Annotated in this window: 59 protein-coding genes, 1 rRNA gene and 1 other RNA gene (1 of these 61 running past the window's edge); 27 read left to right on the top strand and 34 right to left on the bottom strand. The window is 38.6% G+C overall.

Annotation, left to right across the window (positions count from 1 at the left end; genetic code table 11):
- The 7 genes from QRD02_RS03620 to QRD02_RS03590 all read right to left on the bottom strand — a co-directional run.
- Nucleotides 1–269: the 5' portion of a nuclear transport factor 2 family protein gene (locus QRD02_RS03620; protein ID WP_290253552.1), read on the bottom strand. It extends 145 nt beyond the left edge of the window; 269 of the gene's 414 nt are visible here — the first part of the coding sequence; it begins with the start codon at nt 267–269; its stop codon lies beyond the left edge, outside the window.
- Nucleotides 266–1,204, bottom strand: a complete 939-nt coding sequence (locus tag QRD02_RS03615) for a UDP-3-O-(3-hydroxymyristoyl)glucosamine N-acyltransferase (protein WP_290253551.1) — start codon at nt 1,202–1,204, stop codon at nt 266–268. The genes QRD02_RS03620 and QRD02_RS03615 overlap by 4 nt, the downstream gene beginning before the upstream one ends.
- A gap of 36 nt (nt 1,205–1,240) precedes the next feature.
- On the bottom strand, nt 1,241–1,807 hold the full coding sequence (efp, locus tag QRD02_RS03610; protein WP_290253550.1) for an elongation factor P: 567 nt from the start codon (nt 1,805–1,807) through the stop codon (nt 1,241–1,243).
- 34 nt (nt 1,808–1,841) lie between these two features.
- Complete coding sequence (lpxA, locus tag QRD02_RS03605) at nt 1,842–2,627, bottom strand: acyl-ACP--UDP-N-acetylglucosamine O-acyltransferase (protein ID WP_290253549.1); 786 nt, start codon at nt 2,625–2,627, stop codon at nt 1,842–1,844.
- Between the two features lie 89 nt (nt 2,628–2,716).
- Nucleotides 2,717–4,123, bottom strand: coding sequence for a bifunctional UDP-3-O-[3-hydroxymyristoyl] N-acetylglucosamine deacetylase/3-hydroxyacyl-ACP dehydratase (locus tag QRD02_RS03600; protein ID WP_290253548.1), 1,407 nt, complete (start codon nt 4,121–4,123; stop codon nt 2,717–2,719).
- Complete coding sequence (gene lpxD / locus QRD02_RS03595) at nt 4,116–5,141, bottom strand: UDP-3-O-(3-hydroxymyristoyl)glucosamine N-acyltransferase (protein WP_290253547.1); 1,026 nt, start codon at nt 5,139–5,141, stop codon at nt 4,116–4,118. The genes QRD02_RS03600 and lpxD overlap by 8 nt, the downstream gene beginning before the upstream one ends.
- A 207-nt stretch (nt 5,142–5,348) precedes the next feature.
- Nucleotides 5,349–6,593, bottom strand: coding sequence for an HD domain-containing protein (locus QRD02_RS03590; protein WP_290253546.1), 1,245 nt, complete (start codon nt 6,591–6,593; stop codon nt 5,349–5,351).
- 189 nt (nt 6,594–6,782) lie between these two features.
- On the opposite strand from QRD02_RS03590, the gene porX reads away from it, so the two are divergent.
- The 7 genes from porX (at nt 6,783) to QRD02_RS03555 (ending at nt 12,291) form a co-directional block, all read left to right on the top strand.
- Nucleotides 6,783–8,333: a T9SS response regulator signal transducer PorX gene (gene porX, locus QRD02_RS03585; RefSeq protein WP_290253545.1), complete on the top strand. Its 1,551-nt coding sequence runs from the start codon at nt 6,783–6,785 to the stop codon at nt 8,331–8,333.
- A gap of 89 nt (nt 8,334–8,422) precedes the next feature.
- Nucleotides 8,423–8,836, top strand: a complete 414-nt coding sequence (gene tsaE / locus QRD02_RS03580; protein ID WP_290253544.1) for a tRNA (adenosine(37)-N6)-threonylcarbamoyltransferase complex ATPase subunit type 1 TsaE — start codon at nt 8,423–8,425, stop codon at nt 8,834–8,836.
- Nucleotides 8,837–9,100: 264 nt separating this feature from the next.
- The gene (locus tag QRD02_RS03575) at nt 9,101–9,613 is read left to right on the top strand and encodes a hypothetical protein (RefSeq protein WP_290253543.1); all 513 of its coding nucleotides are present in this window, start codon (nt 9,101–9,103) and stop codon (nt 9,611–9,613) included.
- 373 nt (nt 9,614–9,986) lie between these two features.
- Nucleotides 9,987–10,127, top strand: coding sequence for a hypothetical protein (locus QRD02_RS03570; RefSeq protein WP_290253542.1), 141 nt, complete (start codon nt 9,987–9,989; stop codon nt 10,125–10,127).
- 181 nt (nt 10,128–10,308) lie between these two features.
- A complete protein-coding gene (locus QRD02_RS03565; RefSeq protein ID WP_290253541.1) occupies nt 10,309–10,602 on the top strand; it encodes a hypothetical protein in 294 nt (97 codons plus the stop codon).
- A 60-nt stretch (nt 10,603–10,662) separates the two neighbouring features.
- Nucleotides 10,663–11,868, top strand: a complete 1,206-nt coding sequence (locus tag QRD02_RS03560; RefSeq protein ID WP_290253540.1) for an alanine dehydrogenase — start codon at nt 10,663–10,665, stop codon at nt 11,866–11,868.
- Between the two features lie 42 nt (nt 11,869–11,910).
- Nucleotides 11,911–12,291, top strand: coding sequence for a hypothetical protein (locus QRD02_RS03555; protein WP_290253539.1), 381 nt, complete (start codon nt 11,911–11,913; stop codon nt 12,289–12,291).
- A gap of 18 nt (nt 12,292–12,309) precedes the next feature.
- Here the strand turns inward: QRD02_RS03555 and QRD02_RS03550 are convergent, their stop codons facing one another.
- A complete protein-coding gene (locus tag QRD02_RS03550; RefSeq protein WP_290253538.1) occupies nt 12,310–13,482 on the bottom strand; it encodes a proline dehydrogenase family protein in 1,173 nt (390 codons plus the stop codon).
- Between the two features lie 35 nt (nt 13,483–13,517).
- On the opposite strand from QRD02_RS03550, the gene aroB reads away from it, so the two are divergent.
- Nucleotides 13,518–14,618, top strand: a complete 1,101-nt coding sequence (gene aroB, locus QRD02_RS03545) for a 3-dehydroquinate synthase (protein WP_290253537.1) — start codon at nt 13,518–13,520, stop codon at nt 14,616–14,618.
- Between the two features lie 77 nt (nt 14,619–14,695).
- On the top strand, nt 14,696–14,989 hold the full coding sequence (locus QRD02_RS03540; RefSeq protein WP_290253536.1) for a hypothetical protein: 294 nt from the start codon (nt 14,696–14,698) through the stop codon (nt 14,987–14,989).
- A 61-nt stretch (nt 14,990–15,050) separates the two neighbouring features.
- Here the strand turns inward: QRD02_RS03540 and QRD02_RS03535 are convergent, their stop codons facing one another.
- From QRD02_RS03535 to QRD02_RS03515, 5 genes are all read right to left on the bottom strand, one after another.
- Nucleotides 15,051–15,599 (bottom strand): type 1 glutamine amidotransferase domain-containing protein, encoded by a 549-nt coding sequence (locus tag QRD02_RS03535; RefSeq protein ID WP_290253535.1) that lies wholly within the window; start codon nt 15,597–15,599, stop codon nt 15,051–15,053.
- Nucleotides 15,600–15,714: 115 nt separating this feature from the next.
- A complete protein-coding gene (locus QRD02_RS03530) occupies nt 15,715–16,662 on the bottom strand; it encodes a YihY/virulence factor BrkB family protein (protein ID WP_290253534.1) in 948 nt (315 codons plus the stop codon).
- Nucleotides 16,662–17,177 (bottom strand): DinB family protein, encoded by a 516-nt coding sequence (locus QRD02_RS03525; protein ID WP_290253533.1) that lies wholly within the window; start codon nt 17,175–17,177, stop codon nt 16,662–16,664. The genes QRD02_RS03530 and QRD02_RS03525 overlap by 1 nt, the downstream gene beginning before the upstream one ends.
- A gap of 71 nt (nt 17,178–17,248) precedes the next feature.
- Nucleotides 17,249–17,728: an Lrp/AsnC family transcriptional regulator gene (locus QRD02_RS03520; protein ID WP_290253532.1), complete on the bottom strand. Its 480-nt coding sequence runs from the start codon at nt 17,726–17,728 to the stop codon at nt 17,249–17,251.
- A gap of 78 nt (nt 17,729–17,806) precedes the next feature.
- Nucleotides 17,807–18,931 (bottom strand): M14 family zinc carboxypeptidase, encoded by a 1,125-nt coding sequence (locus QRD02_RS03515; protein WP_290253531.1) that lies wholly within the window; start codon nt 18,929–18,931, stop codon nt 17,807–17,809.
- A gap of 329 nt (nt 18,932–19,260) precedes the next feature.
- Between QRD02_RS03515 and QRD02_RS03510 the strand changes: the two genes are divergently transcribed.
- A complete protein-coding gene (locus QRD02_RS03510; RefSeq protein WP_353959567.1) occupies nt 19,261–19,641 on the top strand; it encodes a helix-turn-helix domain-containing protein in 381 nt (126 codons plus the stop codon).
- Nucleotides 19,642–19,687: 46 nt separating this feature from the next.
- Entirely contained in the window at nt 19,688–20,059 is a 372-nt protein-coding gene (locus tag QRD02_RS03505) for a DNA topoisomerase IV (protein WP_290253529.1), read from the top strand.
- Here the strand turns inward: QRD02_RS03505 and mscL are convergent.
- The 7 genes from mscL to QRD02_RS03470 all read right to left on the bottom strand — a co-directional run bounded on the left by mscL (nt 20,049) and on the right by QRD02_RS03470 (nt 28,747).
- The gene (mscL, locus tag QRD02_RS03500; RefSeq protein WP_290253528.1) at nt 20,049–20,483 is read right to left on the bottom strand and encodes a large-conductance mechanosensitive channel protein MscL; all 435 of its coding nucleotides are present in this window, start codon (nt 20,481–20,483) and stop codon (nt 20,049–20,051) included. The two genes, QRD02_RS03505 and mscL, sit on opposite strands and share 11 nt — an antisense overlap.
- A 74-nt stretch (nt 20,484–20,557) precedes the next feature.
- Nucleotides 20,558–21,253, bottom strand: coding sequence for a (d)CMP kinase (gene cmk / locus QRD02_RS03495; protein ID WP_290253527.1), 696 nt, complete (start codon nt 21,251–21,253; stop codon nt 20,558–20,560).
- Entirely contained in the window at nt 21,254–22,273 is a 1,020-nt protein-coding gene (gene porQ / locus QRD02_RS03490; RefSeq protein WP_290253526.1) for a type IX secretion system protein PorQ, read from the bottom strand. It lies immediately after the preceding gene.
- 125 nt (nt 22,274–22,398) lie between these two features.
- Nucleotides 22,399–24,849 carry an endopeptidase La gene (lon, locus tag QRD02_RS03485; RefSeq protein ID WP_290253525.1) on the bottom strand — a complete coding sequence of 817 codons (2,451 nt, stop codon included), beginning with the start codon at nt 24,847–24,849 and terminating at the stop codon, nt 22,399–22,401.
- Between the two features lie 233 nt (nt 24,850–25,082).
- Entirely contained in the window at nt 25,083–26,477 is a 1,395-nt protein-coding gene (locus tag QRD02_RS03480; RefSeq protein WP_290253524.1) for a DUF6252 domain-containing protein, read from the bottom strand.
- A gap of 46 nt (nt 26,478–26,523) precedes the next feature.
- A complete protein-coding gene (locus QRD02_RS03475) occupies nt 26,524–27,843 on the bottom strand; it encodes an MFS transporter (RefSeq protein WP_290253523.1) in 1,320 nt (439 codons plus the stop codon).
- A gap of 82 nt (nt 27,844–27,925) precedes the next feature.
- Nucleotides 27,926–28,747, bottom strand: a complete 822-nt coding sequence (locus QRD02_RS03470; protein WP_290253522.1) for a M48 family metallopeptidase — start codon at nt 28,745–28,747, stop codon at nt 27,926–27,928.
- Nucleotides 28,748–28,962: 215 nt separating this feature from the next.
- Here QRD02_RS03470 and QRD02_RS03465 point away from each other — a divergent pair, with 215 nt between their 5' ends.
- The 5 genes from QRD02_RS03465 (at nt 28,963) to QRD02_RS03445 (ending at nt 33,264) form a co-directional block, all read left to right on the top strand.
- Nucleotides 28,963–29,475, top strand: coding sequence for a collagen-like protein (locus QRD02_RS03465; protein ID WP_290253521.1), 513 nt, complete (start codon nt 28,963–28,965; stop codon nt 29,473–29,475).
- Nucleotides 29,476–29,478: 3 nt separating this feature from the next.
- Nucleotides 29,479–29,967, top strand: coding sequence for a peptide-methionine (R)-S-oxide reductase MsrB (msrB, locus tag QRD02_RS03460; protein WP_290253520.1), 489 nt, complete (start codon nt 29,479–29,481; stop codon nt 29,965–29,967).
- The gene (gene msrB / locus QRD02_RS03455) at nt 29,960–30,361 is read left to right on the top strand and encodes a peptide-methionine (R)-S-oxide reductase MsrB (RefSeq protein ID WP_290253519.1); all 402 of its coding nucleotides are present in this window, start codon (nt 29,960–29,962) and stop codon (nt 30,359–30,361) included. Before msrB (QRD02_RS03460) ends, msrB (QRD02_RS03455) begins: the two co-directional genes overlap by 8 nt.
- A 180-nt stretch (nt 30,362–30,541) precedes the next feature.
- The gene (gene lpdA, locus QRD02_RS03450; RefSeq protein WP_290253518.1) at nt 30,542–31,918 is read left to right on the top strand and encodes a dihydrolipoyl dehydrogenase; all 1,377 of its coding nucleotides are present in this window, start codon (nt 30,542–30,544) and stop codon (nt 31,916–31,918) included.
- A gap of 269 nt (nt 31,919–32,187) precedes the next feature.
- Nucleotides 32,188–33,264 carry an alpha/beta hydrolase-fold protein gene (locus QRD02_RS03445; RefSeq protein ID WP_290253517.1) on the top strand — a complete coding sequence of 359 codons (1,077 nt, stop codon included), beginning with the start codon at nt 32,188–32,190 and terminating at the stop codon, nt 33,262–33,264.
- Nucleotides 33,265–33,325: 61 nt separating this feature from the next.
- Here QRD02_RS03445 and aroQ read toward each other — a convergent pair whose 3' ends face one another.
- The 5 genes from aroQ to QRD02_RS03420 all read right to left on the bottom strand — a co-directional run bounded on the left by aroQ (nt 33,326) and on the right by QRD02_RS03420 (nt 36,596).
- Nucleotides 33,326–33,742, bottom strand: coding sequence for a type II 3-dehydroquinate dehydratase (aroQ, locus tag QRD02_RS03440; RefSeq protein ID WP_290253516.1), 417 nt, complete (start codon nt 33,740–33,742; stop codon nt 33,326–33,328).
- A 41-nt stretch (nt 33,743–33,783) separates the two neighbouring features.
- Nucleotides 33,784–34,365, bottom strand: a complete 582-nt coding sequence (locus QRD02_RS03435) for an outer membrane beta-barrel protein (RefSeq protein WP_290253515.1) — start codon at nt 34,363–34,365, stop codon at nt 33,784–33,786.
- A gap of 82 nt (nt 34,366–34,447) precedes the next feature.
- Nucleotides 34,448–35,095, bottom strand: a complete 648-nt coding sequence (locus QRD02_RS03430) for a porin family protein (RefSeq protein WP_290253514.1) — start codon at nt 35,093–35,095, stop codon at nt 34,448–34,450.
- Nucleotides 35,096–35,232: 137 nt separating this feature from the next.
- Entirely contained in the window at nt 35,233–35,859 is a 627-nt protein-coding gene (locus QRD02_RS03425; protein ID WP_290253513.1) for a porin family protein, read from the bottom strand.
- Nucleotides 35,860–36,041: 182 nt separating this feature from the next.
- Nucleotides 36,042–36,596 carry a porin family protein gene (locus QRD02_RS03420; protein ID WP_290253512.1) on the bottom strand — a complete coding sequence of 185 codons (555 nt, stop codon included), beginning with the start codon at nt 36,594–36,596 and terminating at the stop codon, nt 36,042–36,044.
- Nucleotides 36,597–36,705: 109 nt separating this feature from the next.
- Here QRD02_RS03420 and xerD point away from each other — a divergent pair, with 109 nt between their 5' ends.
- Nucleotides 36,706–37,602, top strand: a complete 897-nt coding sequence (xerD, locus tag QRD02_RS03415; protein WP_290253511.1) for a site-specific tyrosine recombinase XerD — start codon at nt 36,706–36,708, stop codon at nt 37,600–37,602.
- A gap of 130 nt (nt 37,603–37,732) precedes the next feature.
- Nucleotides 37,733–38,680, top strand: coding sequence for an aldo/keto reductase (locus tag QRD02_RS03410; RefSeq protein ID WP_290253510.1), 948 nt, complete (start codon nt 37,733–37,735; stop codon nt 38,678–38,680).
- A 91-nt stretch (nt 38,681–38,771) separates the two neighbouring features.
- Here QRD02_RS03410 and rny read toward each other — a convergent pair whose 3' ends face one another.
- The 4 genes from rny to QRD02_RS03390 form a co-directional block, all read right to left on the bottom strand.
- On the bottom strand, nt 38,772–40,331 hold the full coding sequence (gene rny, locus QRD02_RS03405; RefSeq protein WP_290253509.1) for a ribonuclease Y: 1,560 nt from the start codon (nt 40,329–40,331) through the stop codon (nt 38,772–38,774).
- 59 nt (nt 40,332–40,390) lie between these two features.
- Nucleotides 40,391–40,498, bottom strand: a non-coding RNA gene (ssrS, locus tag QRD02_RS03400) — 6S RNA.
- A gap of 54 nt (nt 40,499–40,552) precedes the next feature.
- Entirely contained in the window at nt 40,553–40,843 is a 291-nt protein-coding gene (locus QRD02_RS03395; RefSeq protein WP_290253508.1) for a cell division protein ZapA, read from the bottom strand.
- Nucleotides 40,844–40,853: 10 nt separating this feature from the next.
- On the bottom strand, nt 40,854–41,144 hold the full coding sequence (locus QRD02_RS03390; RefSeq protein WP_290253507.1) for a coiled-coil domain-containing protein: 291 nt from the start codon (nt 41,142–41,144) through the stop codon (nt 40,854–40,856).
- A 150-nt stretch (nt 41,145–41,294) separates the two neighbouring features.
- On the opposite strand from QRD02_RS03390, the gene QRD02_RS03385 reads away from it, so the two are divergent.
- Nucleotides 41,295–42,986 (top strand): M23 family metallopeptidase, encoded by a 1,692-nt coding sequence (locus tag QRD02_RS03385; protein WP_290253506.1) that lies wholly within the window; start codon nt 41,295–41,297, stop codon nt 42,984–42,986.
- A 9-nt stretch (nt 42,987–42,995) separates the two neighbouring features.
- A complete protein-coding gene (locus tag QRD02_RS03380; protein ID WP_290253505.1) occupies nt 42,996–45,455 on the top strand; it encodes a TonB-dependent receptor in 2,460 nt (819 codons plus the stop codon).
- 37 nt (nt 45,456–45,492) lie between these two features.
- On the opposite strand, the gene QRD02_RS03375 is transcribed toward QRD02_RS03380, so the two are convergent.
- Nucleotides 45,493–46,656, bottom strand: a complete 1,164-nt coding sequence (locus QRD02_RS03375; RefSeq protein WP_290253504.1) for a cysteine desulfurase family protein — start codon at nt 46,654–46,656, stop codon at nt 45,493–45,495.
- Between the two features lie 241 nt (nt 46,657–46,897).
- On the opposite strand from QRD02_RS03375, the gene QRD02_RS03370 reads away from it, so the two are divergent.
- Nucleotides 46,898–47,785: a hypothetical protein gene (locus QRD02_RS03370; protein ID WP_290253503.1), complete on the top strand. Its 888-nt coding sequence runs from the start codon at nt 46,898–46,900 to the stop codon at nt 47,783–47,785.
- Nucleotides 47,786–47,815: 30 nt separating this feature from the next.
- Here the strand turns inward: QRD02_RS03370 and QRD02_RS03365 are convergent, their stop codons facing one another.
- Entirely contained in the window at nt 47,816–48,361 is a 546-nt protein-coding gene (locus QRD02_RS03365) for a Smr/MutS family protein (RefSeq protein WP_290253502.1), read from the bottom strand.
- A gap of 194 nt (nt 48,362–48,555) precedes the next feature.
- On the opposite strand from QRD02_RS03365, the gene QRD02_RS03360 reads away from it, so the two are divergent.
- Nucleotides 48,556–50,484, top strand: a complete 1,929-nt coding sequence (locus QRD02_RS03360) for a DUF8693 domain-containing protein (protein WP_290253501.1) — start codon at nt 48,556–48,558, stop codon at nt 50,482–50,484.
- Nucleotides 50,485–50,577: 93 nt separating this feature from the next.
- Here QRD02_RS03360 and rocD read toward each other — a convergent pair whose 3' ends face one another.
- A complete protein-coding gene (gene rocD, locus QRD02_RS03355) occupies nt 50,578–51,819 on the bottom strand; it encodes an ornithine--oxo-acid transaminase (protein WP_290253500.1) in 1,242 nt (413 codons plus the stop codon).
- Between the two features lie 150 nt (nt 51,820–51,969).
- Between rocD and rlmD the strand changes: the two genes are divergently transcribed.
- From rlmD to QRD02_RS03340, 3 genes are read left to right on the top strand one after another with little or no spacing between them, the layout of a single operon-like run.
- On the top strand, nt 51,970–53,379 hold the full coding sequence (gene rlmD / locus QRD02_RS03350) for a 23S rRNA (uracil(1939)-C(5))-methyltransferase RlmD (RefSeq protein ID WP_290253499.1): 1,410 nt from the start codon (nt 51,970–51,972) through the stop codon (nt 53,377–53,379).
- Between the two features lie 8 nt (nt 53,380–53,387).
- Nucleotides 53,388–53,885, top strand: a complete 498-nt coding sequence (locus tag QRD02_RS03345) for a DUF6452 family protein (protein ID WP_290253498.1) — start codon at nt 53,388–53,390, stop codon at nt 53,883–53,885.
- The gene (locus tag QRD02_RS03340; protein ID WP_290253497.1) at nt 53,848–54,585 is read left to right on the top strand and encodes a DUF6048 family protein; all 738 of its coding nucleotides are present in this window, start codon (nt 53,848–53,850) and stop codon (nt 54,583–54,585) included. Before QRD02_RS03345 ends, QRD02_RS03340 begins: the two co-directional genes overlap by 38 nt.
- 70 nt (nt 54,586–54,655) lie before the next feature.
- On the opposite strand, the gene QRD02_RS03335 is transcribed toward QRD02_RS03340, so the two are convergent.
- Nucleotides 54,656–55,813, bottom strand: coding sequence for a THUMP domain-containing class I SAM-dependent RNA methyltransferase (locus tag QRD02_RS03335; RefSeq protein WP_290253496.1), 1,158 nt, complete (start codon nt 55,811–55,813; stop codon nt 54,656–54,658).
- Between the two features lie 58 nt (nt 55,814–55,871).
- Between QRD02_RS03335 and QRD02_RS03330 the strand changes: the two genes are divergently transcribed.
- The gene (locus QRD02_RS03330; protein ID WP_290253495.1) at nt 55,872–56,603 is read left to right on the top strand and encodes a class I SAM-dependent methyltransferase; all 732 of its coding nucleotides are present in this window, start codon (nt 55,872–55,874) and stop codon (nt 56,601–56,603) included.
- A gap of 80 nt (nt 56,604–56,683) precedes the next feature.
- Entirely contained in the window at nt 56,684–57,271 is a 588-nt protein-coding gene (locus QRD02_RS03325; RefSeq protein WP_353959564.1) for a ZIP family metal transporter, read from the top strand.
- 321 nt (nt 57,272–57,592) lie between these two features.
- Here the strand turns inward: QRD02_RS03325 and rrf are convergent.
- A 5S ribosomal RNA gene (gene rrf / locus QRD02_RS14475) occupies nt 57,593–57,671 on the bottom strand; the annotation flags it as partial.

The following is a 57,671-nucleotide window of genomic DNA, read 5'->3' as shown; positions in this document are numbered from 1 at the left end:
TCCATGGTTCGGATATAATATTTATAACGGATAGTAACGTGGTTATCGTCTGCAAGTAAATGACTTACTTCTATTCTCAAATCATTGTAAGATCTTCTTACTTCACCAAAAAAATTAATAATATCATCGTAATGCATTATGGAAAGCCCATTGGCGCTATTCCAAATAAGCACTAATTCTGGATGGAAAAAACGTTCAATTACGGTTTCATCCTTTAAAATATCTGACTTATAAAAATTCCTTACTATTTCCTTTGCTTTATTGCTCATGATAATTCATCCAATTTTTTAATTATGTCGGGAATAAGCCTTACTGAGGCCAATTCCTTATATTTTGTTCTAAAATCATCTGCCGGGGTCCCGAAATATGCCCTGTTTCCAACCAATGATTTACTCACCCCACTTTGTGCGGAAATTACGGCTTTTTCCCCAATGGTGATTCCACTGGTAATTCCCACTTGCCCCCATATGGTTACAGAATCCTCAATCAGCACACAGCCGGCAATACCTACCTGTGAAGCTATCAAACACCGTTTACCGATGATGGTGTCGTGGCCCACGTGCACTTGGTTGTCAAGTTTGGAACCTTCACCAATGGTGGTCGAGGCGGTTACGCCTTTATCGATCGTGCAAAGTGCTCCAAGGTCAACATTGTCTTCAATCACCACATTTCCGCCGCTTAAAAGTTTATCGAATTTTTCCGGACGGTTTTTATAATAGAAAGCATCGCTGCCCAAAACTGTTCCCGCGTGAATGGTCACATTGTGGCCTATTATAGTATTGTCGTAAATACAAACATTGGAATGGATGACACAGTTGCGGCCGATTTTTACGTTATTTCCAACGAAAACATTTGGTTGAATAACGGTTCCCTCTCCTATTTCAGCGGTTTCGGAGACAGAAGTATTAGAATTTTGGAAAGGCCTAAAATGATGCGTCAGCTTATTAAAATCACGAAATGGGTCTTCGGAAATAAGCAGTGCTTTCCCGATGGGGCATTCCACTTTTTTATTTATAAGAATTACAGTAGCCTGCGATTGAAGGGCCTTATCGTAATACTTGGGATGATCCACAAAAACGATATCCCCAGGTTGTACCACATGAATTTCATTCATCCCAAATACCGGAAAATTGGCTTCCCCAACATAATCCGAATCGATTATGGAGGCAATATTCTCAAGAGTTTGGGGATTGGGAAATTTCATTTTAGGTTTAATTATTTACTGAAATCTGCAACTTATTTAGTCTTTCATTCGTTCTTGGTACTGGCCCTTTTCGGTATCAATTCTAATTTTATCACCTTCATTAATAAAAAGCGGAACATTTATTTCGGCCCCAGTTTCTACTACTGCTGGTTTGGTAGCGTTTGTTGCGGTATTTCCTTTTATTCCAGGCTCGGTTGACATTACTTTCAAAATTACATGCGCAGGCATTTCCACTGAAAGTGGGGCACTGTCTTCAGAATTAATTAGGACCGTCACAATTTCGCCCTCTTTCATCAATTCCGGAGTATCAAGAATATCCTTGTTCAATTGTATTTGCGAATAATCCTCGGTATTCATAAAGTGGTACACATTCCCTTCGTTGTAAAGAAATTGGAATTTATGGGTTTCCACGCGCACATCGTCAATTTTGTGACCAGCGGAAAAAGTATTGTCAATAACTTTTCCGGTGGTTACGCTTTTTAATTTAGTACGCACGAAAGCTGGACCTTTTCCGGGTTTTACGTGAAGAAATTCAATTATTTTATAGATGTCGTGGTTATAGCGGATGCAAAGTCCTTTTCTAATATCTGATGAAGTAGCCATTCTTTGATTTAATGTTAATTGTTAAATGTTTGTTTTAATTGGAATTGAAATAGCCTTTCATAATTCCACGTTTGGAATTTTTAATGAATTGAAGTATCTCATCACGCTCCGGGGTTGCTTCCATCTCAGCTTCAATAATTTCGGAGGCCTGGGAGGTATTGTAGTTTTTCTGATAAAGAAGACGGTAAATATTTTGAATTTCCGTTATTTTCTGGGAATTGAAACCCCTTCTTCGAAGGCCGATGGAATTTATCCCCACATAACTAAGTGGTTCGCGGGCAGCTTTTACATAGGGCGGAACATCCTTTCTAACCAGGGAACCTCCAGTTACGAAAGCATGATTCCCAATCATACAGAATTGATGCACCGCAGTCATTCCGGCCAAAACTACATGGTCGCCCACTGTCACGTGCCCGGCCAAGGTGCTGTTATTTGAAAAAATACAGTTGTCCCCAACAATGCAATCATGAGCTATGTGGCAATAAGCCATTATCCAACAATTCTTGCCAACCACTGTTTTTCCCCGGTCAACGGTTCCTCTGTTTATGGTCACATATTCACGGATTGTGGTTCCGTCGCCAATTTCAACAGTGGTTTCTTCATCTTTAAATTTTAAGTCCTGTGGAATTCCGGATATTACGGCGCCCGGAAAAATATTGCAATTCTTTCCAATTCTAGCTCCCTCCATAATTGTTACATTACTTCCAATCCAAGTTCCCTCACCAATCACTACATTATTATGGATTGTAGTGAAAGGTTCTATCACAACATTTTTGGCGATTTTTGCGCCCGGATGGACGTATGCAAGAGGTTGATTCATTTCTCTTTATTATTTTTAAGATGAAGTTGAAATGTATTCACGGTATAAAATTATTCTTTTTAAATTAATTGACCCAAGTGTTGGTACACCTATAAATTTTTTGTTTTTACCATCTGTGCCATTAATTCGGCCTCAGTTACTAATTTTCCGTTGGCATATGCATTTCCTTGCATATGGACAATTCCACGGCGAATGGGTGAGATTAATTCTAATTTAAAAATAAGTGTGTCACCCGGATTTACCTGTTGTTTGAATTTTACATTGTTTATTTTCATAAAAAAAGTAAGGTAATTTTCAGGATCCGGAACAGTGCTCAATGCTAGAATTCCTCCTGTCTGCGCCATTGCCTCAACAATTAATACTCCCGGCATTACCGGAGCTCCTGGAAAATGACCAACAAAAAACGGTTCATTCATTGTAACATTCTTAAGGCCCACCACACTGGTTTCCGTCATTTCCATAATTTTATCGACTAACAAAAATGGCGGTCTGTGAGGAAGCATCGCCATAATTTGGTTTACATCTTTTACAGGAGGAAGATTTATATCAAATTTTGGAATATTGTTTCTTGCTTCTAATTTGATGATTTTTAAAAGCTTCTTAGCGAATTGGGTGTTAACGTGGTGTCCGGGTTTATTGGCAATAACTTTTCCACGGATGCGGGTTCCCACCAACGCTAAATCGCCAATCACATCCAAAAGTTTATGTCTTGCTGCTTCGTTTGGATAATGCAGGGTAAGATTGTCCAAAATGCCATTAGGTTTTACCGATATATTATCTTTTCCAAATGCGGTGCGCAGCTTGTCCATTGTGCTTGCTGACAGCTCCTTGTCCACATACACTATTGCATTATTTAAATCACCACCTTTTATTAAACCATGTTCAAGAAGCATTTCAATTTCATGGAGAAAGCTAAAGGTTCGGGCATTGGCAATTTCATTTTTGAAATCTGAGATGCGCTTTAGGGATGCATTTTGGGTGCCCAATACCTTTGTGCCGAAATCCACCATGGTAGTTACCTGATATTCATCTGCTGGCATTACTAAAATCTCACTTCCGGTTTCTTCGTCAGTATAGGAAATAACTTCCTTTACAACATATTCCTCGCATGGAGCGTCCTGTTCCACTACTCCAGCTTTTTCAACCGCTTCAACAAAAAACTTTGACGATCCGTCCATTATTGGCGGTTCGGAAGCGTTTAATTCCATAATGCAATTGTCTACTTCCAGGCCTACCAAAGCGGCAAGCACATGTTCCGAAGTTTGTATTTTGACACCGCGTTTTTCAAGGTTTGTGCCCCGTTGGGTATTCACCACATAGTTGGCATCTGCTTCAATTACTGGTTGGCCTTCTAAATCAATCCGCACGAATGTATATCCGTGGTTTTCGGGTGCAGGTTTAAAGGTTATCGTTACCTCCTTGCCTGTATGTAAACCCACTCCGGTGAGGGAAATAGCTTTGCCAATGGTGCGCTGTTTTACGACACTTTCATTCATTATCGAGTTTTTTTTCAACAATATTGAACCGTTCCATTATTTTAGGAAGGTTTTTAAAATAAACATAACTTTTATTATAGTCCCCGTAACCAAAAGCTGGTGAGCCCTGTAGAGTTTCATTGTCCTTTACATTTCTTCCAATGCCGCTCTGTGCTTGAATTTTTACATTATTGCCGATAACGATGTGCCCGGCGATACCCACTTGCCCTCCAATAATACAATTTTTACCAATTTTGGTGGAGCCTGCAACTCCCGTTTGGGCTGCAATTACTGTATTTTCTCCAATAGTGACGTTATGGGCAATTTGAATTTGATTGTCTAGTTTAACGCCGGCCTTTATAAGGGTGGAGCCGAGCGTTGCCCTATCTATGGTTGTTCCGGGGCCTACATCTACATTGTCTTCCAATATTACATTTCCCGTTTGTGGAACCTTGTGGTATTCACCTTTCTCATTTGGCGTAAAACCAAATCCGTCCGCTCCAATCACCACTCCGCTATTAATTACGCACGACTGGCCAATTACGGTTTCGGAATATATTTTGGCGCCAGTAAATAAGGTGGTGTTATTCCCGACCACAACATTATCACCTAAATAAACATTGGGATAGATTTTGACGTTATCGCCAATCCGCACGTTTTCGCCAATATATGAAAAGGCACCCAGATATAAATTATCGCCGTATTTCGCTGTATCAGAAATAAAAACCGGGCTTTCTATTCCGGTTTTGTTCATTTTTACTTGATTGTAATATTCCAATAATTGGGAGAAGGCTTTGTATGCATTCTCAACCCGAATAAGGGTTGTGGATAATTTTCCTGACGCCACAAAGTCATTATTTACAATGGTTATGGAGGCTTGGGTTGAATAGATATAATGGGTGTACTTTGGATTGGCCAAAAAGGTGAGACTGCCTTTGCTTCCTTCTTCAATTTTGGCCAACTTAGAAACTGCTACATTTTCATCACCATCTACGGTACCATTAAGAATTCCTGCTATTTGGGCTGCTGTAAACTTCATCTGTCTAAATTAACTATAAAGGACAGATCGAACATTGCTTGTAAATGCTTTATCCAAAATCTGAAAATAAAAGATGGAATTTTCATTAGAAGTTTTCGCTTTCCTCGTCCAAATTGTTTAAAAAGAGTAACCGCAAATTAGGGATTTTTAAATGAATTGGATTTTGGTGGTTAAATATCATTCTTGCAAAAATAGAAAAAAAAGACATTAGCCCCGATAGCCACGACTATTGTTTTTTGGATAGCACATATAGTATTTAACCACAGATTTTGAAAGCGCCTCCAGATTTAATTGATCGCTCGCCTTTGCAACATCTATAATTTTACCATCTTTCCTCAATAGATTTATGGTTTCTTTTTCCATACTATATGCCTGGTTCTCTAATTTTCCGCTAAAAACAAAATAGGAAGCTTCCTCTTCCGAAATATTGAATTTTTCCATAAGAAGTTTTCGCTTCTCGTTTATTTTTTGATCGGAAAATGGTCGCGATTTCAACTTAACCTTCAATAAATCCCTGTTTAGAAGCATTTTTGATAAATTTTTCAGAACAAAATCATCATTCGCCACCCACATTTTCATTGCTGAAATTACATCATAATCATCAAGTTTTGAGAAGGTGTTGAGCACATCCTCTGAAAAATCCGATTCATTTATATTATGGATCAAAAAATAATTTAAAGCCTTACTTGCGGGCAGCGGAATACCCTGTGCAGTAAGTTGTTTGGCACGTTTTAAAACACGCACCAACAGTTGTTCGGCCACGATTCCTGTTTTGTGCAAGTAAACCTGCCAATACATTAACCGTCGGGCAACAAGAAAGTTTTCAACGGAATATATTCCTTTCTCCTCCACCACCAATCCGTCATTTTTTACATTGAGCATTGCAATTAATCGTTGGGCATTTACAGTACCTTCCGGCACCCCGGTGTAAAAACTATCGCGCTTTAAATAGTCCAAACGGTCCATGTCCAATTGGCCCGAGACTAATTGATGGAGAAATTTACGCGGATTTTCATCCTTGAAAATCTCAATCGCAAGCGTTAATTGATTGTTAAACTTTCGGTTAAGCACTTCCATAAACAGGAGTGATATATGTTCATGGCTAATATTTTCAACTATACTATTTTCCATTGCATGGGAAAAAGGTCCGTGACCAATATCGTGCAAAAGTATGGCAATATACAATGCTTCTTCTTCCTTCCCAGAAATGGCAACGCCCTTTGATTTCAGAACCTGCACAGCTTTTTGCATTAAAAACATTGCTCCCAGGGCATGGTGAAAACGAGTGTGGTGTGCTCCCGGATAAACTATATATGAAAATCCCATTTGCGAGATTCTGCGGAGCCTTTGAAAATATTTATGCTCCATCAATTCAAAAATCAAAACGGTGGGAATGGTAATAAAACCATAGATGGGGTCGTTAATGATTTTATGCTTTGAAAGTGTCTTCAAACTTTAACTATAAATTAATAGCTGCAATGATTTATTAAAATAATTCGGGACTATTTTTGGAGCAAATTCTTAAGAACAATTCGAATAATTCACTAATTAACTGTACCGTTAGCGCCACTCTTGCCACATTACTTTTAAGAAACTTATAAAGAGCGCGGCATTCGGCTAATATTACACAAATATACATATATGAACGACATAAAAGTACTATGGGTAGATGATGAAATAGATTTGCTAAAGCCACATATCCTTTTCCTTGAAGGAAGGAATTATAAAGTAACAACGGCTCAAAGCGGAACGGATGCCTTAGAAGAAATAAGTAAGGAAATTTTTGACATAGTGTTTTTGGACGAAAACATGCCCGGCCTTTCCGGGCTAGAAACCTTGGCGGAAATTAAAGAGCTTCAGGCATCCGTGCCAGTGGTTATGATTACAAAAAGTGAGGAAGAATATATAATGGAAGAAGCCATCGGTTCAAAAATTGCCGATTACCTTATAAAGCCAGTTAATCCGCACCAAATTTTATTGAGCTTAAAAAAGAATCTGGACCACAGCAGACTGGTCTCGGAAAAAACAACCTCCAGCTATCAACAGGAATTTCGCAAAATTGCCATGGATCTTTCTATGGTAAACAGTTTTGAGGAGTGGAAAGAACTATATCAAAAATTGGTTTATTGGGAACTGGAGCTCGAAAACATTGAAGACTCAGGAATGTTTGAAATTCTGGAATCTCAAAAAACCGAAGCCAACAGTCAGTTTTGTAAGTTCATTGATAAAAATTACCCAAAATGGTTCGAGAATCCTAGTGAAGCCCCGACCATGTCGCACACCTTGTTTAAAGAAAAGATTCAGCCGCAATTACAGCAAGGTACACCTACCCTATTAGTGGTTGTGGACAATCTAAGATTTGATCAATGGAAATCCTTTGAGCCTTCCATTGCCAATATTTATAAAAAAAATAAAGAAGAACTATTCTTCAGTATTTTGCCCACCGCCACCCAATACGCCCGTAATGCAATTTTTTCCGGATTAATGCCCAGTGACATGGAAAAATTGCATCCAAATTTTTGGCTCAATGATACGGAAGAAGGCGGAAAAAATATGAAAGAAGAAGAGTTTTTTGCGGCTCAGCTTAAGCGTCTTGGACTTTCATTGAACTGGAGCTACCATAAAATATCCAGTTTAAAACAAGGAAAAAAACTAGTGGAAAATTTCAAAAGCCACAAGGATGAAGACTTAACAGTAGTAGTCTATAATTTCGTGGATATGCTTTCGCATTCCAAAACTGAAATGGAAGTTATCAAGGAATTGGCCTCTACAGATAAATCATATAGATCATTAACGCAGAGTTGGTTCAAAAATTCACCGCTGCTGGAAATTATCCAACAGGCAGCCCGTTTAGGTTTCAAACTGATCATAACTACGGACCACGGGACCATTAATGTAAAAAACCCTTCAAAGGTTATTGGCGATAAAAACACGAGTCTTAATTTGCGATATAAGACCGGCAAAAGTTTAACCTATGAGGACAAAGAGGTATTGGCGGCAAAGGATCCAAAATCAATAGGATTGCCGACTATAAATATGAGCAGTTCGTTCATTTTTGCAAAGGGCGATTATTTCTTTGCATATCCGAATAATTATAACCATTACGTCAGCTATTACAGAAACACTTATCAGCATGGCGGTGTATCATTGGAAGAAATGATCATTCCTTTTTCCGTTTTGACGCCAAGATAAATATTGCAGATACATACCGTAGTTTATAGTCATTTTTGGTATCATGCGGATTTAATTGATATATTCTTTATATTCGTTCCGTTTTTGAAATGGAAATCACATATACTCAAAACCAAATTCCCCATGTTGCGGAGCAGCTTCTCACCGAAGCAACATCCAATATATTTCTATTTTTTGGAGAAATGGGAGTGGGCAAAACCACTCTTATCAAAGAAATTGTTAAGCAGCTTGGAGTCGGGGAAATTTCCAGCAGCCCTTCGTTTTCCATAATAAATGAATATGAAACTTCTGAGGGCATTATTTACCACTTCGATTTTTATAGAATTACAGCTATAGAAGAAGCGTACGATATAGGAACAGAGGATTATTTATACAGTGATAGTTTTATTTTTATAGAATGGCCTGAAAAAATAAATCCCCTCTTGCCCCCAACTTCGAATAAAATTTATATGAACAAAAACAAAAACGGAAGTAGAACCTTAAAATTTAAGCCTGTGAAATAAGAAATTCCGCGATATATATATTTATAATTTTCTTCTTAAGCATTTGCCCCAAATCGCAAAAAGTTACAGAGCAGGGATGGTTTTGTCAAAAAAATTCATAAATATAGAATAAAATTAATTAAAATACTTTTCATTTTTCCCTGTAGGTTTGACCCAACATTAACCTCACAAACTTATAAATTATGAAAACTGTAAAGTACTTATTTATCGCAGCAATTTTTTCATTAGGAACCTTAGCTTCTTGTACTCCGGAAAGCATACAGGATGAACAATCACCACAACAAATTCACAAAAGCAAAATCATCGTACCTAGTAACGGGTAGTATAATAGCGCTTATAATAGCGGCAACCCCTTACTTATTTTATTCTTATGAAAGTTTCCCACAGACGAAAGTGTGGGAAACTTTTTTATTTACATATAGAGCAAATTGGTATCAAGAAGTTTATGTATCCGTATGGACCATGATGGGGAAGTTTGTGCCCTTGTTGCTTTTGATTATCTGGTTCATTACCTGCAAGCACTGGTGGTATCACGTCATTCTGATACCAATTGGTATGTTCGCCTTTCAATTGTTTAGTGTAATTAATGATGATGTTGGTATTACGGATGAGGTGGAAATATGGTGGCTATTCCCAATAATGCTAATAATTATCCCCTTGGTCTATTTAATAAAAGCAAAACTTTCGAACAGATTATTGGGCAATGATTTAAAAAGTTTTGAGGAAGAGTTGGTTACCAAGAAAAATTTTTGGCAGCAGATCAAGGACCTTTTTTAAACCTCACCTTCAATACGATATCAAATTTAATCCGTAACTTGGACCGTTATTTCTAAACAATCTGTCTCGAATATAAACATTCATTAATTAGAGACATTTTTTCTGCGATAACATTATTAAACTTCAAAAAAACCAAACCTATAAACAATCGAAAAAACGAAAAGTAAACCAACCAGCATTAACGGTGAAATAAAGAAGAATAATTACCGGGATATCAAAAATGTTAATCATTTAACATCAAATTTGGGAATAGAATGCATTTCAAAGCATTTTATTGTAGAATAACCTGTAAAGATACCATAAACTTAATTAGATTTTTTAAGTTTTTTGACTGTAAGTTTGACCCATATTAACCTCACAAAAACTTACTATCATGAAAAATTTAAAACTTATTATTGTAGCCGCAATTTTTGCCGCAGGACTTTTTGTTTCTTGCACCCCAGAAGGAATCCAAGATGAACAAACCCCACAACAAATCGACGCGAGAACGGTTAAAGTTCCGCCAGCCGGATAGAAAAAGCCTACTTCAAGGGGGCATTATAGTCTTTATAATGGCTTGTACCCCTTTTATATATTATGGCTATGAAAGTTTCCCAGACAACACTCAAGTTTGGGAAACTTTTTTATTTACTTATACTACAAAATTTCCCTCCCTATATCAATATGCCTGGTTTCTTACCGGAAAAGTAATTCCTGTGATATTACTTCTTATTTGGTTCTTTACTTGTAAACATTGGTGGCACTGGATTATTCTAGTTCCACTATCGATGTATGTCTTTCAACTTTTTAATATTCTTAAACAAAACTTCGATGTTGATGAGGTGGAAATAGTATACGTAATTCCAATAATGATGGTTCTAGTGCCATTTGTGTATTTAATACGAGCGAAGCTTTTTAGCCAAATGAGAGCGAACGACTTAAAATCCTTTGAGGAAGAACTATTGCAAAAACGTTCCTTTTGGGATCAGATAAAGGATCTGTTCCGCTAATTTTTAACCTGGATAAAGATGAAAATTATTACGTAAATTCATACGTTCAAGTTTAAAACCATGCCAAATCCAAAACCAAAATCACCCTTTACCATCGCTCAGCTGCTTCCACAAGAAGAAACACTAGAAATTTCTAGGCAAAAAGGAGAATTACATATTGGTATTCCTAAGGAAACCTATTTTCAGGAAAAACGAATCTGTCTAACACCAGATGCGGTGAACGCTATAGTTAGCAACGGCCATCGCGTGCTGATTGAAAAAAGCGCAGGCAATGAAGCGGGATTTTCTGATAGAGATTACGCAGAGGCTGGCGCAGAATTAACGGATGACACAAAAAAAGTTTTCGAATGCCCCATCATTTTAAAAGTTGAGCCCCCAACATTGGAAGAGTTGAAGTTAATAAAACCCAAAACTGTTCTCATTTCTGCCCTCCAATTAAAAACCCGGCAAAAATCTTATTTCGATGCGCTCGCAAAAAAGAAAATCACAGCCCTTGCCTTTGAATTTATTAAAGACGAAGATCACAGTTATCCTGCCGTTAAGGCCTTAAGCGAAATTGCGGGAACCGCCTCCGTGCTGATCGCGGCGGAACTAATGGTGAATGCAAAAAAAGGCAATGGTTTACTTTTTGGAAATATTAGCGGGGTCCCGCCAATAGAAGTAGTTGTAATCGGCGCCGGAACTGTTGGCGAATTTGCAGTGCGTTCGGCCTTGGGATTAGGTGCCAACGTTAAAGTTTTTGATAGCTCCATCACCAAATTAAGAACTATTCAAACCAATGTAAACAGAATTTTATACACCTCCACCGTACAACCAAAAAATTTAATGAAAGCACTGTTGCGCTGCGATGTGGCGATTGGAGCGGTTCGGGGCCAAAACAGGGCCCCGATTATTGTAACGGAAGATATGGTCAGGAATATGAAAAAGGGAGCCGTTGTTATTGATGTTTGTGTAGATATGGGCGGCTGTTTTGAAACCACTGAAATGACCAGCCACGACAATCCTACATTTATTAAGCACGATGTTATTCATTACGGTGTGCCGAACATTCCTGCCCGGTACCCTAAAACTGCTTCAATATCAATAAGTAATATTTTTACCCCTTATATTCTGGAAATTGCAGAAAGCGGCGGCCTGGAAAATGCCATCCGTTATGACAATGGTTTAAAAAATGGGTTGTACTTTTACCGTGGAATTTTGACAAATAAGGCAGTAGCAGATTGGTTTGACATGCCTTATAGCGATCTCAATTTATTGATTTTTTAATTTTCTGCTCATCAATTTCTTCATCAGTTAATCCAAAAAAAAATGAAGTTAGCTTACCGACTGGCCTATTTTTCTGGGGGTTTTATTATTGGAATAGCCCTTCTTATTTTTATTCTAAGTGGGAAAAAAACATCTTGCTCCTATGGTCTGGACGCTCGAACCCTAAAAAATATACGATTAAAAGATCGCGTCTTTTCAGAAAAATCGATTACTTCTCTACGTGAAAATAACTTGGACACCGCAGCAGTTTCATATTTATTGGAGCATGGAGATGTAGTTTTCAGTGAAAGCAATACGAAATTAGACTCTTGTAAACAGTATGTTATCGTGGGAACTTTTGCGGAAAAAAACCTTAAAATAAAAGTTGAAAACTGCGACACTTTAGCAACGGTACTTGAAGCAAATTTATATTTAAAACATTAGAGTAAAGACTTCAATTTATTAAAGTTTCCTTCGCTGCTTCTCCTTTTTCAGAAGCGTGAGCTCCCTGCTGGTCTGTCCCGCTACCGATGTATTTTCCTCGGCACGTCTTATTAGGTAAGGCATAACATCTTTTACTGGCCCAAATGGAATATATTTTGCCACATTATAACCAATTGCGCCAAGGTTAAATGAAATATGATCGCTCATCCCGAAAAGTTGACCGAACCAAACCCGATCATCACTCTTGGAAATTCCTTTTTGTTCCATCAATTCCATAGCCAAATAGCTGCTGTACTCATTATGGGTGCCAATAAACAATTCAATGTCATCAAGATTGTTCAATATATATGCCAGTACTTCGTTAAAGTTGTCGTCGGTTGCTTTTTTGCTCTCACAAATCGGCGATTTATAACCTTTCTCTATTGCGCGATCGTTTTCCTTTTCCATATAAGCGCCCCGAACAATTTTAAAACCCAGCTTATAACCTTTTGCTTTCGCCCTTTGGTGTAACTTTTTTAAATATTCTAAACGATCCCATCGGTAGCATTGTAAGGTATTGAAAACAATAGGCCGGTCAACGTTATATTTTTCCATCATCTTTTCACAAAGCTCGTCCGCTGCATCCTGCATCCATGATTCCTCTGCATCTATAAGCAGCCGTATACCGCTCGCGTGGGCGGTTTTTGATACTTTATCATACCTGCTTTCAATGCTTTTCCATTCCTCTTTATCATTTTCCGTTAAGGCCTGGTTCTCCGTAATTTTTTGGTAAATTTTGAATCTTCCAAAACCTGTAGGCTTAAAAACACAAAACGGCATAGCTTCCATATTCTTGGACAAAAGAGTAAGTTCTATTACCTTATTGGCCGTAGCATCAAATTGGGCATCTTCCTCCTTTCCTTCCACCGAAAAATCCAGGACCGAAGAGACTCCAACATCGTGAAGCCTATCTACCGTGCCCATACAATCTCTTTCATTCACCCCGCCACAAAAATGGTCGAATACCGTCGAACGAATTAAGCCTTCCACCGGTAAATTTACATTTAGCGCAAATTTGGTAACCGCAGAACCAATTTTTACCAAAGGCTCCATGGAAATCATTTTGAAAAGAAAATATGCACGCTCCAGTTCGGAATCGCTTTTTAGTTGAAATGCGGTCTCGGTATTGTCGAAGATGTTCATTGGTGCCATATAAAGTCGAATTATGTGTGCAAATATAATTAGATTTGAACTTTAAAATCTATGAGAATTTCAACATAACAATGGTAAATAACGAAAAGGGTAAAGTTTATAGAAATAATTTGGGTTGGGACAATATTTCATTATTAATTAAAAACAGTCCGCCGTCCCAAATTTTTATTATTGCCGATGAAAACACGTATAAATACTGCCTTCCTTACTTGCTGAAGCGTCTCCAATTCGAAAAACCGTACGAGACTATTTCAATTCCCGAAGGCGAAATCCATAAAAACATAGCATCTACCATAAAAGTTTGGGAAACGCTTTCAGAAATGAATGCCGACAAGAGCAGTCTGATTTTAAATTTGGGTGGTGGTGTGGTTACGGATTTGGGTGGGTTTGTGGCTTCCACATTTAAGCGCGGCATCCCGTTTATAAATATACCCACTTCCCTATTGGCCATGGTTGATGCTTCCGTTGGCGGAAAAAATGGTATTGACCTCGGCCACATTAAAAATCAAATCGGGGTTATCAATTTTCCGGAAATGGTTTTGATTGATACAGAATTTTTAAAAACCCTGCCTCAGGAACACCTAATATCTGGATTGGCAGAAATGTTAAAGCATGGATTAATTTACGGAACAAAATATTGGGAGCGTATAAAAAACGTGAATCTATCCCACAATGCAAATTTTGAGGAATTACTTTGGGAATCAATTGAAATTAAAAAAGAAATAGTCGAGAAGGATCCAACGGAAAAAAACCTGCGTAAATCCTTAAACTATGGGCACACCCTTGGCCATGCCATTGAGTCTTATTTCCTTCAAAATAATACGAAAAAAACATTGTTGCATGGAGAGGCAATTGCCGCCGGCATGGTACTCGAAAGTTTTATTTCGATGGAAATATGCGGTTTTTCTGAACAATCATTGTTGGAAGTTTCCGCTACCATGTTCAAGTATTTTCCGAAGCAAACCTTTATTGAACGTGATATTGAAGCAATCATAAATCTGCTAATCTTTGATAAAAAAAATAGGAACGGCCGAGTTCTTTTTGTGTTATTAAAGGAAATTGGCCATCCCATAACTGATTGCACAGTAAACAATAGCTTGATTTACAAGGCTTTTGAGTATTATAAAAATTTCTGAAAAATTCCTGTAAAATATTTTTAAGTCATCAATTTTTGAATAGTTTTATAACCACAAACAAAAAGAAGAAATTTTAAATGAAGCGAGTTATTGTAGATTATAGAAAGTTAACCCCCGAAATACTTTCTTTGCTGGTTGAAAAATATCCAGATGGATATGATGATGACCATGTTATCACTTTTAAAAATGCCCGAAATGAAACTGTAGAGGCAGTTGAAGTAAGGACTGAGGATACCGTATATTTAGTGAAAGTGAGCTCCCGTCTTGAAACAAGCATGGCGAATTTTGATGAGGATGATTACGATGATGCAGATTTCAATGAACCAATTAGTGAAATTCCCGATAAAAAGAAATTGGATGAGGAGGAATAGTTTTCCCATACAAAAAAAGAGGCTCTAAGCCTCTTTTTTGTTTTTAAGATGATCCAGAATTCTAAGCGTGCTGATGTTCATGCTTTCCTTCTTTAATTTCCTCAATTAGTTTGGAATTGAAAGCTGGTAAATCCTTAGGATTTCTACTAGTAACGAAACCTTCGTCAACCACCACTTCTTCATCCACCCAATTTGCGCCTGCATTTATTAAATCATCTTTTATTGAGCTAAAGGAAGTCATTTTCCTGCCTTTTACAACGTTTGCAGATATTAAGGTTTGTGGGGCATGGCAAATTGCGGCTACGGGTTTTTTCTGCTCGAAAAATTCTTGCACAAATTTTAATGCTTTTTCATTTCTTCTCAACTTATCCGGATTTATAACTCCTCCGGGAAGGACCAAGGCGTTGTAATTTTTTGAATCAGCATTTTCAAGAGTTTGGTCAACGGTATATTCATTGCTCCAATTGCCATCCGACCACGCTTTGATTTTTCCTTCTTCTTCACTAACTATCTCTACCGTGAAACCTTCCTTTTCCATCGCGTCCTTGGGCGATTTTAACTCAGATTCTTCAAATCCATTTGTTGCCAAAATTGCTATTCGCTTATCCATTTTATCAATTTTTTTAGTTAAACTTAATTACATCCCAAAATAAGATGGAACGAGCAGAATCTCAAGTATTTGCTACTAATGTTTTCCCAATCTTTGTTAAGAAACTGTAAGAAAATCAATTACTTTTTAAGGTTTCGGCTTTTTTTTTATCGGCTTCAACCTTTCGTTTATATTCCCGTAATTCTTCCATTTCCCGCTCGTAGGACAGTGTGGCGTTGCTGGTAGGCTCAATTTTAATATTTCGATGTATTGCCCAATTAACCGTAAATTCGGCGCCAAAAAATAAAATCAAACAAGTGTAATACACCCACAATAAAATAAGCACTAAACTACCGGCCGCGCCATATATTGAAGCCGGATCCGATTTTGCGAAGTAAAACCCAATTGCATATTTTCCTATTAAAAATAACAATGCGGTTAGAGAAGCACCAATAAAATTTGTTTTCCACTTAATTTTCACGTCGGGAAGCAATGTGAAAATAGCGGCGAATAGTGCTGTGATAATTATCTGGGAAAAAAGGAAGTTTAAAATTTCAACTAAAATCGTTGAAAGGTCTGTATAATAATTTCCTATCAAATCGCTTAGGGCGTTAATGGCGGTGGTAATGACTAATGAAATTAAAAGGAGCAATCCAATTATCAAAACCATTCCGAAGGAAATCGCGCGTCTTTTTAAAGTATCTAGAATGGTATTTTTTTTGGAACGGACACTCCAAATATCATTCAATGCTTTTTGCAGTTGAAAAAATACACCGGTTGCACCAAAAATCAGCATTCCAATCCCGAAAATGATAAACAGCAACGAACTTTCCGAAAGTGCCGCATTAATTATCATTGTCTGAATTAAGTCTGCACTTTGATTGCCAATCAGACCTCCAATTTCATTGGTGATTCTTCCTTCAACAGCATCTTTTCCGAAAAAGATTCCCGCAAAATGAACGGTAATTATTAAGAGTGACGGTAATGAAAAAAGGGCGTAATATGCAATAACTGCGCTTTTTGCCCAAGGATCATTTTTATCCCAACTGAGGTAGGTTTCTTTTAATAGTTTAAAAAATTTCATTATAAATAGCGTTGCGTTATAATGTTACGGTGATGTATTTCATGGCCGCAGATAATGAATCCCGCCGCCCTAACTGACATATTGCTGCCATTGGCATTGCCTGTTTGTATCAGCTGTAATTCGTCAAAATTCTTAAATAGGCTTAAAGTTGACAGCCTAACATTACGATAGTTTTCCAAAAGGTCGTCAACGGTTCGTTGATTTGCCCTTGCGGTTTGCGCAAATACATTTTCATCAAATCCTTTAAGAACCGCATCGGTACTGCGGGCAAAGTATAAGGCGCGATAGGAAAAAACCCTTTCGGTATCGGCAATGTGTTGCAATATATCTTTTGGAGTCCATTTATCGGCGGCATATTGAAAACACCATTTTTCCTCAGGTAAATTCCTAAAATAAGTGGATGTCGACTCCAATCCGCTGTGGAGTGCTTCCATCAACGAATCATTTTCTACCAATTCCAAATAGTGTTTATAATATGGATTGAATTCTACTTCCGTAATATTTTTGGAATACATCGGTTTTTTTACGAAAGATAAAAAAAACCTTTGCTGGAAGGCAAAGGCTTTAATATAAAATTGGGTAAAAACTATATTTCCTTGAAAATGGAATGAAGCAAACGTTTTTTATCATTTATACTTTCCTCCATGGAAATCATAGTTTCTGTACGGCTAACGCCCTCGATATCATCTATTTCATAAATTATATCTTTTGCGTGGGCAGTATCCCGAGCTCTAATCTTACAAAAGATATTGAATTTGCCAGTGGTTACATGAGCCACAGTAACAAATGGAATATGACTGATTCGTTCCAAAACGAACTGTGTCTGGGAAGTTTTAAATATAAAAACCCCTACATAAGCAATAAAGGAATATCCCAGTTTTTTATAATCAACTTGTAAAGATGATCCGGTAATGATCCCGGCATCTTCCATTTTTTTTACTCTAACGTGTACAGTACCAGCCGAAATGTCAAGTTTTTTTGAGATATCCGTGAATGGAATTCGCGTATTATCAATTAACAAACTTAGGATTTTGTGGTCTGTATCATCCAATTTAAATTTTGCCATAACTACGTTTTTCTTTTTTGGCAAAATTATAAGTTTTTAGGATATAATCGAATTTAATTTTTGAAAATAAATTACTTATTATGAAGATTTATCAATTAATTCTGAAAGAATGGAGCCAACTGTTAAATTATCTTGCGAATCTGTTAAAATTTCTAAGCCACTGGCATCTTTCGTCTTATAGCCAAAATTCGCTTTTAATTGTCCAACATTTTCAATTACGGGTACAAATTTAATGCGCCCCTTCTCTAATTGCTCTTCAAATTGAACTGCAATTGAAACAGGTTTTCTCTCAAATTTCAATTGAATGTTGCGAATCAAGATATCATTGTAGTTTTTAATATTTTCAGGAATGTCAAAGTAGCTTTCATAATGCGTTGTGGAATTTTCTGGTACAATAATATCAAAGAGCGATAACAAACTATAGAAAATGAATTCACGGGTTTTCTCGCGCTGGTAATCCTGCCCATAATGGCCCGCCTCAAATAAAATAGTGGGAACACCAGCTTTTTGGAAAGTGTCGCCCACACAGGCTTCATTAAAATTATCATCAAATCTGCCCACCTGCCCAGGTATAAACTTCTGAAGCAGATTATTTATTTTGACAATTTCGCGCATCGCCACCTTTCGGGATTCCGTTAAGGTCCGATTAGCATTAGCCGCGGGAGACAAAAATGACACAGTTGCCGGCGCCCCGGTTGAAAATCCATAAATTGAACGCTGATCGTGCATATTAAGACACAGTGAAGGTTGCAAGCTGTCAAAAATTTTTCGCAGGCATTTACTCTCCTTTTGGGATAGATGCTGTGCATCTCGATTTAAATCCACATTATTGGCGTTTTCCCGCGTATAAATTTCTGCCCCATCGGGATTTAAAATTGGAATTATAAAAAATGAATACTGATTTAGAAATTCATTTATTTCCTTTTGAAAAACTGCCTTTTGAGAAATGAATTTCATAAAATCGAATATGGCCTTGGTGGTTGTGGCCTCATTGCCGTGCATTTGCGACCATCCCAAAACGGTTTTCGGTCCCTCCCCCATTTTTATCATTGGAATTTCCCGACCCAATTCCGAATGTCCCACAACTGTAATTTCATAGTCCAAGCGATAAGATTCCAATAAAGATGACACGTGGTTTAATGTGATATACCTACCGCGAAGTTGCGATTCAAAATTGTCGCGATACCAATTACTTATTTCCATATGAAAATGTCTGTTCACAAAGTTAAACAATGAAAAGTTCACATTTGTAAACAAGCAGTTAGACTTCTAAAGTTTACATTAGTAATCATATTTCATTGTGATGTGCAGTAAATTTCAATAAAAATTTAATTCTCGATATAACTAAAGTTTAAATATTGTATATTAGTATTTTATAACAATATATATAAAGTAAAAATATAACTAGAATTCTATATTTTTCAATCTATCCTCTGATGTTAATGAGAATTATTTTACATTTGTAGCAGTGTTAAAATAATTATTTTGTTACAATGTTAAACAGTTCGGAGTTCGTAAAAAGATTGGAAAAAGTGCTCGAATATTATGGGTTAAGCGCTACTGCTTTTGCAGAAAAAATAAACTTTAATCGGTCCACGATCTCTCATTTACTTTCCGGTAGGAATAAACCAAGTTTGGATTTTGTAATGAAAATGTTACAAAATTTTGATGAGGTTGAAATGAATTGGCTATTATTTGGAAAGGGTACTTTCCCTTCTATCAATGAAAATAAAGGTAAGTCGATAACTCCAAAATCTAAAGACGAAGTATCTGGAAAAATACCGATGGATTTATTTTCCGAACAAAATATTAAGGAACAAAGTAAAGCAGTTTACACGGACAGAAATTTAAAATCCATCGAAAGAATAGTTATATTTTATAAGGACGGTAGTTTTAATGTCTACCAGAATTGAGTGGATTTCACTATTTTTTCGGAAATTCGCTTTTAAAAATTTTAAAATGCGCATAACCTTTCTTTTCTCCCTTCTTTTATTGACCAGCTGTTATAATAAGGAACGCGATTGTTCCGATTTCAAAACTGGCACATTCGAATTCGAAGCTCTCTCGGGTACGGAAGTTTTTAAAACCACAATAATCCGGAAGGATTCAATTGAGATAGATTACTTCGATGGAAAAAGCGATACCTCATCTGTGCGATGGATTAACGACTGTGAATATGTTTTGGAAAAACTGAATCCAAAAAATCAGGCGGAAAAGAAGGCCATTCACATAAAAATTTTAGCCACAGACAAGAATACTTACACCTTTGAATTCAGAGAGGTCGGAAAAACCAAAACAAGCAAGGCCTCGGCACGCAAGGTTATTCCTTAATATTCTTGCTTTTGAGAAGTGAATTTTGTTCTTCCATCAGCTTTTCAATATTTGAAAGAAGTTGAATGTTTTTGGGTGTTTCAACTGTTTTGTCATGCGGATCCTCAGATTTTTTCTTAAACCGGTTGATTAATTTTATGACCAAAAATATGGTGAAGGCAATTATGAAAAAATCAATCAATACTTCAATCAATTCGCCATAACCCACGGCAACTTCCTCTGCCGATTCTGAGGCAGACCGTAGCACATATTTTTTATTCGAAAGTCTCACCCCATCGGTAAGCATCGAAAGCGGGGGCATTACAATTTTCTTTACAATGGTGCTGATTACGTTATTAAAGGCTGTGCCGATAACAATTCCGACGGCCATATCAATCATGTTGCCTTTTATAGCGAAATTTTTAAACTCTTGAAAAAAGCTCATTTTATAAGTTTTTATTATAAGTTTCGATTCTAAAAATGATTTGGGAGCATGAAGAAATATGGGGAAAAAGAAATTTAAATTCGTCCCGCAATTCTATCTTTTGCCAACTGTAGCGCTACGTGGAACTGATCCTCAAGATTCATTTCTGAATTGTCAATTTCAATGGCATCATCTGCCTTGCGCAAGGGAGAATCTTCCCGGGTGGTATCAATAAAGTCGCGCTCTTCAATATTTTTTAAAATCTCGTTGAATGTAACGCTATCCCCTCTATCCAAGAGTTCCTTAAGCCTGCGTTGGGCACGTTCCACCGAAGAGGCGTTCATAAAAATTTTAAGTTCAGCCTCAGGAAAAACCACCGTGCCAATGTCTCGACCATCCATCACAACACCTTTTTCCAAACCAAATTGCTGTTGTTGGGCCACTAACTTTACACGTACTTCGTGTATGGTTGCAATTGGGCTTACGAATTTAGAAACCTCCAAATTCCGAATTTCGTCTTCAACATCATTTCCGTTTAAATAAATTCGTGCCTTTTCCCAATGTGGTTCTTTTTTGAATTTTAATTGAATGGACGGAAGTGCTTCCTTCAATTCCGGAATATCGAATTTATCCTTTGAAATTATTCCATGCTGCATTGCATATAAAGTTACCGCCCGATACATTGCGCCACTGTCCACATAAACATAGCCCAGATGATCCGCAAGTTGTTTTGCAACCGTACTTTTTCCTGTGGAGGAATAACCGTCAATGGCAATGGTAATTTTTTTCATTTACTGAAGATCTATATTTAGGCCAAAAAAACTGGAGGATGCGGCCGTACTATATTTTGAATAGGAATAGCTCAGTCTATATCTATTCAGCTTTATTCCAAATCCGGCGCTTAGGCCAGCAAATGCGCGTTTATCCACAATTCTCAGTTCTTCGCCCCTTCTAAAATTATACCCCAATCGAATGTTGAATCCACTTTCCGGGAAAAGTTCAATGCCGGCAATCATATGTCGAAAGGCATTGTCCACAAATGTTATTTTTTCCTCGGTGGTTTCTCCTTCCAAATCTGTCTCGGAACGGGATGGATTGGCAAAGGCAATATTCCACTGCTGCATATTTTCTAAAGTGAAATGCCATCGAATGGGTATATTTTCCAATGTTTGCGAAATCCCTAAAATAATTTCGAAGGGAAGCGGCTCATATTCTTCGTGGTATGGCGTAAATTGAATTCCAATATTTCGAGCAACTCCCGTGATATGTAAATCCCAATCCTCATAAACATATATAAGGCCCACGTCCAGCGCACCTCCGAATGATCCATAATTTTCCAGTTTTGAGGAAATCAATTTTAAATTTACGCCAACGTGAAAATTAGTAAATGCTATATTTCTTGCATGGCCAAGCGAAAGAGCGACTTCACCACCACTAAAACTACTTGTTGGATTGCCTGTTTCATCGTACCCGTCAAATTTTCCGTAGTTTACATACGTTACTCCCGCATGCAACACTTGCGTTCTACGATCCCACAGATAGGCATAATTGGCCGTACCATAATTTACGTCGCCAATATAATTTGTATAATTAAGGGAAAGTTGGTTGTCCATGGCCGGGTTGATGCTAGCCGGATTGAAAAGACCTTGTGTAGGGTCATAATCATAGTTTGTAACTACTTTGCCACCAAGTGCGGCCATTCGAGGACTATTTACCAAATTAAGGAATTGATATGTTGCCCTTCCCCCTATCTGTGCTGCCAAAAGCTGAGATACTAAAAGTGAAACAACAAAAAAAACCTTTTGGGCCATAGACGCGTGTTACCGTAACTAAAAACTAAACGAATGCAAGTATAATTTATTTTTACAAAGGAAAGAAATCAAAGCTGATTAATGTATAATAGTCAATTGTACATTAATCAGCTTTGACAAATGGATTAGAGCTTTTTTGCGTTCTTTACCTTTTCTTGGGTCAATGCCAGGTTTAGAACATCGCTCATATCTTTTACATAATGAAAGGTTAGCCCTTTTAAATATTCGGGTTTTATTTCATCAATATCACGTTTGTTGTCCTCACAAAGTAGAATTTCCTTTATACGAGCCCGTTTTGCAGCAAGAATTTTTTCCTTTATTCCACCCACGGGCAGAACTTTTCCTCGCAACGTAATTTCGCCCGTCATCGCAATGGATTTTTTTACTTTCCGCTGCGTGAAAAGTGATACTAATGAGGTGAGCATTGTAATTCCCGCACTAGGGCCATCTTTTGGGGTAGCGCCTTCAGGTACATGAATATGGATGTTATAATTTTCAAATATATCCGGCTTAATGCCCAAACGATCTGCATTGGATTTTATGTATTCTAGGGCAATGGTTGCGGATTCCTTCATAACCTTACCCAAGTTTCCGGTCATATTTAAAGTGCCCTTTCCTTTAGAAAGTGCAGATTCAATAAATAAAATATCCCCGCCAACTTTGGTCCAAGCAAGACCCGTTACTACGCCGGCAACATCATTGTTTTCATATTTATCACGTTCCATTTTTGGAGCGCCCAAAACTTCAATAATTGTTTCATTGGTAACTTTTAGTTCGTATGCCTCTTCCATTGCAATTTTCATTGCGGCGTATCGTACCATTTTCGCAATTTGCTTTTCAAGGCCACGGACGCCACTTTCGCGAGTATAACCTTCCACAATCCTTTCTAGCTGCGGCTTCGCAATCTTTAAAGCTTCGTTTTCCAGACCGTGTTCCTTTAGTTGTTTTGGGAGCAAATGTCTTTTCGCGATTTCCACCTTTTCTTCAATTGTATATCCGGTAACATTAATAATCTCCATTCTATCGCGTAATGCTGGCTGAATAGAGCTTAGACTGTTGGAAGTAGCGATGAACATAACTTTGGAAAGATCATAGCCCAATTCCAAAAAGTTGTCATAAAAAGAATTGTTTTGTTCGGGATCGAGAACTTCAAGCATTGCCGAAGAGGGATCACCCTGGTTGCTAGCCGAAATTTTATCAATTTCATCCAAAACAAAAACCGGATTACTCGTTCCAGCCTTTTTAAGACTCTGCACAATTCGTCCCGGCATTGCGCCTATATACGTTTTTCGGTGTCCACGGATTTCTGCTTCATCACGAAGCCCGCCCAAGCTCATCCGAACATACTTTCGTCCCAATGCCTCTGCAACTGATTTTCCCAAGGAAGTTTTTCCAACCCCCGGAGGACCGTAAAGACAGAGTATGGGCGATTTCATATCATTACGGAGCTTTAATACCGCCAAATATTCGATGATTCGTTTTTTCACATCATCAAGGCCATAATGGTCGCGATCCAAAACCTTTCGGGCGCGCTTCAAATCAAACTTATCCTTGCTGTATTTATTCCAAGGCAAATCTAAAAGTAAGTCCAAGTAATTGCGCTGAATACTGAATTCTGCCACCTGCGGATTCATTCGCTGCATTTTTGAAAGCTCTTTCTGAAAATGCTTTTCAACTTCCTTGCTCCATTTTTTGGTTTTGGAACGTTCGCGCATTTCATCTATTTCCTCCTCCATGGATGAACCACCCAACTCCTCTTGAATGGTTTTCATTTGCTGCTGCAGAAAATACTCACGTTGCTGCTGATTTATGTCGTTTTGCACCTTGCTCTGAATATCATTGCGAAGCGAGAGCTTCTGGATTTCCATATTCATATAGCGAAGGGTTTCAAGCGCACGATCTTTCAAATTGTTTATTTCCAGTAGCGTTTGCTTTTCCTCTACATCAATATTTAAATTTGAAGAAACAAAATTGATGAGGAAACTGGAGCTTTCAATATTCTTGATGGCGAAGGCGGCTTCCGAAGGAATATTCGGGCTTTGCTTGATTATCTGAAGCGCCATTTCCTTTATTGAATCTATGATGGCGTTAAACTCCTCGCTCTCTTTTTCAGGGCGTGCTTCGGCTACTTCCCTTATGGTCGCGGTCATATATGGGCTGGTAGTGAGAACCTCTGCAACTTCAAATCGCTTTTTCCCCTGAATTATAACCGTTGTATTTCCATCGGGCATTTTCAGCACCCGAAGAATCTGTGCCACGGTTCCAATGGTATTGATATCGCCAATTCCGGGTTCTTCTTCATCTTCATCTTTTTGCGACACTACTCCAATAACCTTATTTCCTTTGTTGGTTTCGTTTATAAGTTTTATGGATTTGTCGCGTCCTGCCGTTATAGGAATTACAACACCGGGAAATAAAACTGTGTTGCGCAGTGGTAAAATTGGGAGAATTTCAGGAAGTTGTTCCTTATGCATTGCATCTTCATCTTCCGCTGACATAAGCGGAATGAATTCTGCATCTTCCTTTAAATCCTGAAATGACAACTTGTCGAATGTTGTAAGTTTTGAATTTGCCATATTTTATTTTAGGACATTGTGTCACAATTCAATTGCGCACGATGTATAATGATTATAATATATCTTTTACTAGTTAGTAAGAACGTTGATATTCAGACGAACACACGCTCATCCTATCTATATTTCAAGAGTTATGCCAGTTATGTTTAATACATCTTGATTTTCCTTTAGAGCATAAAAAAAGCCGTCTTAGAAATTTCCCAAGACGGCGTTATTATTACGATTTTAATTTTTTAAGGAAGGACAATTAAAAATTCCCCTCCTGTAACTTGGAATATTGTGGGATCCTGCCCTGTTGCATCTCGACCGGTAAAGTTGAAGTTTCCTTCAATCAATCCGTTTGCAAGGTCATAATTGGTGATCACCAGACTACCTGGTGTGGAAACATAAGTAATGGAGGTTCCCACTATTGGAGTGTAAGTTGCCACAATTTCATCTCCGTTAATTACTTCAGTGCTCATTTCAAAAGTTCCGGGAGTAACGGTTAGCGGGAAACTTAACACCATTCTTTTGTCATCCTGGGTTGTTGTTATTGTAACGCGCGGATACTGATTTACCACTGAGGTTTCAACCAATAGTTCGTCAGGTGTATATGTTGCTCCATCAATGTTTGCCGTGAATGTATTGTTTGCCCCAGGCACCCCTTCAAAATATGCCGTGAAACTACCTTCCGTTATTTGAACTACATCAGGCAATTGGTTTATGGGATCGGTTCCAGTAAAGTTGAAAGTAGCTTTTAGCACGCCCGCCTCAAGATCAAATTCCGAAATTGTAATTGTTCCCGGGTTGGAGGTCAGATTTTCGGTACCGTCGCCCGCATTATACAATGCAATCAATTTTGTGCCGTCCGAAATAGGAACCATTTCAAAAGTGCCTACTCCCAAGGAACGCGGAACATCAATTCGAATGTGTTTTCTATCCGCAGTTCGGGCTTCTATTTTTATCATATGAACATTGCCAACTACCGGTTCGGTAACAGAAATGGTATCTGCAATGAAATCTACGCCATCAACTTTTGCAAAAAATTCGTTGTCGGGAAGGTTCCCGCCGCCATTTCCTCCGGTGTCGTCAAGTATATATTCAATTGCGTTGAAGGCGCCGCTTGATATTTCAATGTTTTCCAAAACTGGATTTCCATCACCATCCAAAATCGGATCTCCATTTGCATCTACCTTTATTCGAAAGCCCACGAAACTAAAGGTTCCCGTCACTGTCTGTGCATCGGTATTAAGTTCGGTAATTTTCAATTGGCCCGAACCACCGAGAGCTTGAGCGGATATGTAAGGAAGTAAATTTGCTGAACCGTCAAAATAAACTCCGGCATTTTCATTTGTGCCACCAGTGGTTAGACTAAAGGTGCCCACTGCCGCATTGGTAATGGCCAACACAATATCTTCCCCACCCGGTTTAGAACCGGTAATTACCAGTTCATTTTCAGAAGTCATAGTTGCGCTGGTTGAAGATGCGATAAATTCCGATCCAGAAACTTGGGCTTTAAATTGACCCTCTTCGGCTTCATTTTGTTCTTCTTGGACAAATTCACCTGTGAGTGGCTCATTTTCACACGAAAGAAATTGAAAGGTTATAAATAAGAGAAGCATTCCTCTCAAAAGATAGATATTCTTCATAAATAGGAGTTTGTAGGTAATAAACGCAAACTTAGTTAAAAATTGTTTAATTGTTTTTATTTCTTGGTACTCTTAATAGCAAAATTACACCTGTTATAAAAAACAAAACCAGAAATAAAATGGAATTTCGCATACTTCCAGTCAGTTGGTCAATAAACCCATAAAGTACCATTCCTACGACAATCCCGATTTTTTCGGCAACATCGTAAAAACTGAAATAGGAAGTTGTGTCTTTCGTTTGTGGCAAAAATTTGGAATAAGTGGATCGCGAAAGTGATTGTATTCCTCCCATCACCAACCCTACTACTCCCGCGGTAGCATAAAATTGAGTGGGTGTATCAATAAAATACGCATACACACAAATGCACACCCAAATGATGTTTATTACAACCAAAACCAGAATGTTTCCAAATCTTTCCGAAGCACGGGAGGTTAAAATCGCTCCCAAAACCGCCACCAGTTGAATAATCAAAATGCTTAATATCAATCCAATCACTTTTGCATCATCTCCGCCCCACGCAATTTCTTGTTCGCCGAAATAAGTAGCTACTAGCATCACAGTTTGAACGGCCATGCTGTACACAAAAAAAGCGGCTAAATATCTTTTCAATTGCAAATTAGCGGATAGTGATCTGTAAACCCCTCCAAGTTCCCGGAACCCGTTCAATATTATTTTTGAGCTAACTTTTTTTCCGCTTTTGTTTCCCTTGGGAAGGAAATAGAAGGAATATTGGCTGAAAAGAATCCACCAAATTCCCACAGTCACGAAGGACCATTTCATGGCTCGCATACTTGCTTCGCCCCCTTCGCCAAAACCAAAATGTTGCGGAAACATTACCATCCATAAATTAAATAATAACAAAACAACGCTGCCAATATATCCCATGGAATAACCACGTGCGCTCACCCTGTCCTGCTGTTCAGGAAAAGCTATATCCGGCAAATAGGAATTATAAAAAACCAAGCTTCCCCAGAAACCAATAAGTCCAAAAAAATAGCAGAGCAAACTAAAATATATATTGTCAAGTGTAAAAAAATAAAGGCCTATACAAGAAAAAGCGCCCAAATAGCAAAAGAATTTCATAAAATTCTTTTTGTTGCCCACATAATCTGCAATACCCGAAAGGAAAGGAGAAATTAAAGCAACCACTAGAAAAGCGGCGGCAGTTGTATAGCTTATTAGTGGTGTACTGCGAATGCTTCCTCCCAATATGGAAACTGTGGCAATATTCGCAGATTTAAACAGTGCTTGGTAATAAATAGGAAATATAGCAGAAGCAATTACCAGGCTATAAACGGAATTTGCCCAATCATAAAAAGCCCAAGCATTAAGCAGCTTCTTACTTCCTTTCAGCAATTGGGGCATATATTATGGTTTTTTTGAGATCACTAAGCTAATAAAAAATCCCGCTTTGTGCGGGATTCTAAAAAAATTATGTTTTATCTTTTTATCTTTTAAATGAGGTAACACCAAATTTTTTAGCCTCTGCCCGTGCCCCGGGCGCCCACGCTTGAATGTTTTGGATTCTTGTACTGCTGGATGGGTGTGTGCTCAAAAACTCCGGCGGTGTATTACCATTTTCCTGGGCTTGCATACGCTGCCAAAGTTCAGCCGCCACACTTGGCTCATATCCCGCAATAGCCATTAAAATCAGGCCAATATGGTCTGCCTCCGTTTCGTGGCTTCTGCTAAAGGGAAGCATAATTCCCACATTACTCCCCATTCCATAAGCGGTGTTGAAAATTTGCTGATATTCCGCATTATTGGCCAGGGCTACATTTCCTGCCACAGCACCCAATTGTTGCAATTGCCCAGCACTCATGCGCTGTTGCCCATGATTTGCAAGTGCGTGTGCTACTTCGTGGCCCATAACCGCGGCCAATCCTGCTTCATTTTTAGTTATTGGTAAAATGCCCGTATAGACCACAATTTTTCCTCCGGGCATGCACCACGCATTCACATCCTTGCTTTCAACTAGATTGTATTCCCAACGATAATCCGTTAAATAGCCGGCATAACCATTTGCGGTCAAATACCGTTCGGCCGCAGACGCTATTTTTTGTCCCACGGATCTTACCATTTGTGCATCCGCGGAATTCTTCACAACCTTATTTTCAGATAAAAATTCCTTGTATTGCTGAAAAGCCATTGGTAAAATCTGGGAATTTGGCACCAAGGCCAAGGTCTGTTTTCCGGTAAAGGGATTGGTGCTACACGCAACAACCAATATCCCTAACAATAGAATGGAAATCGATTTTGAAAATTTCATATATGGTGAATTTGTTTAAATGTTAAAATTAGAAATATAAATATAGATTGTTCCCAAAATTTTTCTAAAATTGAATTTTCAGAATAGATCAAACCTTATTTAAACTTTAGTGTTTCTTTAATAAGATTTTGTTCCCGATGCCTTTATTTTTAACCGTTACAAAAAGTGGAACGACTTTTGTAAAATTTCATGTCTAAATATTTAAAATATCAATTATGAAAAACATACTTCTTTTTTTGGCCATTACTACCACAGTTTTATTCACTTCCTGCGAAGGCGATCCTGGGCCTCCGGGACAGGACGGCGTTTCTTTCTTAGGACAGGTTTTTGAAACCACTGTGACTTTTAACAATGGCAATAATTATGAAAATTTGGTGAGCTTTCCCGTAAACATTGAAGTTTTTGAGAGCGATGCAGTATTAGTCTATCACTTGGTTGAAACAGTTTCTGGAAACGGTGGCCCAATTGATGTTTGGGAACAACTTCCGCAAACTTATTTTGTAAATCAAGGAACCCTAGTATATAATTTTGATCATACATTTTTGGATGTTCGATTGTTTTTGGATGCTAATTTCGATTTAACTTTATTGGATTCTGGTTTTACAAACAATCAAACTTTTCGAATTGCCATAGTTCCAGCGGAATTTGCACAAACCAAACCCTCAATGGAAGTTTTACTTAGAACCATAGAAATGGAGAATTCTCAAATTGAAAAATTAGTACTTTAATATATGAGAGTTTTAACCACTTTATCTATTCTAATTTTATTACTCGTTAGCTGCAACTCTCCAGCCCAAAAGAATAAAATAGCCGCAAAAGATACGTTTGAAGTCACCAAAACCGATGCCGATTGGAAAGCACAGCTTTCACCCGCAGCTTACAATGTGTTGAGACACGAAGGAACGGAGCCTGCATTTTCAAGTGATTTTAATGACAACCATCAAAAAGGCACCTATGTTTGCGCTGGTTGCGGTGCTCCTGTTTTTGAAAGCAAGCACAAATTTGATAGTGGCACTGGCTGGCCCAGTTTTGACCGTGCCATTGAAGATAATGTAGCATATTCCACAGATAATAAACTTGGCTTCACCCGCACCGAGGAGCATTGTGCCACATGCGGCGGACATTTGGGTCACGTTTTTAACGATGGCCCTAAGGAAACCACGGGCAAGAGACATTGCATTAATGGAGTTGCTTTAAATTTTATACCTGAAAATGAATAATCCAAATAAATATCCCGTCAACAAGTCGGAAGCCGAATGGCGCGAGGAATTGGGCGAAAAACGATATCACATTCTTCGTGAAAAAGGAACCGAATTTCCTCGAACTGGTGAATACAACTTGCATTTCGAAAATGGCACTTACGTTTGTGGTGCTTGCCACACGCCCCTTTTTGAAAGTAACAGCAAATTTGAAAGCAGCTGTGGCTGGCCATCGTTTGACGATTCTATTGAAGGCGCCGTGGAATATGTAAAGGATACTACTCACGGAATGATTCGCACCGAAATCCTCTGCTCCAATTGCGGTAGCCATTTGGGGCATATTTTTAACGATGGTCCAACTGAAACAGGCCAACGATATTGCGTGAATTCACTTTCGTTGGAATTCAGAAAATAAGAAATTTACAAATCTTAAGAACCAAATTCCAAAGAAATTCCAAATTGTAAGCACCAAATTCTAAAACGAGTCTTTTGGAATTTGGTGCTTTTTTTGGAATTTGGAATTTAATAATTGGTGCTTTTCCTTCGGTATTTTGTAAATTCGTTGCTTCAAAAGAAATTCACATAAAATAATATAATGAGCAAATACGACGTAATAGTTTTAGGAAGCGGTCCCGGTGGATATGTTACCGCAATACGCGCTTCACAACTCGGTTTAAAAACCGCAATTGTTGAAAAAGAAAGCCTTGGGGGCGTTTGTTTGAACTGGGGTTGCATCCCAACAAAAGCACTTTTGAAAAGCGCACAGGTTTTTGACTATCTAAAACATGCGGACAGCTACGGCCTTACAGTAAAGGAATTTGACAAGGATTTCGGAAAAGTTGTGGAACGAAGCCGTGGCGTTGCCGATGGAATGAGCAAGGGCGTGCAGTTTTTGATGAAGAAGAATAAAATTGAAGTTATAAACGGTTTCGGAAAATTGAAGCCCGGAAAAAAAGTGGATGTTGATGGGAAGGAAATTTCCGCAGACCATATAATTATTGCAACCGGTGCGCGTTCCCGCGAATTGCCTAACCTTAAACAAGACGGCAAAAAAGTAATTGGCTACCGTGAAGCGATGACGTTAAAAACCCAGCCCAAAAGTATGATTGTTGTGGGTAGCGGCGCAATCGGCGTGGAGTTTGCCCATTTCTACAATTCTATGGGAACCGAAGTAACTATTGTTGAATTTCTACCGAATTTAGTTCCGTTGGAAGATGAAGATGTGTCAAAACAGTTTGAACGTTCCTTCAAAAAAGCTGGAATAAAAGTAATGACGAATTCTTCCGTAGAGAAATTGGATACGAGTGGTAAACTGGTAAAAGCTACCGTAAAAACAGCTAAAGGCGAAGAAACACTGGAAGCTGAAATTGTACTTTCCGCCGTAGGAATTGCTTCAAACCTCGAAAATATTGGTCTCGAAGATGTTGGAGTCGTAACCGACAAAGGAAAAATAATGGTAAATGATTGGTACCAAACAAACATCCCTGGTTATTACGCCATTGGCGATGTAGTGCCCGGCCCTGCCCTAGCCCACGTGGCTTCGGCGGAAGGGATTACGTGCGTTGAAAAGATTGCAGGGTTACACGTCGAGCCTATCGACTACGGAAATATTCCCGGTTGTACGTATGCTTCGCCAGAAATTGCAAGCGTTGGTATGACAGAAAAACAAGCCAAGGAAGCGGGCTATGAAATTAAAGTAGGGAAGTTCCCTTTCAGCGCAAGCGGAAAAGCAAGTGCTTCCGGTGAAAAGGACGGTTTTGTAAAAGTAATTTTTGACGCCAAATACGGCGAATGGCTGGGCTGCCACATGATTGGCGCCGGCGTTACGGATATGATTGCCGAAGCGGTTTTGGGAAGAAAGCTTGAAACCACCGGCCAAGAAGTGCTGAAGGCGATCCACCCACACCCAACTATGAGCGAGGCTGTAATGGAAGCCGTGGCTGATGCTTATGGGGAAGTGATTCATTTATGATGTAATTTCGGATTCTTCCGTATCGCTTAAAACTATTAATTTTTAAGATCTTCTTGAGTTACAACTCAGGGAGATTTTTTTTTTGAGGCAAGGTTTCATTAAATAATTAAAAATCATTTTTATAAATCTCTGTAATTATGTTCTTTATTTTATAAATTCTCAATTTCTCCACACAATTTCGTACTTTAATTTATCCAAAAGTGGTTGCAGTGCATTATTTATAGAGTAACCATTTTTCCTCGTAATTGCTAAACAATAAATATTCACTTATGAAAAAATTGCTCTACTTTTTAGTTTTTGTAGGATTCTTATCAGTCCCCTCAACTTACAGTCAGGCAGCAGGGAGAATAGTTGTAAATAAATTTTTAGCTCCTTCCATTGAGGGAAATCGTGGTGGTGAAAATCCCCTGAGGCAAATATCTGTTTACCTTCCACCAGGTTATGATGACAGCACCAAAAAATATCCAACTATTTATTTTCTGCACGGTTTTAATTCCTCGGATACCGAAATGTTCGAATGGATGAAATTGAAACAATTAATGGACGAAGCTATAAAATCAGGCATATTGCGCCCCACAATTTTGGTGCTTCCCAACAGCAATACATTATTCCGAGGAAGTTTTTACACCAATTCAATTATTACAGGTAATTGGGCCGATTTTATCGGGAAGGATGTGGTAGCCTATATCGATAAAAATTTTAGGACAATTGTAGATAGAAATAGTCGAGGCCTTTCGGGACATTCCATGGGTGGCAACGGAGCCTTAAAAATTGGGATGCTTTTTCCTGAGGTCTTTGGCGCCATTTATGCAATGAGTCCCGCGGTATTAAATTGGTCTGGTGATTTTACTATCCAAAACAGCGGGTTTAAAATATTAGGCGAATCAAAAAATGAAGCCGATATAATAAAAGGCATAGAAGATTTTGAAAAAACCTGGGATGAAAAAGCATTTTATGCAGCAGTAATTGTAAGTATGGCCAGAGCCTATTCTCCCAATGAAAATTCAAAATATAAAGCCGATTTTCCAGTTAGTTATTCAAATGGAAAACCATTTATTAATCTGGACGTAATAAAAAAATGGGAAGCAAATTTCCCCATGAATATGGTTGAAAATCATTTACCCGGCCTTAAAAATTTAGTGGCCCTAAAAATAGATTGGGGACGCAATGAAGATTTTTCCCATGTACCCACAACTGCTTTACAATTCAGTAAAAAACTCGAAACCTTTGGAATTCCACATTTTGCAGAGGAATATATTGGAGACCACGTGAGCAATTTGGGTGGTTTCGAGGGACGGATTTATACGGATCTGCTCCCCTTTTTCAATGCTTATTTAAAGTATTGATTCATTTTGACAATGAAAATTCTTAAAAATCAATTTATTGAAAAATGTAGGCGACTAAGAGTTATTTAAAAAAACTCTGCAACGCCAACTCATAACTTTGCAATCCAAACCCAACAATCACGCCTTTTGCGTTTGGCGCAATATAGCTTTTATGCCTAAATTCCTCACGGGAAAAAGTGTTGGAAATATGCACCTCCACGACGGGGGTTTCAATTGCGCGGACTGCGTCAGCAATGCCAATGGAAGTATGGGTGTATGCCGCTGCATTAAGAATTATTCCATCATAACTATAGCCAGTTTCTTGAATTTTATCAATCAATTCCCCTTCAATGTTTGATTGGAATTGGGAAAGAGATAATATGGGAAATTTCTGCTGCAACTTTTCAAAAAAATCATTGAACGTTTCGTCGCCGTAAATATCGTTTTCGCGTTTGCCGAGAAGGTTTAAATTGGGTCCGTTTATGATAATTATTTTCATATTCCAAATATATTGTTTTATAATGAACGGTTTCTTTTCAACTAAAAAAACCAGCCGGCTCCTAACATTATGGCACTCTCATTTATTTCGTCGCTATAATCTGGCTTAGTAAAGGCGTACATTCCCTTAACATTCAAAAATAAATTTATGGGCGTAGTGTATTGAAAACCGAAAACACCCGCAAATTCTGGAGTTTCACCGGTGGTTTCGCTGTAAGTGCCATTTGAACCAGTGCTGTAGGTTGCGCTAAACGTTACGTCCACACCCAATCGTGGACCGAAAAGTAAACTAAAGTTTTTATTTAGGGAATAATTTGCATAAACAGGAATTACGACATAAACGGGAGAATTCCTGAATAAGGCATTACCATTGCTCATAGCCTTCACTTCCCTTAATTGAAACGTAAATTCAGGCTGCAGTGCAAATTTTTCAGTAAAGGTAATCTTAAAGGCTGCACCAACGGAAGGTCGTGGGGTATAATCAAATTCAATATCGCTATTCCCGCTGTTGCTTGCAAATGGAAACTCCACAGCTATTACAGGCCCAACTTCAAACTTTTTAGTTTGGGCAACCAAGAAAGGTGAAAGAAATAGACTGTAAAGTAAAAGTATTTTTTTACTCATAGGTTATTTTTATAAGGAGGCAAATATAGAAAATAAAAAAGCGGAAGATTTCTCTTCCGCTTTTACACTTACTTGTTTTTATCTAAAATGAATAACCAACTGAAAGTTGTATTACACTGTTTCTTTGGGAAAAATCATCAATATCAATATCTCCAAAATCTGTTTCTATATCATCATTTATATCAGTAAATCCACCTGCATATCTTGCTGAAAAGAATACCCCCATTGGTAATCTATAAGATGCGCCTATTCCAAATCCAATATCTATTGATTTAAAAAAATCTTTTACATCTTCTTCGTCTGAGTCAGACATTCCCCCTCCAGAGATTTCATATTCTGCATTGGCAGAAACAAGAAAACCAATCTGTGGACCTGCTTCAACACTTAAGCCTTCAATAATATAATATTTAGCCATTACGGGAATATTTATGTAATCAAGTTTAAGTGACTCTTCATAATTTACTTCAATTCCCTCAAAGCTATCCGAATACTCAGCTTTTGCACCTTGTGATGAAAAAAGAAGTTCGGGTTGGATAGCAAATTTTTCCGTAATAGGTATTTCTACTAAACCTCCAATATGAAAACTTGTTCTTCCGTCAACATCCTCTGTTTCATCTCCTACGATAGAAGCAAAGTTGACCCCGGCTTTAGCCCCAAATCGTATTTCTTGGGAATAACCGTCTGTAAATACAAAAACTGCGAACGCAGCAAAAAGTAAAAATTTTTTCATGATTTAATTTGTTTTATGGTTAATTATAGGCCAAACTTAATAAAATTTTATTTTATGTTGATTTAAAGTTTTAATTATTTGAAAAAAAACCGTCCATAAAGGACGGTTTTTTATAATATATTATGTCTGGGTTTATACTAAAATGAAAAACCTGCAGATAGTTGAAAAACATTGTTATGTATTTTATAATCATCTCGATCAGCGGCATCGTTCACATTGCTTAAACCGAAATTATATCGAGCTCCAAAAAACAATCCCATCGGTAATCTATAGGATGCACCGGCACCCAACGAAACGTCAACGGAAGAAAGATCGTTCTCATCCAGATCTCCCTCATCGTTATCATCAAAAGGACCTACATTTCCATCAAATTCATATTTATCGGAAACTAAAAAAGCCACCTGTGGACCGGCTTCAATGGCAAGCCCCTCTATTAAATATACTTTTGCCATTATTGGCACCTGAATATAATCCAATTTGGTTGTCACTTTGTAATCATAAGGTATGCCTTCAAAACTTCCCGATTCTTCAAACTCGGATCCCTGTGCGGAATATAAAATCTCAGGCTGTATGGAGAATCTTTCATTAATAGGAACTTCGACCAATCCTCCAAGATGAAAACCTGTTCGGGAGTTTGAGTCTTCAACATCGCCTCCGAAGTTTGAAAAGTTGACACCAGCTTTCGCACCAATCCGTACCTCTTGGGCCTGTGATGCGGAAACTGACATAATTGTAATAGCTGTAATAAAAAATAACTTCTTCATAATTATTTGATTTTTTTTGTTAATGGGCCAAAGTACCGTATTATAAAATCTACGATTCCGTTCTTTTGATATTTTTTAACGAAAAAACAACCAATCTTTAAGGCTTTCTCGTGAAGTTTCTTAATTATTTAATAAAAAAAGCCGCTCCTCAGGAACGGCTTTTATAATGGGATTTTTCTGGTTTACAAAAAGGAATAGCCCAATGCAAGGGAGAATACATTATTCTTTCCCTCGAAATTGTCGGTTTTGGAAACGTCAGTAAGACCAAAATTGTAGCGAGCGTCAAGCCTTACCCCAAATGGAAAATCGTAACCCGCGCCAACTACAGCAGCAACTTCGCTTTTTTCTGCATTCGCCTCAATTGAATTTGTTCCGAAAGTATCGGTATAAATATCATCGTCAATGATAAATCCGAATTGTGGTCCGGCCTGGATATTCAGTCCTTGAACCAAATAATATTTCAATACAATGGGGACATTAATATAATTCAAATCAAATTTCCCCGCATCAAATTCAGCTCCTTGTTGTGAGTAAAGAACATCTGCCTGAATTCCGATTTTTTCAGAAAATTTTATACCCGCAAAAACCCCGGCCTGAAATCCTGTTTTACTTGAAAGATCGTTAACATCAGAAATATTTGCAAAGTTTACCCCAGCTTTAATACCCAAATCCAATTCTTGAGAAAAAGATACGGTTCCAATAAATAACGTAATAAATACAACAATCAATTTTTTCATAATTCTATTTTTTAAGTTTCAATTTTAACGGTAAAGATACCTTTAATGTTATGGCTTAAAATATATTTAGTTTTTTGTTAACTATGGTTTTTATTGGTAATATAGCGGAATGAAGTGGTCACAAGTTTTAACAGACTATGAAAATTATCTACGGTTGGAACGTGGACTTTCCGAAAATTCCATCTTGAACTATTCGCTGGATATTAAGAAATTATCCCGTTGGTTAGAGAACAATGAAATGGCTATTTCACCCATTTCCATTTCCGAAGATACCCTGCAACAGTTCATCTATGACCTGGCAAAAAAAGTAAATCCGCGCTCCCAAAGCCGAACAATTTCAGGATTGAAAGGTTTTTTCAATTATATGATTTTCGAGGAATACAGAAAAACAAACCCATTGGAACTAATTGATTCACCAAAATTAGGTAGAAAATTGCCTGATACCCTTGCCCTATCGGAAATTGATGCCCTAATAACCGCTATAGATTTAAGCTCAAAGCAAGGGGAAAGAAACCGTGCAATTCTCGAAACCCTTTATGGATGCGGCCTCCGAGTTTCAGAATTAACAAACCTCAAAATTTCAGATCTGTTCTTTGATGAAGGTTTTATAAAAGTATCGGGCAAAGGCGATAAGGAACGTTTGGTGCCAATAGGACCCACCACTGAAAAATACATCAATATTTATAGGAAGGAAATTCGCGTGCACCAAAAAATCAAACCACAGGCAATGGATACGCTCTTCTTAAACCAGCATGGCAGTCCATTGACGAGGGCCATGATTTTTACAATTGTGAAACGCTTGGCTGAAAAGACAGGCATCCGAAAAAACATTAGTCCGCACACATTCAGGCATTCCTTTGCCACACATCTTTTGGAGAATGGTGCAGATTTAATGGCAATCCAACAAATGCTTGGCCACGAAAGCATAACCACTACTGAAATTTATACTCATGTGGATCGACGTCATCTTTCAGAGGTTATCAATAAATTCCATCCCAGAAAATAAATTGGATGGTTTCCTCGGGAATTACTTCAAATTGAAACGGGTTAAATAAATCCCAAACCTTATCAGATTTTTCGGGTTGTTGCAGCTGTTTTGTATTTTCAGAAGCAAATCTTTTAAATAAAAAACAACTATGAAAACTTTAGAATTCAGTAATGGCGACAGGATGCACGCTATAGGTTTGGGCACGTGGAAGGCTGGCGGCAAGGAACTAAAAAATGCTATAAAGGAGGCCGTTCATGCGGGTTATCGGCATATTGATACGGCAGCAATCTACGGCAACGAGGAAGTAATTGGGGAAGCACTTTCGGAAATTTTTGCAGAAGGAAGAATTTTCCGTGAAGATATATTTATTACCTCCAAATTATGGAATGATTCGCACGCCGAAGGACAGGTAAGGCCGGCGTTAGAGGAATCTCTTAAAAAATTGAATCTCGATTATTTGGATCTCTATTTAATACATTGGCCTGTTGCTTTTAGAAATGGAGTTGGTTCTCCAAAAACGCCCGAAGATTATCTAACTCCCGAGGAAGCCCCAATTATCGAAACTTGGCGCCAAATGGAAATGCTAAAAAAGCACGGACTTGCGCGACATATTGGAGTTTCCAATTTCAGCGAAAAAAAATTGAGCGAAATTGTTTCCGAGGCAACTATAAAACCCGAAATGAATCAGGTGGAACTTCACCCGCTTCTGCAGCAGAATTCATTACTTGAATATTGTAAAAGCGAAAACATTCTTGTGACAGCATATTCTCCACTGGGCTCTGGTGATAGATCGCGTGCAATGAAAGGTGAGGACGAACCAAATATGATGGAAATAAATAGTTTATCGGAAATTGCCAAGGAAAGAAATGCGACCGTTCCGCAGGTGCTAATTGCGTGGCATAACCATAGAGGTTGTGCGGCAATTCCGAAATCGACTACCAAAGAGCATATTATTTCAAACTTCAAAGCTGCCGACGTATCGCTAACGGATGCTGATTTGAAAAAAATCGCAAAACTTGACCGCCAATTCCGCTACATTACAGGAAAGTTTTTCGAAGAACCGTCCAAAGGATATGAAAATCTATATGACGAATAAGCAAGAGTTGAGAATATTCCAGGCCAGATAACAATAAAAAAACCGCAACATTACAATTGCGGTTTTTATTGAATAAAAATTTTTTCTTGAATTATTTGGCAATATTCACGGCCCGTGTTTCGCGAATAACGGTAACCTTCACTTGTCCCGGATAGGTCATATCCGTTTGGATTTTCTGTGAAATTTCAAAAGAAAGTTGTGCTGCTTTTTCATCGCTCACCTTATCACTTTCAACCATTACTCTCAACTCACGCCCAGCCTGAATGGCATACGCCTTGTTCACACCACCGAAACCGAAGGCAATATCCTCAAGATCCTTCAAACGTTGAATATACGAATCCAACACCTGACGTCTTGCTCCAGGTCTTGCACCGCTAATTGCATCACACACCTGTACAATTGGAGAAAGCAATCCAGTCATTTCAATTTCATCGTGGTGGGCGCCTATTGCATTGCATACTTCTGGTTTTTCACCATATTTTTCGGCCCATTGCATACCCAGAAGGGCGTGGGGCATTTCGGTTTCCGTTTCGGGGACTTTTCCAATATCGTGCAGCAATCCGGCTCTTTTCGCAAGCTTGGCATTTAAACCAAGTTCTGCGGCCATTACCCCACAAAGTCTTGCTACCTCGCGCGAGTGATGCAAAAGATTTTGGCCATAGGACGAACGATATTTCATTCTGCCCACCGCTTTTATAAGTTCTGGATGCAAACCGTGGATTCCCAAATCGATCACGGTTCGTTTTCCAACTTCAATAATTTCTTCTTCTATTTGTTTGGTGGTTTTTTGGACGACTTCTTCAATACGTGCAGGGTGAATGCGGCCGTCAGTTACTAGTTTGTGAAGGGAAAGACGCGCAATTTCTCTTCTCACGGAATCAAAGCAAGACAATATTATTGCCTCTGGTGTGTCATCCACAATTATTTCCACTCCCGTAGCGGCCTCAATGGCTCGTATGTTTCGGCCTTCCCTACCGATAATTCTGCCTTTTACATCATCACTTTCAAGATTGAAGACGGATACGCAGTTTTCAACGGCTTCCTCAGTTCCGATACGTTGAATGGTGTTGATAATTATTTTTTTGGCTTCCTGCTGCGCGGTCATTTTTGCCTCTTCCATTGAAGATTGGACAAATGCCATGGCTTGGGATTTGGCTTCATCCTTTAAACTTTCCATCAGTTGGGTTTTTGCCTCTTCGGCGGAAAGACTGCTTATTACTTCCAGTTGCTCCACTTGGCTGCGGTGCATTTTCTCGAGGTCGTTTTGTTTTTTCTCTAATATTGAAATTCGTTCATCAAAATCGGATTGTTTTTCCTCCAGTTCGGCATTCAACTTTTTGGATCTGGCCAATTCGTTTGATACTTGTGATTCTTTATCGCGAATTCTTTTTTCAGCTTCTGATATTTTCTTGTCACGATTGAGGATTACCTTTTCGTGTTCAGATTTTAGTTCCAAGAATTTCTCCTTGGCTTGCAGAATCTTATCTTTTTTTATTGTTTCAGCTTCAGATTTGGCTTCCTTCAGTATGGAAACTGCGCTCTTTTTTGCTCGTGAAATTAGCTGGGAGGCGTTGTTGCGCTCCAGTATTTTTGCAATAAAAAAACCAATCGCAATACCAACGAAGCCACTTATAATAGTTATGATGTCCATTTTTTTTTCGTTGAATTATGTGTATAAAAAAAGCCTACATCAATATTATTATTTTGAATAAACTCCTTAAAAACAAGTTTAGGGTTAATAAGTTGGTCAAGTATCCGCTCAAAGACGGCTCGCTTTTGCAACTTCAACTCACCCTTTTTAAAGAATTCCTGTTGAGTTTACCAAAAATTAGTATTAATGTAGGCAGTACCTTTTATTTAATTTAAAGAACGTTATGACAATTGCTCCTGCAATAAGCGGTCCAAAGCCTTTAGCTTTTCTTCCGTTTCCTGCGTGTCGCTCGATTTATCAATTTGTTTTTGCTCTACCTGGGCGGCAAACTGGAGGGCACACATGGCCAGTACATCCTGTTTGTCACGCACGGCATAACTTTGTTCGAACTTCTTAATCATTTCTTCTATCTTTTTGCTGGCTAACCGCAGCCCCTCCTCCTGGGAAGGATTGATGTTGAGGGGATAAACCCTGTCAGCAATTGATAGTTTTATTTTTAATGGTTCGGCCATTGTTATATTTTTATTCGGAAAGCTGGCTTATGCAATGGTCAATTTCCCGGACAAGAGCGTTTATCTTAAGTTTAGTTTCTCGTTTATGTTGGTCGCTGCCGAGCATTGAATTTGCCAGTTTTAATGAGTCGCATTTTTCGGTCCAGACTTCAATTTCTTTCTCAAAATGTTGCTGTTTCAATTTTAATTCTGCGAGCTCTTCTTCCAAATTTGCATTGGCTTTTTTTAATTTTTGGTGCCTGTCAAGCAAATTGCCAATTCTATTTTCAAGAGAATCAACTATTTCAGAAAGATTGCTCATTAAAACCTATATTCAATACTTCACTCACAAAGTTAGCATACCATCCCTAAAAAGCAAACTGTTTTCCATAAATTTTTGTATTATTGAAGAATAGTACAATAAATCAATCCCTCTCCCCTTTTAATTATAGCGTATTTTTAAATTTACACTATGAAGAATTTTTTATCAATGCTCCTGCTTTTTGGTGGGTTTGCGTTCAGCCAAAATGATATACCTACCGACTATTTTTCCAGCCCGCTGGATATTAATTTAGTGCTTTCCGGGAATTTTGGCGAAATGCGTGCAAACCATTTTCACAGCGGCTTGGATTTGAAAACCGAACAACGGGAAGGCCTTGCGGTCTACGCCCCAGCTGACGGTTTTGTGAGCCGCATAAATGTGCAGCATTATGGCTATGGCAAAGCGCTATATATTCTTCATCCAAACGGATATACCACTGTTTACGGCCACCTACGAAGTTTTGCGGGAGACATTGAAAAATACGTAAAGGATACCCAATACGCAAAAGAGACTTTTGAAGTAGAACTCTTTCCTGAAAAAACACTTTTACCGGTTAAAAAGGGCGATTTAATTGCCTTCACGGGAAACACCGGCGGTAGTGGCGGTCCCCATTTGCATTTCGAAATTCGTGATGGCTCGCAAAGGCCCATGAATCCACTACTTTTTGGAATTGAAATTCCCGATTCAAAAGTACCCATTGTAAGTGCTGTTTTCGCATACCCAATTGGTGCGGACGCCCATATAAATCAGGGTCAAAATCGGACGAAGCTGAGACTCATTAAACAGAAAGACGGAAACTACAAAACGGAAAATGTAACTGCTTTCGGTAAAATTGGTTTCGGAATCACCACATTCGATCAGCAGGATGGGGCTTCAAACAAAAACGGTTCCTATAAAATAAACACAAGATTTAACGGTACGGAAAAATTTGAGGTACTATTCAATAAATTCGATTTTTCCGAAACGCGTTATCTAAATAGGTACACGGATTATAATTATTATGAAATTAATAAAAGTATGGTCCAAAAACTCTTTCGGGAAACAAACAATCCACTAAGCATCATAACCAAAGAAGATGACAATGGCTATATAAACGTGCAGGACAGCTTGACTTCCATTTATACCATTGAGGTTTTTGATTTTAAAGGTAATACTATGATGGTCTCTATCCCCATCGATGGAAAAAAAATGGAAATCTTAAATCCGAAAAAATTGGAAAAAACTGATGATTACATTTTTGCAGATCACGCTACCTCAATAACCAAGGGAAAATTCAGCATCTATATTCCCGCCAATAGCCTATATGAAGACACCTATCTTGACATTAAGGATGAGGGCGACATATTGAAATTCCATGAAGACGTTGTTCCTATACACAGCAACATTTCAATTACTGCAGATATTTCCAATTATAACGAAGCGGACCGGGACAAGCTTTATATTGGAAGACTGAATTACAGAGGGCTTCCCTACTATACCTCCACCTCGCGCAATGGCGATAAATTAACTGCAAAAACTAGAACCTTTGGCAGTTATACTGTTGCCATGGACACATCGCCTCCCACTATAAAGCCTATAAACTTTACCGATGGGAAGTGGATCAGCAACCAGAATTTTCTGCAAGTAAAAATAACGGACGATTTAAGCGGTATAAGCTCTTACCGAGCAACAATCAATAATAAATTCATTTTAATGGAATATGATTATAAAAAAGACGTTCTAACCTACAATTTTAATGATAATGTTAATCTGGAAACTGAGAATAATTTCAAACTTATAGTAATAGATAATGTTGGAAATAGTGCTACATTTGAAGCAAAATTTTTCAGAAAACAACCCTAACACTTGCTTTTGAAAACAATAAAACTCCCGCTTACATTCCTTTTCTTTTTCTTCGCATCCGTGGTGTTTGCTCAAAAGGCCGTTATTAAAGGAATTATTCTCGACGAAAATAACATTCCTGTTTACGGCGCAAATGTAACCCACGGCGACGCCGGCACCATTTCAGATTTCAACGGATTCTATTTGCTTGAAATTCCTGCAAATGTTGAGGTGACCATTACCTTTTCCCACCTTAGCCATAAGAAGATACAAGTAACCGTTAATCTTTCTCCCAATGAAGATTATGAGTTGAATCCGGTAATGAACACCAGTATCGAGCAAATTAGCGAAGTGATTATTTCCGGTCGTGAAAATAAGCGTGTAGAGGGGGTTACAACCATTTCGCCCGAAGTGGTTCGCAAAATGGTGGGTGCAAATCCGGGGGTTGAGAACCTTTTGAAATCCCTTCCCGGTGTAAATGGTAACGATGAATTGAGCACACAATACGCAGTGCGAGGCGGCAATTATGATGAAAACCTTGTGTACGTAAATGAAATTGAAGTGTACCGGCCCTTCCTCATCCGTAGTGGCCAACAGGAGGGTTTAAGTTTTGTGAACAGCGACCTCACAAGCAATGTAGAATTTTCTGCAGGCGGGTTTCAGGCCAAATATGGCGATAAACTTTCGTCGGTTTTGGATATAACCTATCGGCGACCGGTTGATTTTGGCGCAACCATTGATGCAAGTCTTTTAGGCGCTAGCGGCTCCGTGGAAGGTATCTCGAAAAATGGACGCCTTTCCGGAATATTAGGCATTCGTTACCGCGACAATAGCCTTTTGGTAGATGCCAAAGAAACTGAAACAAATTATGAACCCCGATTTGCCGATGCGCAAACTTATTTAACCTACAAATTTTCTAATAATTTTGAACTTAGCTTTTTAGGAAATATATCAATAAACGACTATAACTATAGACCTTTAACTCGACAAACAAATTTCGGCACCATTACGGACCCGATAGCATTGCTTGTTTTTTATGAAGGTCGTGAGGAAGACCGGTACAACACCTATTTCGGCGCCTTAAAATCCACTTGGGTGGTTTCGGAAAATTATACCGCAAAATTTATCGGTTCTCTCTACCAAACAACGGAACAGGAATATTATGATATTTTAGCGGAGTATCGCCTAGGCGAAGTAAATACTGAAATAGGAAGCCAAGACTTAGGAACCGTTGAATTCACCCGTGGTATCGGCAGTCAATTGACGCACGCCCGAAATGATTTGGATGCACTAATTTTAAATATAGAGCATAAAGGAAACATATCCATTGAGGAAAACAAGATTGAGTACGGATTAAAATACACTCGAGAGGATATTCGCGACAGGGTTCAGGAATATGAAATTATCGACTCCGCGGGTTTTTCCATCCGCCCCCCAATATTTCCTCCCAATGATCAGCCTTATAATCCCAATACTTCCCCCATTGAGCCCTATACCAATGTTCGGGCGTATAATGACGTACAGATTAACCGTTTTTCGGGTTATGCCCAATGGAGCCGAAAAACAAACCTTGGGTCAAATGAACTTTGGTTGAATGCTGGCGTGCGCGCGCATAATTGGACCGTGAGCGGCATGAATATTGCCAATACCACCCAAACTGTTTTCAGTCCGCGGGCACAGGTTGCATTGAAACCTGATTGGGAAATGGATATGCTGTTCCGACTGTCGGGTGGGGTTTATCAGCAACCACCTTTTTACCGCGAATTGCGCGATTCCTCCGGCGAGGTTATCCCAACCGTAGAAGCGCAAAAATCCATCCATATTGTTTTTGGAAATGATTATAGTTTTCTAATGTGGGAACGTCAGTTTCGTTTAAATTCTGAACTTTATTACAAACATTTAACCAATGTAAATCCGTATACTCTGGACAATGTTCGCATCCGCTATCAAGCCAATAATGATGCTGTTGCTTACGCTTACGGTCTCGATTTGCGTTTGGCCGGCGAATTTGTTCCCGGTACAGAAAGCTGGCTGAGCTTCGGCTATATGAAAACGGAAGAAAATATAAATGACCGTGGCTACATTTTTCGCCCAACGGACCAACGATTAAAATTTGGAATGTTGTTTCAGGATTACGTGAAGGTAATTCCTTCGCTTAAAATGTATTTAAACCTTACCTACAATACTGGCCTTCCGGGAGGTTCCCCGAGTTACGCGGATCCTTATGATTATCAAACCCGATTGCCAGATTACAAACGCGCCGATCTTGGGGTGAGTTATGTGATTGTGGACGATACGAAATTGCGAAATAGTGGGTGGTTAAAACCGTTTAAGGAACTTTCCATTGGCGCGGAGATTTTCAATATTTTTGATGTTCAAAACTCAATCACCAATACTTTCGTAAGAGATGTTTATACCAAAGTGCAATATGCAATTCCAAACTATCTCACTCCTCGCGTGTTCAACGTGCGGCTTACGGCAAGATTTTAATAATTTAATCAATTAGTCTTTTGGAAGAAGATGCATCTTATGGCGTCATTATTCCTTCATCTATAAATTCCTTAAGGACCTCTACCACATAATCCACCTCTTCTTTTTTATTGAAACTGGAAAAGGAAAATCGGATGGATGGTTTGCCCAAATCTTCCTCGGAAAGAATTTGCCTCAAAACGTGCGATCCGCCCTCGCTTCCGCTTTGGCAGGCGCTCCCTTTGGAACAGGCTATACCTTTTAAATCCAACTGAAATAAAAGCAGCATCGCTTTTTCTGGGGAAATTGGCAAACACACATTTAACAGTGTGTACGTACTTTTGGTATTATCATCGCAGCCACCATTAAATTTTACGCCCGGAATGTTTTGCGAAATTTGCTCCTTAAAATATTGCTTTAGTTCGGTAATGTATGCGCGCTCATCATCTAGGTTTTGATAGGAAAGACGCAAGGCTTCCGCCATTCCGGCTATGGCATAAACGGCTTCCGTACCGGCGCGCATTCCACGTTCTTGTGCGCCTCCGTGAATGGAGCTGCGAAGACCGGAATTTTTTCGAATAAAAGCGAAACCCGCTCCTTTGGGCCCATGAAATTTATGCGCCGCCGCTGTGGCAAAATCGATCGGGATTTCCTTAAAATCAAGCTCAAAATGCCCAATGGATTGTACGGTATCGCTATGGAAAAGTGCATCATTCTCTTTGCAAAGCAGCGCCACTTTTTTCAAATCCAACATATTTCCTACTTCATTGTTAATATGCATCAAACTTACCAATGTTTTTCCCGAAGTAGCTGAAAGAAGTTTTTCCAAATGTTCATAATCTATATGTCCGCAATCGCCCAAATTAACGAATTCAAGAGTAACATTATATTCATTTTCAAGCCATTCCAAGGTGTGAAGAACGGCATGGTGTTCTATTTTGCTCGAAATAATACGTTTTACACCCAGATCGCGAACAGCGCTAATGAGAATTAAATTATCCGCCTCCGTGCCGCCGGAAGTGAAAATAATTTCACTTGCAGATACATTAAAAAGCTTTGCAATATTTTTTCTTGCATTTTCAAGTAATGATTTTGAAGACCTTCCGTAAGAGTGTGTGGATGAAGGATTTCCGTATTCAGTTCTTAAAACCTCGGTGATGCAATTGATAACTTCTTCTCGGGGCTTGGTGGTAGCCGCACTGTCAAAATAAACTTTTTTCATGGAGCGAATAAATTTGTAAAATTCGGATCGTGCCGGTGCATTTACGGTCAATCCTTACGATAATTTCGGTTTGCAAAAATACATATTAAATGAGTTTTGCCCGCGTTTCAGTTAAAAAGAAATGCGTTACTTTGTGACTGTTGATGAATTCTGCACATAATTTCATCTATCGAACTTTAATACAATCAATTTGTAATTATATATGCAGTTCCTTTTTCTATTTTTTAAACATATACTCTAAATGAAAAAGATTTTTTTCCTTTTGGTGACAGCTATTTTTCTTCAAAGTTGTGATGACGGCGATATTATTGTGACCACTTTCAATTTTGACGATGCAGAATTAAAAACCTGTGGCGTTGCGGGCAATTATGTTTTTTATAAATTGAATCCCGCCGCACGCGAAAGCCTTTCGTTAAAATTAGCGGTAACTGATAGCCTATATAAAGTGGAGGGGGCAAAGGAATATGTGTTAAACGGTACTTCCAATTTTGTTAACTATCGCACCTATGATGGCGATTTGGGAACAGATTATTTTTGCAGCAGCATACCTCCCACTTCCCCCAGAGTTACCGTAGATTATTTAGCTTCTTCGGGAATTGCGGAACTCACAACTATTTATAGTTATGACGATAATGACGGCGTTCCGGCAGATAAAGAACTTAATGGCGATAGTGATGGGGATGGCCTTCCGAATTTATTTGATGTGGATGATGATGGAGACAATGTGCCCACGGCGCTAGAACTGGACATCCAAAATACCGATGGCGATAATGATCCTTTCACGAATCCGTTGGACACCGACCTGGATGGAATACCGGATTATCTCGACCCAGATGATGATAACGATGGAGTGCTTACCCGAAACGAAGATAAGGATGGCAACCTCGACCCAAGAAATGACGTGACCGACTCCAGCGTTGGTGCGGACTATTTAAACCCCAATGTTTCTGTGGACTATAACATTAATCAATACAGGCAACACACTTATAAGATAAATAAAAGCGTAAAGATTGTCCTAAAAAATATCGTTCTGGAAAATGGCGAGGAAGAGATTACGCAGGAAACCCTAAATATGGGAACCTTAAATAATGTGGAAAGTATCCCAAAAACAACCACGCCCGAATTTTAATTTTAGCTAAAATCCGCAGTGGGAAAAGCTCTATTTTACATTCTGGAATATATAAACTTCCGTGGCGCCACGTCCATATTTTTGGTAGTCGGCGTCATAAAATTTTAGATTATCGTATCGGTTAAAAAGATATTCCAGTTCACTCCGCAACACTCCTTCCCCAACCCCGTGAATAAATACAACCTTTTGGATCCGTTTTGAAATTGCAAAATCCAGTTGCCGTTTTGCAGTGTCCAATTGAATGGTGAGAATTTCAAAATTGTCCAATCCTCCAGTCTTCGGCACCAATTGATTTATGTGCAAATCCACTTCCATTGGCGGGAGGCTTCGTTCCTTTGGTTTTACTCGTTGTGTTTTGCCGGGCTTTTTGTTTTGTTTTTCTGAAATAATTGTGGAAACATCCATTTGCGCCAAATCTCGTTTTGAAATGGAGCCGTCAATAACAATAAGTTCATTCCGAGCAAACCCCAGCTCAAAGCCATCGGTGGTAATAATTGTTACCTCGTTGCCGCTTATGGCAGTGACCACGCCCGAAATGGCATCATCCAAAACCGAAACCTTGTCGCCTTTTTTCATATAAAATCTATTGAAGTTTTTTCATTTAAAACGGCCACTTTCGCAGCCTTATAACCTTGTTAATTGCCTGTTAACGAAATTTTTATGTAATTTGCAGTGAACTGCCGTATATATTGATTTTTATTTTTAAATTTATTCCGTGAAAATAGAGGCTGGTTTTCCCCAATACGAAGGCTTCTAAAAACCGTAAAAATATGAAAAACCTACTACTCTTTTCAACTTTACTTTTAACATCTACAAGCATTTTTGCGCAGTTGAGCGTGAAGCCAAACGGCACTGCAGATTCCTATATTTATGTGAAGGACCAAGTTCTCTACGTAGAAAGTGATGTCAATTTATCACGAAACACAAACAACACAAATACCGAAGCTAGTATCTATTTGCGTGAGAATGGGCAATTGATTCAGGGTGAGCCCAATTTGGGAAATGGTGGTGATGGCCAACTTTCAGTACAACAAAATACCCCCGTTACCAATCCATGGGCATATTACTATTGGTGTTCCCCTATTGGGAATACCGGTCCCGTGGGTAGTCCCGTAGCGCCAGGGAACCGCTGGTTTGGCGTAAGTCATTTATATGAAGCATTGCCCACGAGTGGTATAACCGCTGCACAACAAGTTGCGACCGTACCGACAAGGGATGGATTTAATAATCCGCGATTAACAATTTCCAGCCGATGGTTATACACCCACAAAGAACCTGGTACTGAAGCTGAAGGTGACTACCAACGAATGAATACCGGCAATGCGGCACCCACAGGTTTTGGATTTACAATGAAAGGTGTGCATGCAGGAACAATAAACAATGGCGGAAATCTATCAAACCACGACCAGCTTTACGAATTTCGCGGCAGGCCCAATAATGGCGATGCAATAATTCCCGTAGATGCCAATAAAATGACTTTGAGCGGTAATCCATATCCTTCAGCATTGGACTTGAACAAACTTTTTCATGATCCAACGAATGTGGATTTAGGCACATTTTGGTATTACGATGAGGATAGAACAGTACCAACCCATTATTATTCAAACAAACCTTATGGTTATGGAATATTTACAATCGGTCCTGTGGATTCAGATAATGATCCTTATAATGGAAACAATTTAGGTACGTACGCTGCTGCTCCATTTTTTTTCTACAACTCTTCTGGTAATCAAGGAGGTGGTGCTGGCACTAGTTTAAATAGTGATGATAATAAACGCTTCGCTCCCATTGGTCAAGGTATTATGTTTGTAGGCGACGTTTATGGGACTGTGACCATCAAAAACTCCCATAGAGTATTTTTTAAAGAAGGAGTACTAGGTTCAGTCTTCCAACGTCCCGGAGCCGATGAAACCGCAAATGAAACAAATTCAGGCGGAGGCCCAACCTTGTCAACATCAACCGGTGCCATTCCGGTGGACTATCGTACACCTATTTTAAGATTGTGGTCCGTTTTTGATGAAGCCGTAACCCGTGATTTGGTACTTGCTTTTTATGACCAAGCCACCGATGGGTATGATCGTGGATTGGATGGCTTGAGTGCGCAAGACTTACAAACCGATGCATATTTTCCAATTGGCCCGGATAACGCCCGTCGTCCTTTTGCCATTAACGGTGTAAAATATGATGAGAACAAACAAATTCCAATAGCCTTCAAAATTAAGAACGCAACCCAAGTTCGTTTGGTGGTAGCAGAGGAAGTTAAAAAGCCTTACCAGCACGTATATCTTTTCGACAATCAGGAAAATACTATTCAGGAATTGAGCAATTCCACTGCTTCCGGCGTTGTTTTAAATTTACCTGCAGGTACGTACGATAATAGATTCTTTATTGTTTTCCGTAAGCCAAACTTAAGGCCAGAAGCTGAATTGGACCAGATGGAAGTTGTAAAGGCGAACGTAAACCTTTTCCAAAACAATCCAATTCAAAAATTGGAAGTGAGCAATCCCGAAGGTTATACCATCAAAACCGCAATGGTATATGATATGAACGGAAAATTGGTGATACAAGAGAAGGATTTGGGCAGCAAGAACAGATATAGCTTTTACACCGGAAACCTAAGTGATGGGGTTTATGTTGTGAAGCTTACCACTTCAGAAGATATGATTCTGGACTATAAAGTTATCGTCCATAATAAATAAGAATAAATCCCCATCTGGATTTAGATTTCCCATAATTAAAAAACGGCCTCGAAATTTCGGGGCCGTTTTGATTTCTATATATTTTGAATACGTTTATTCAAATTCCTTTAAAGTATCAATGATTATAGAAACACAATCCATTAATTGTTCCTCATTCATAACCAATGGTGGCGCAAAGCGAATAATGTTGCCGTGCGTAGGTTTTGCCAAAAGGCCATTGTCACGAAGCTTTAAGCAAATATTCCAAGCGGTATCGCTGTCTTCGCTATCATTTATTAATATAGCGTTCAATAATCCTTTTCCGCGCACAAGGCTTGCAATCTTACTTTTTTGAATATACTTGTCCAATTCACTTCGGAAAAGTTTTCCTAGTTTTTCTGCATTTTCAGCAAGTTTTTCATTACGAACTACACTTAGCGCCGCAATAGCGACTGCTGCCGCAACGGGATTGCCGCCAAAAGTAGAGCCGTGGTTTCCGGGTTTTATAACGCCCATTACCGAGTCATTAGCGAGCACCGCTGAAACTGGATACGCGCCACCACTTAAGGCTTTTCCCAAAATCAAAAGATCGGGTTTCACATTTTCGTGATCAACCGCAAGTAATTTTCCGGTACGGGCAATTCCTGTTTGAACTTCATCGGCAATAAAAAGAACGTTGTGTTTTTCGCACAGCGCCTTGGCTTTGCTCAAATACCCTTCGGACGGAACATAAACGCCCGCCTCACCTTGAATTGGTTCCACCAAAAAGCCAGCAATATTCTTGTTGCTTTCTAAATGCTTTTCAAGCTCCCCAATATTATCATATTCAATTTTAATGAATCCTTTTGTGTATGGCCCAAAATTCTTACGCGCCACCGGATCATTACTGAATGAAATGATTGTCGTGGTTCTTCCGTGGAAATTATTTTCACAAACCACTATTTCGGCCTCATTTTCATCAATGCCCTTTTTTTCGTAAGCCCACTTACGGCAAATTTTAAGAGCGGTTTCCACTGCCTCTGCCCCAGTGTTCATTGGTAACAACTTATCAAAATTGAAAAATTCGCAGGCAAATTTCTCATATTTCCCCAACATATCATTATAAAAAGCTCGCGAGGTCAAGGTTAACCTTTGAGCCTGTTCGGTCATTGCGCCAACTATTTTCGGATGGCAATGGCCTTGGTTTACCGCAGAATATGCCGAAAGAAAATCGTAGTATTTCTTGCCTTCCACATCCCAAACGTAAACGCCCTCTCCCCGCTCCAAAACTACAGGTAACGGGTGATAATTATGGGCTCCGTATTTGTTTTCCAAATCGATGGCTTGCTGTGAAGCCGTTTTCTCTAAAACTGACATAAAATTGTACTAATTTGAAGTAATGTAAAAAAAATGATTCCTGATTTATGGAGCGGAATCCTCCAAGGGGGTGCAAATTACTAAATATATCCCACATTTTTTGAAGCCTTATCGGGATTTAAACCTAACAATTATGCTATTTTTGCGCCTATGGCGAGAAAAAATAACAGACAGATTTTGGAAAATCTGGAAGTGGTGGATGCGGGCGCAAAAGGAAAGGCAGTTGCCAAAGCTGAAGACGGACGGGTGGTATTTATCGACAATGCTGTGCCCGGCGATATAGTGACCGTGCAAACCTTCAAAAAGAAAAAGGCTTTTTATGAAGCCTCCGTGCTTTCCACCTCAAAATATTCCGAGAGACGCGTTGAGCCTGTTTGCCCACACTTTGGAGTTTGCGGCGGCTGTAAATGGCAAAATATGGGTTACGAACATCAACTTTTTTTTAAACAAAAGGAAGTTGAACAAAACCTGAAACGCATCGGCAAAATAGAATTACCCGAAATTATACCCATCTTAGGTTCCGAAAAACAATACTTTTATCGTAACAAAATGGAATTTTCATTTAGCGACAACAAGTGGCTAACGTTGGACCAAATAAGAAGCAACGAAATAATAGAAAATCGAAATGCATTGGGCTTTCATATTCCCGGAATGTGGGACAAGATTTTGGATTTGGATATTTGTTACCTACAGGCCGACCCAAGCAATGCGATTCGCGATTTTGTAAAAGCAAAGGCTGAAGAATTGAACCTTTCCTTTTTCAACACCCGACATCAGGAAGGCTTTCTTCGCACTTTGATGATTCGGACTTCCTCCACCGGTGAAATAATGGTGCTGCTCCAGTTTTTCCACGAAGACGAGGAAAATAGAAAATTGCTATTGGAAGCGGTCGCCAAGGAATTTCCGCAAATTACTTCATTATTGTATGTCATTAATTCCAAAGGAAATGATACACTGTATGATCAGGAAATAAATGTTTTTTATGGCCGAGACCATATTTTTGAGGAAATGGAAGGTTTAAAGTTTAAAATAAATGCCAAATCCTTTTACCAAACCAACAGTGAACAAGCTTATGAGCTGTACAAAATTACTCGGGATTTTGCTGGAATGAATGGAGATGAATTGGTTTTTGATTTATATACCGGAACTGGTACCATTGCGCAGTTTGTTGCAAAAAAAGCCAAAAAGGTTATCGGCGTTGAAGCAGTGCCCGATGCTATTGAAGCCGCAAAACAAAACGCGCAATTAAACAATATTGAAAACGTTGAATTCTATGTGGGCGATATGAAAAAGGTTTTTAATGATGAATTTATAACGACTCACGGAAAACCGGATATTGTTATTACCGATCCGCCGCGAGATGGCATGCATGCCGATGTTGTGGCACAACTGTTGAATTTGAGCGCCGAAAAAATTGTGTATGTAAGTTGCAACAGCGCCACCCAAGCTAGGGATTTGGCAATCTTGGATTCAAAATATAAAGTAATAAAAGTGCAGCCGGTAGATATGTTTCCGCAAACACATCACGTAGAAAATGTTGTACTTTTGGAGAAACGCTAATCAAAAATATGATTAAAAGAATTTTCTGTATTCTATTAATACCCTTCGCTTTTAAGGGTTGCACAAAGGACGATATATGTCCGCCGGATACCGCGACCACAGCAAAAATGGTGATTTCCTTTAATGATTTCGCAAACCCGGCGAATTCAAAAAATGTAAACGTACTGACCGTAGAGACAGATTATGAAAATTCAGTAACGGTTATTTCGCTGGAAAATATAAAGGAAATCGCCCTGCCGTTAAGCACTACTTCGGACACAACGAAATATAGATTTATAAGAACCACGTTTAGAACCAATGATACTTTAAAGAACATTGATAGAGTTACGTTCCTTTACGAAAGGGTAAATGATTATGTAAACCGTGCCTGCGGATTTAAGACTGAATATTTTAATTTGGATCAGGATTTAGCCGAGGAAGGAAACGAAAATTGGATAAAACAAATTACCGTAATAAGAGACACTGTAAATGATGAAAATAGCCCGCACGTTACTATGCTGCATTAGCCTTTTTTGCGGCACACAGGCAACGGTGGCCCAAGGAAAAAATGAAATATCCAATGATACAGTGCCCAAGGTTGAAAAATTCGGACTGCGCGTTGGGGTTGATTTAGCCAAGCCTATCCGCACATTGATTGAAGAAGGCTATTCGGGATTCGAGATAATGGGCGATTTTAGGGTAACAAAAAGATTTTATGCCGCAGTGGAATTCGGTACTGAAAAGAAAGATTGGGTTGAGCCTTATGTGTCATCCCAAACAAGTGGAGGCTACGCAAAAATAGGTTTTGACTACAACGCCTATGAAAATTGGTTGGGAATGGAGAATGCAATAACTTTAGGTTTGCGCTATGGATTTTCAACCTTTAATCAGGAACTCTTAAGCTATCGAATCTATACCGACAATCCCGCATTTCCCACGCAAACCATTTACGACGCTCAAGAATTTAGTGGGTTGAATGCACAATGGGCAGAGTTTATTTTAGGAATTAAAACTGAAGTAATCAATAATCTTTACCTGTCATTGAATGTTCAACTAAAGCATAAATTTGCTGAAAAGGAACCTGAAAATTTTGCCAATCTATATATTCCCGGGTTTAATAGAACGTATGATTACGGTGATTTTGGGGTTGGTTACGGCTATACTGTTTCGTACTTAATTCCATTATTTAAAAAAACAGAGGGCGCAAAAAACCAAGCTTCGGAATAAAAAAGAAGGGAATAGCATCTAACCCATCCCCTAAATAATTATTCTTTTTGCACTGTTACATAATTACTGATTACTGTTTGCTTGCCTTTTTACTTCCCTCATACATCTCATAACGCACCAATTTTGCTTCCAGTTTTCCGTTGAATAGTTTTATCTTTTTTGAAGGACGAAGCCCGACGAATTTCAAGGCTTCCATATTTGAAGTTATCATCCACGCCTGTGTGCCGGGATAATTACGTTTTAAGGTGTTGCCAATGGAACTGTAAAATTCCTCAATATCCTTTACTGAAATTCGCTCATCATACGGCGGATTGAAAACCATATAAAGTGGCTTGTCATTTTCTTTTTGACTTTCGAAAAAATCTTGCTGTTTCACTTCAATAAAATCTTGCAGGTTTGCACTTTTTATGTTCTCCTTTGCTTTTTTAATTGCCACCGGATCTGTATCAAAACCATAAATTTTATAGGGGAAATCACGAACTTTTTTAAGGGCGGCTTCTTCTATTTTTTCATATAAATCAACGTCAAAATCTGGCCAGGTTTCAAAACCAAACTCATCCCTATTCAAATTTGGCGGAATATTACAGGCAATCATGGCCGCTTCGGTTAAAATAGTTCCTCCCCCACACATAGGGTCCAAAAAATTGCACTGCCCTTGGAAGCCAGAAAGCATAATAATTCCCGCGGCGAGTACTTCATTTATAGGAGCCAAAGTGCTTTCCACTTTATATCCCCGCTTATGCAACGATTCCCCAGAACTGTCTAAAGAAACTGTACAAATATTTCGGTCAATATGAACATTGATGCGCAGCGTTGGGTGGTCCAAATCAACATCAGGCCGCTCCCCTTCCCTGTCGCGAAAACGGTCCACAATGGCATCTTTCGTTTTAAGGGCAATATATTGTGAATGTGTAAAAACATCAGAAAAAACCGTGGCGTTTACGGCCAATGTGCCCTTTACGTCCATATATTTTTCCCACGGCATTTCATATATTTTTTTATAGAGATCTTCTTCCGTAAAAATATTGAATGCAGTAATGGGTTTTAGTATTTTAATTGCGGTACGGCAACAAAGATTGGCCTTGTACATAAAGCCGGTATCGCCTTCAAAGGACACGTTGCGCGTACCAATTTCAATGGATGAAGCGCCCAAATGACGAAGTTCCTGAGCCAGAAGTTCCTCCAGACCAAAGAGCGTTTTCGCCACCATTTTAAAATTGTTTGTCATAGCTTTTAAACAGATTTCCTGCAAAAATACAGTATTTTAGCAGGGCGAAACGATAACTATGCAAAAAGATAAAACCAATTGGTACGCCTCGTGGTTCAATACCCCTTACTATCATATTCTGTATAAAGACAGAAACCATCGGGAAGCGGCATTGTTTATGAACGCGCTCACCAATTTTTTAAAGCTCGAAAAAAATGATTCTATTTTAGATCTCGCCTGCGGAAAAGGCCGTCACGCCAAATATCTATACAAACAAGGATTCGATGTTACGGGGGTGGATCTTTCGGAAGAAAGCATTGCGTTCGCCAAACAATACGAAAAACCGCGGCTTCATTTTGAAGTGCACGATATGTGCCTGCCCTATCCCAAGAAATTTGATGCCGTTTTCAACCTTTTTACAAGTTTCGGTTATTTCGAAAAAGAAGAAGATAATTTACGAACCATTAAATCAGTAAAAGCGGAACTAAAACCCAACGGTTCAGCCGTAATTGATTTTTTAAATGTTGAATTTGCCATAAAAAATCTGGTGCCGAAGGAGAAAAAGAAAATTGGTGATATCGTTTTTCACATTGAGAAATATGTGGAAGACGGTTATATAATAAAGAATATCAATTTTGAGGACGAAGGAAAAGAATATCATTTCGTGGAGCGTGTAATGGCACTCACCTTGGAAGATTTTCAAAGATATTTTGCGGAAGCAAATGTGGATTTAAAAAATGTTTTTGGCGATTATCATCTCAACAATTTTGATAAAAACACTTCAGAACGATTAATTCTTATATTTAATTGATGAATTACTTATTGCTTTTTTTGTCCGTGGCAATTGGCTACATCGTGGCACTTTTTTTAAGGAAAAGGGAATTGAAAAACATGGAAGTTTTTTTAGCTTTCAGCGGCGCATTTCTATTGTCTATAACGGTTTTTGAATTGTTGCCAGAAGTATTTGAAACCCCGTCAAAATCCATAGGGGTTTTTATAATGTTAGGAATTTTGCTTCAGATATTTCTCGAGTTTTTCTCAAAAGGCGCGGAACATGGACACGTCCATCTTCATTCTGAAACAAAAAGTTTTCCGTGGCTCTTGTTTATAAGTCTTTGTATTCACGCATTTATGGAAGGTTTTCCCATTTCCGAAGAAAATAATTTACTGGTTGGGATTATTATCCATAAAATTCCGGTGGCAATCATACTGTCATTCTTTTTTATAAATGCTGGTTACAAACGCTCCATCACGCTAACCTTTCTTTTCTTTTTTGCCTTAATGACGCCTATTGGTAATTTTATTTCCAATAATTATGAAATGATCCATCACTACGAAACACAGATTGAGGCAGTAGTCATTGGTATTTTTCTGCATGTTTCCACTACAATTCTCTTCGAGAGTTCCAAGAATCACAAATTTCATTTATCCAAAATGAGTGCAGTTATTATTGGGATTGTTGTTGCTTATTTTTTATAAAAACCTCAAATTTTTTAAAATTCTTCTGAAGAATTATACTTTGATATTACATAGTTAAAATTTTTTCATAAAATAAATGGAGGATATTTTTATAGTAGGACGTGGACAGATTTTCTTATCTGGTTTATAAATGAAGACCCTTAAACAAAAGTTAAGATACTATAAAGGATGGACTGTATCAAAAAGTGACATGTACGGTCTTCAACCCTCAAAAAGATTGAACATCCTTTATCACCGTCATCACCGTCCACATTGTGGAACTATTAACCTTATAGTAAATACAAAAAAAAAGCCCCTCACAAAAAGTGAGGGGCTCTTAAAGGAAGGCGGCGACCTACTCTCCCACGAGGTGCAGTACCATCGGCGCAAACGGGCTTAACTTCTCTGTTCGGAATGGTAA

Source organism: Aequorivita aurantiaca (genome assembly GCF_030410135.1).
Taxonomy (GTDB): domain Bacteria; phylum Bacteroidota; class Bacteroidia; order Flavobacteriales; family Flavobacteriaceae; genus Aequorivita; species Aequorivita aurantiaca.
The sequence above is the reverse complement of the archived record's forward strand: the minus strand, read 5'-3'. Positions and strand labels throughout refer to the sequence as shown.

Coding starts and splice junctions, on each gene's coding strand:
- QRD02_RS03615 (WP_290253551.1), bottom strand. CDS start 1,204: ATGAAATTTCCCAATCCCCAAACTCTTGAGAATATTGCCTCCATAATC.
- efp (WP_290253550.1), bottom strand. CDS start 1,807: ATGGCTACTTCATCAGATATTAGAAAAGGACTTTGCATCCGCTATAAC.
- lpxA (WP_290253549.1), bottom strand. CDS start 2,627: ATGAATCAACCTCTTGCATACGTCCATCCGGGCGCAAAAATCGCCAAA.
- QRD02_RS03600 (WP_290253548.1), bottom strand. CDS start 4,123: ATGAATGAAAGTGTCGTAAAACAGCGCACCATTGGCAAAGCTATTTCC.
- lpxD (WP_290253547.1), bottom strand. CDS start 5,141: ATGAAGTTTACAGCAGCCCAAATAGCAGGAATTCTTAATGGTACCGTA.
- porX (WP_290253545.1), top strand. CDS start 6,783: ATGAACGACATAAAAGTACTATGGGTAGATGATGAAATAGATTTGCTA.
- tsaE (WP_290253544.1), top strand. CDS start 8,423: ATGGAAATCACATATACTCAAAACCAAATTCCCCATGTTGCGGAGCAG.
- QRD02_RS03575 (WP_290253543.1), top strand. CDS start 9,101: ATGAACAATCACCACAACAAATTCACAAAAGCAAAATCATCGTACCTA.
- QRD02_RS03570 (WP_290253542.1), top strand. CDS start 9,987: ATGAAAAATTTAAAACTTATTATTGTAGCCGCAATTTTTGCCGCAGGA.
- QRD02_RS03560 (WP_290253540.1), top strand. CDS start 10,663: ATGCCAAATCCAAAACCAAAATCACCCTTTACCATCGCTCAGCTGCTT.
- QRD02_RS03555 (WP_290253539.1), top strand. CDS start 11,911: ATGAAGTTAGCTTACCGACTGGCCTATTTTTCTGGGGGTTTTATTATT.
- QRD02_RS03550 (WP_290253538.1), bottom strand. CDS start 13,482: ATGGCACCAATGAACATCTTCGACAATACCGAGACCGCATTTCAACTA.
- QRD02_RS03540 (WP_290253536.1), top strand. CDS start 14,696: ATGAAGCGAGTTATTGTAGATTATAGAAAGTTAACCCCCGAAATACTT.
- QRD02_RS03535 (WP_290253535.1), bottom strand. CDS start 15,599: ATGGATAAGCGAATAGCAATTTTGGCAACAAATGGATTTGAAGAATCT.
- QRD02_RS03530 (WP_290253534.1), bottom strand. CDS start 16,662: ATGAAATTTTTTAAACTATTAAAAGAAACCTACCTCAGTTGGGATAAA.
- QRD02_RS03525 (WP_290253533.1), bottom strand. CDS start 17,177: ATGTATTCCAAAAATATTACGGAAGTAGAATTCAATCCATATTATAAA.
- QRD02_RS03520 (WP_290253532.1), bottom strand. CDS start 17,728: ATGGCAAAATTTAAATTGGATGATACAGACCACAAAATCCTAAGTTTG.
- QRD02_RS03515 (WP_290253531.1), bottom strand. CDS start 18,931: ATGGAAATAAGTAATTGGTATCGCGACAATTTTGAATCGCAACTTCGC.
- QRD02_RS03505 (WP_290253529.1), top strand. CDS start 19,688: ATGCGCATAACCTTTCTTTTCTCCCTTCTTTTATTGACCAGCTGTTAT.
- mscL (WP_290253528.1), bottom strand. CDS start 20,483: ATGAGCTTTTTTCAAGAGTTTAAAAATTTCGCTATAAAAGGCAACATG.
- cmk (WP_290253527.1), bottom strand. CDS start 21,253: ATGAAAAAAATTACCATTGCCATTGACGGTTATTCCTCCACAGGAAAA.
- porQ (WP_290253526.1), bottom strand. CDS start 22,273: ATGGCCCAAAAGGTTTTTTTTGTTGTTTCACTTTTAGTATCTCAGCTT.
- lon (WP_290253525.1), bottom strand. CDS start 24,849: ATGGCAAATTCAAAACTTACAACATTCGACAAGTTGTCATTTCAGGAT.
- QRD02_RS03480 (WP_290253524.1), bottom strand. CDS start 26,477: ATGAAGAATATCTATCTTTTGAGAGGAATGCTTCTCTTATTTATAACC.
- QRD02_RS03475 (WP_290253523.1), bottom strand. CDS start 27,843: ATGCCCCAATTGCTGAAAGGAAGTAAGAAGCTGCTTAATGCTTGGGCT.
- QRD02_RS03470 (WP_290253522.1), bottom strand. CDS start 28,747: ATGAAATTTTCAAAATCGATTTCCATTCTATTGTTAGGGATATTGGTT.
- QRD02_RS03465 (WP_290253521.1), top strand. CDS start 28,963: ATGAAAAACATACTTCTTTTTTTGGCCATTACTACCACAGTTTTATTC.
- msrB (WP_290253520.1), top strand. CDS start 29,479: ATGAGAGTTTTAACCACTTTATCTATTCTAATTTTATTACTCGTTAGC.
- msrB (WP_290253519.1), top strand. CDS start 29,960: ATGAATAATCCAAATAAATATCCCGTCAACAAGTCGGAAGCCGAATGG.
- lpdA (WP_290253518.1), top strand. CDS start 30,542: ATGAGCAAATACGACGTAATAGTTTTAGGAAGCGGTCCCGGTGGATAT.
- QRD02_RS03445 (WP_290253517.1), top strand. CDS start 32,188: ATGAAAAAATTGCTCTACTTTTTAGTTTTTGTAGGATTCTTATCAGTC.
- aroQ (WP_290253516.1), bottom strand. CDS start 33,742: ATGAAAATAATTATCATAAACGGACCCAATTTAAACCTTCTCGGCAAA.
- QRD02_RS03435 (WP_290253515.1), bottom strand. CDS start 34,365: ATGAGTAAAAAAATACTTTTACTTTACAGTCTATTTCTTTCACCTTTC.
- QRD02_RS03430 (WP_290253514.1), bottom strand. CDS start 35,095: ATGAAAAAATTTTTACTTTTTGCTGCGTTCGCAGTTTTTGTATTTACA.
- QRD02_RS03425 (WP_290253513.1), bottom strand. CDS start 35,859: ATGAAGAAGTTATTTTTTATTACAGCTATTACAATTATGTCAGTTTCC.
- QRD02_RS03420 (WP_290253512.1), bottom strand. CDS start 36,596: ATGAAAAAATTGATTGTTGTATTTATTACGTTATTTATTGGAACCGTA.
- xerD (WP_290253511.1), top strand. CDS start 36,706: ATGAAGTGGTCACAAGTTTTAACAGACTATGAAAATTATCTACGGTTG.
- QRD02_RS03410 (WP_290253510.1), top strand. CDS start 37,733: ATGAAAACTTTAGAATTCAGTAATGGCGACAGGATGCACGCTATAGGT.
- rny (WP_290253509.1), bottom strand. CDS start 40,331: ATGGACATCATAACTATTATAAGTGGCTTCGTTGGTATTGCGATTGGT.
- QRD02_RS03395 (WP_290253508.1), bottom strand. CDS start 40,843: ATGGCCGAACCATTAAAAATAAAACTATCAATTGCTGACAGGGTTTAT.
- QRD02_RS03390 (WP_290253507.1), bottom strand. CDS start 41,144: ATGAGCAATCTTTCTGAAATAGTTGATTCTCTTGAAAATAGAATTGGC.
- QRD02_RS03385 (WP_290253506.1), top strand. CDS start 41,295: ATGAAGAATTTTTTATCAATGCTCCTGCTTTTTGGTGGGTTTGCGTTC.
- QRD02_RS03375 (WP_290253504.1), bottom strand. CDS start 46,656: ATGAAAAAAGTTTATTTTGACAGTGCGGCTACCACCAAGCCCCGAGAA.
- QRD02_RS03370 (WP_290253503.1), top strand. CDS start 46,898: ATGAAAAAGATTTTTTTCCTTTTGGTGACAGCTATTTTTCTTCAAAGT.
- QRD02_RS03365 (WP_290253502.1), bottom strand. CDS start 48,361: ATGAAAAAAGGCGACAAGGTTTCGGTTTTGGATGATGCCATTTCGGGC.
- QRD02_RS03360 (WP_290253501.1), top strand. CDS start 48,556: ATGAAAAACCTACTACTCTTTTCAACTTTACTTTTAACATCTACAAGC.
- rocD (WP_290253500.1), bottom strand. CDS start 51,819: ATGTCAGTTTTAGAGAAAACGGCTTCACAGCAAGCCATCGATTTGGAA.
- rlmD (WP_290253499.1), top strand. CDS start 51,970: ATGGCGAGAAAAAATAACAGACAGATTTTGGAAAATCTGGAAGTGGTG.
- QRD02_RS03345 (WP_290253498.1), top strand. CDS start 53,388: ATGATTAAAAGAATTTTCTGTATTCTATTAATACCCTTCGCTTTTAAG.
- QRD02_RS03340 (WP_290253497.1), top strand. CDS start 53,848: ATGATGAAAATAGCCCGCACGTTACTATGCTGCATTAGCCTTTTTTGC.
- QRD02_RS03335 (WP_290253496.1), bottom strand. CDS start 55,813: ATGACAAACAATTTTAAAATGGTGGCGAAAACGCTCTTTGGTCTGGAG.
- QRD02_RS03330 (WP_290253495.1), top strand. CDS start 55,872: ATGCAAAAAGATAAAACCAATTGGTACGCCTCGTGGTTCAATACCCCT.
- QRD02_RS03325 (WP_353959564.1), top strand. CDS start 56,684: ATGGAAGTTTTTTTAGCTTTCAGCGGCGCATTTCTATTGTCTATAACG.